The sequence below is a fragment of the Streptomyces sp. GbtcB7 genome, from assembly GCF_019091445.1.
GTDB lineage: Bacteria > Actinomycetota > Actinomycetes > Streptomycetales > Streptomycetaceae > Streptomyces > Streptomyces mirabilis.
On sequence record NZ_JAGXJM010000013.1, the window covers coordinates 226,348 to 277,051 of the forward strand.

At 67.8% G+C, this 50,704-nt stretch carries 58 protein-coding genes and 2 pseudogenes (1 of these 60 cut by a window edge); 47 read left to right on the forward strand and 13 right to left on the reverse strand.

What is annotated here, in order from left to right:
- Nucleotides 1-35 carry the end of a DNA-directed RNA polymerase subunit beta gene (gene rpoB / locus KVT44_RS22775; protein WP_099921153.1) on the forward strand. The gene continues 3,451 nt to the left of window position 1, outside the view, so the window shows 35 of its 3,486 coding nt (coding positions 3,452-3,486); its start codon lies off the left edge, out of view; its stop codon occupies nt 33-35.
- Between the two features lie 114 nt (nt 36-149).
- The gene (locus KVT44_RS22780) at nt 150-4,049 is read left to right on the forward strand and encodes a DNA-directed RNA polymerase subunit beta' (RefSeq protein ID WP_060901496.1); all 3,900 of its coding nucleotides are present in this window, start codon (nt 150-152) and stop codon (nt 4,047-4,049) included.
- A gap of 88 nt (nt 4,050-4,137) precedes the next feature.
- On the opposite strand, the gene KVT44_RS22785 is transcribed toward KVT44_RS22780, so the two are convergent.
- The 6 genes from KVT44_RS22785 to KVT44_RS22810 all read right to left on the reverse strand — a co-directional run bounded on the left by KVT44_RS22785 (nt 4,138) and on the right by KVT44_RS22810 (nt 11,478).
- Nucleotides 4,138-5,544 (reverse strand): M48 family metalloprotease, encoded by a 1,407-nt coding sequence (locus KVT44_RS22785; RefSeq protein ID WP_254649716.1) that lies wholly within the window; start codon nt 5,542-5,544, stop codon nt 4,138-4,140.
- 26 nt (nt 5,545-5,570) lie between these two features.
- Entirely contained in the window at nt 5,571-6,074 is a 504-nt protein-coding gene (locus KVT44_RS22790) for a Pycsar system effector family protein (RefSeq protein WP_217568310.1), read from the reverse strand.
- On the reverse strand, nt 6,071-7,399 hold the full coding sequence (locus KVT44_RS22795; protein ID WP_217568311.1) for a PE-PGRS family protein: 1,329 nt from the start codon (nt 7,397-7,399) through the stop codon (nt 6,071-6,073). Before KVT44_RS22795 ends, KVT44_RS22790 begins: the two co-directional genes overlap by 4 nt.
- Before the next feature lie 24 nt (nt 7,400-7,423).
- The gene (locus tag KVT44_RS22800; RefSeq protein ID WP_217568312.1) at nt 7,424-9,580 is read right to left on the reverse strand and encodes a hypothetical protein; all 2,157 of its coding nucleotides are present in this window, start codon (nt 9,578-9,580) and stop codon (nt 7,424-7,426) included.
- Nucleotides 9,577-10,437, reverse strand: a complete 861-nt coding sequence (locus KVT44_RS22805) for a hypothetical protein (protein WP_217568313.1) — start codon at nt 10,435-10,437, stop codon at nt 9,577-9,579. Before KVT44_RS22805 ends, KVT44_RS22800 begins: the two co-directional genes overlap by 4 nt.
- Nucleotides 10,438-10,821: 384 nt before the next feature.
- A complete protein-coding gene (locus KVT44_RS22810; RefSeq protein WP_229888957.1) occupies nt 10,822-11,478 on the reverse strand; it encodes a Crp/Fnr family transcriptional regulator in 657 nt (218 codons plus the stop codon).
- Nucleotides 11,479-12,108: 630 nt separating this feature from the next.
- On the opposite strand from KVT44_RS22810, the gene rpsL reads away from it, so the two are divergent.
- The 7 genes from rpsL (at nt 12,109) to KVT44_RS22840 (ending at nt 20,325) form a co-directional block, all read left to right on the forward strand.
- Complete coding sequence (gene rpsL, locus KVT44_RS22815) at nt 12,109-12,480, forward strand: 30S ribosomal protein S12 (RefSeq protein ID WP_003948652.1); 372 nt, start codon at nt 12,109-12,111, stop codon at nt 12,478-12,480.
- 2 nt (nt 12,481-12,482) lie between these two features.
- A complete protein-coding gene (rpsG, locus tag KVT44_RS22820; protein ID WP_003992340.1) occupies nt 12,483-12,953 on the forward strand; it encodes a 30S ribosomal protein S7 in 471 nt (156 codons plus the stop codon).
- Nucleotides 12,954-12,992: 39 nt separating this feature from the next.
- Entirely contained in the window at nt 12,993-15,119 is a 2,127-nt protein-coding gene (fusA, locus tag KVT44_RS22825; protein ID WP_060900338.1) for an elongation factor G, read from the forward strand.
- Nucleotides 15,120-15,287: 168 nt separating this feature from the next.
- Nucleotides 15,288-16,481, forward strand: coding sequence for an elongation factor Tu (gene tuf / locus KVT44_RS22830; protein ID WP_060900339.1), 1,194 nt, complete (start codon nt 15,288-15,290; stop codon nt 16,479-16,481).
- 109 nt (nt 16,482-16,590) lie between these two features.
- Nucleotides 16,591-16,713: a hypothetical protein gene (locus tag KVT44_RS60070; RefSeq protein ID WP_302832085.1), complete on the forward strand. Its 123-nt coding sequence runs from the start codon at nt 16,591-16,593 to the stop codon at nt 16,711-16,713.
- A 53-nt stretch (nt 16,714-16,766) separates the two neighbouring features.
- Nucleotides 16,767-17,072, forward strand: a complete 306-nt coding sequence (locus KVT44_RS22835) for a DUF6193 family natural product biosynthesis protein (RefSeq protein WP_217568315.1) — start codon at nt 16,767-16,769, stop codon at nt 17,070-17,072.
- 193 nt (nt 17,073-17,265) lie between these two features.
- Nucleotides 17,266-20,325 (forward strand): glycosyl hydrolase 115 family protein, encoded by a 3,060-nt coding sequence (locus KVT44_RS22840; protein WP_217568316.1) that lies wholly within the window; start codon nt 17,266-17,268, stop codon nt 20,323-20,325.
- Here the strand turns inward: KVT44_RS22840 and KVT44_RS22845 are convergent.
- The 4 genes from KVT44_RS22845 to KVT44_RS22860 form a co-directional block, all read right to left on the reverse strand.
- Nucleotides 20,315-21,559, reverse strand: a complete 1,245-nt coding sequence (locus KVT44_RS22845) for a cytochrome P450 (RefSeq protein ID WP_190169942.1) — start codon at nt 21,557-21,559, stop codon at nt 20,315-20,317. The two genes, KVT44_RS22840 and KVT44_RS22845, sit on opposite strands and share 11 nt — an antisense overlap.
- Nucleotides 21,560-21,646: 87 nt before the next feature.
- Nucleotides 21,647-22,042, reverse strand: coding sequence for a hypothetical protein (locus KVT44_RS22850; protein WP_308314077.1), 396 nt, complete (start codon nt 22,040-22,042; stop codon nt 21,647-21,649).
- Nucleotides 22,043-22,145: 103 nt separating this feature from the next.
- Nucleotides 22,146-22,310 carry a hypothetical protein gene (locus KVT44_RS22855; protein ID WP_254649717.1) on the reverse strand — a complete coding sequence of 55 codons (165 nt, stop codon included), beginning with the start codon at nt 22,308-22,310 and terminating at the stop codon, nt 22,146-22,148.
- A 182-nt stretch (nt 22,311-22,492) separates the two neighbouring features.
- Nucleotides 22,493-23,380 carry a helix-turn-helix domain-containing protein gene (locus KVT44_RS22860; protein ID WP_217568317.1) on the reverse strand — a complete coding sequence of 296 codons (888 nt, stop codon included), beginning with the start codon at nt 23,378-23,380 and terminating at the stop codon, nt 22,493-22,495.
- 618 nt (nt 23,381-23,998) lie between these two features.
- Here KVT44_RS22860 and KVT44_RS22865 point away from each other — a divergent pair.
- From KVT44_RS22865 to KVT44_RS22900, 8 genes are all read left to right on the forward strand, one after another.
- Entirely contained in the window at nt 23,999-24,472 is a 474-nt protein-coding gene (locus KVT44_RS22865) for a hypothetical protein (RefSeq protein WP_217568318.1), read from the forward strand.
- Nucleotides 24,472-26,112, forward strand: coding sequence for a WXG100 family type VII secretion target (locus tag KVT44_RS22870; RefSeq protein ID WP_217568319.1), 1,641 nt, complete (start codon nt 24,472-24,474; stop codon nt 26,110-26,112). The genes KVT44_RS22865 and KVT44_RS22870 overlap by 1 nt, the downstream gene beginning before the upstream one ends.
- Before the next feature lie 46 nt (nt 26,113-26,158).
- The gene (gene mycP, locus KVT44_RS22875; protein ID WP_217568320.1) at nt 26,159-27,400 is read left to right on the forward strand and encodes a type VII secretion-associated serine protease mycosin; all 1,242 of its coding nucleotides are present in this window, start codon (nt 26,159-26,161) and stop codon (nt 27,398-27,400) included.
- Nucleotides 27,401-27,547: 147 nt separating this feature from the next.
- Nucleotides 27,548-27,991: a hypothetical protein gene (locus KVT44_RS22880; protein ID WP_217568321.1), complete on the forward strand. Its 444-nt coding sequence runs from the start codon at nt 27,548-27,550 to the stop codon at nt 27,989-27,991.
- An 8-nt stretch (nt 27,992-27,999) separates the two neighbouring features.
- Nucleotides 28,000-29,796, forward strand: a complete 1,797-nt coding sequence (locus KVT44_RS22885; RefSeq protein WP_190169948.1) for an alpha/beta hydrolase — start codon at nt 28,000-28,002, stop codon at nt 29,794-29,796.
- Nucleotides 29,797-29,860: 64 nt separating this feature from the next.
- On the forward strand, nt 29,861-30,394 hold the full coding sequence (locus KVT44_RS22890) for a hypothetical protein (RefSeq protein ID WP_254649718.1): 534 nt from the start codon (nt 29,861-29,863) through the stop codon (nt 30,392-30,394).
- Between the two features lie 137 nt (nt 30,395-30,531).
- Nucleotides 30,532-30,993: a hypothetical protein gene (locus tag KVT44_RS22895; protein WP_217568322.1), complete on the forward strand. Its 462-nt coding sequence runs from the start codon at nt 30,532-30,534 to the stop codon at nt 30,991-30,993.
- 111 nt (nt 30,994-31,104) lie between these two features.
- On the forward strand, nt 31,105-31,764 hold the full coding sequence (locus KVT44_RS22900) for a hypothetical protein (protein WP_217568323.1): 660 nt from the start codon (nt 31,105-31,107) through the stop codon (nt 31,762-31,764).
- A gap of 142 nt (nt 31,765-31,906) precedes the next feature.
- Here KVT44_RS22900 and KVT44_RS58190 read toward each other — a convergent pair.
- From KVT44_RS58190 to KVT44_RS22910, 3 genes and pseudogenes are all read right to left on the reverse strand, one after another.
- A pseudogene (locus KVT44_RS58190) lies at nt 31,907-32,134 on the reverse strand (transposase family protein); the annotation flags it as partial.
- A 64-nt stretch (nt 32,135-32,198) separates the two neighbouring features.
- On the reverse strand, nt 32,199-32,429 hold the full coding sequence (locus KVT44_RS22905; protein WP_217568324.1) for a hypothetical protein: 231 nt from the start codon (nt 32,427-32,429) through the stop codon (nt 32,199-32,201).
- 561 nt (nt 32,430-32,990) lie between these two features.
- The gene (locus KVT44_RS22910; protein ID WP_217568325.1) at nt 32,991-33,242 is read right to left on the reverse strand and encodes a hypothetical protein; all 252 of its coding nucleotides are present in this window, start codon (nt 33,240-33,242) and stop codon (nt 32,991-32,993) included.
- Between the two features lie 1,198 nt (nt 33,243-34,440).
- Here KVT44_RS22910 and KVT44_RS22915 point away from each other — a divergent pair.
- From KVT44_RS22915 to KVT44_RS23060, 30 genes and pseudogenes are all read left to right on the forward strand, one after another.
- Nucleotides 34,441-34,953 carry a hypothetical protein gene (locus KVT44_RS22915; RefSeq protein ID WP_217568326.1) on the forward strand — a complete coding sequence of 171 codons (513 nt, stop codon included), beginning with the start codon at nt 34,441-34,443 and terminating at the stop codon, nt 34,951-34,953.
- A gap of 622 nt (nt 34,954-35,575) precedes the next feature.
- Entirely contained in the window at nt 35,576-35,884 is a 309-nt protein-coding gene (gene rpsJ, locus KVT44_RS22920; protein ID WP_003948644.1) for a 30S ribosomal protein S10, read from the forward strand.
- Nucleotides 35,885-35,901: 17 nt separating this feature from the next.
- The gene (gene rplC, locus KVT44_RS22925; protein WP_030619125.1) at nt 35,902-36,546 is read left to right on the forward strand and encodes a 50S ribosomal protein L3; all 645 of its coding nucleotides are present in this window, start codon (nt 35,902-35,904) and stop codon (nt 36,544-36,546) included.
- 5 nt (nt 36,547-36,551) lie between these two features.
- Nucleotides 36,552-37,208, forward strand: a complete 657-nt coding sequence (gene rplD / locus KVT44_RS22930) for a 50S ribosomal protein L4 (protein WP_060900353.1) — start codon at nt 36,552-36,554, stop codon at nt 37,206-37,208.
- Complete coding sequence (gene rplW / locus KVT44_RS22935; protein WP_099921128.1) at nt 37,208-37,624, forward strand: 50S ribosomal protein L23; 417 nt, start codon at nt 37,208-37,210, stop codon at nt 37,622-37,624. Before rplD ends, rplW begins: the two co-directional genes overlap by 1 nt.
- Before the next feature lie 39 nt (nt 37,625-37,663).
- Nucleotides 37,664-38,500: a 50S ribosomal protein L2 gene (rplB, locus tag KVT44_RS22940; RefSeq protein ID WP_030039757.1), complete on the forward strand. Its 837-nt coding sequence runs from the start codon at nt 37,664-37,666 to the stop codon at nt 38,498-38,500.
- A gap of 12 nt (nt 38,501-38,512) precedes the next feature.
- A complete protein-coding gene (gene rpsS / locus KVT44_RS22945; RefSeq protein WP_015035577.1) occupies nt 38,513-38,794 on the forward strand; it encodes a 30S ribosomal protein S19 in 282 nt (93 codons plus the stop codon).
- A 41-nt stretch (nt 38,795-38,835) separates the two neighbouring features.
- A complete protein-coding gene (gene rplV / locus KVT44_RS22950; RefSeq protein ID WP_003974262.1) occupies nt 38,836-39,183 on the forward strand; it encodes a 50S ribosomal protein L22 in 348 nt (115 codons plus the stop codon).
- The gene (gene rpsC, locus KVT44_RS22955) at nt 39,183-40,019 is read left to right on the forward strand and encodes a 30S ribosomal protein S3 (RefSeq protein ID WP_067367107.1); all 837 of its coding nucleotides are present in this window, start codon (nt 39,183-39,185) and stop codon (nt 40,017-40,019) included. Before rplV ends, rpsC begins: the two co-directional genes overlap by 1 nt.
- 5 nt (nt 40,020-40,024) lie before the next feature.
- Entirely contained in the window at nt 40,025-40,444 is a 420-nt protein-coding gene (rplP, locus tag KVT44_RS22960; protein ID WP_010986348.1) for a 50S ribosomal protein L16, read from the forward strand.
- Entirely contained in the window at nt 40,444-40,668 is a 225-nt protein-coding gene (gene rpmC, locus KVT44_RS22965) for a 50S ribosomal protein L29 (RefSeq protein WP_217568327.1), read from the forward strand. Before rplP ends, rpmC begins: the two co-directional genes overlap by 1 nt.
- Nucleotides 40,668-40,955: a 30S ribosomal protein S17 gene (gene rpsQ / locus KVT44_RS22970; protein ID WP_099921127.1), complete on the forward strand. Its 288-nt coding sequence runs from the start codon at nt 40,668-40,670 to the stop codon at nt 40,953-40,955. Before rpmC ends, rpsQ begins: the two co-directional genes overlap by 1 nt.
- 200 nt (nt 40,956-41,155) lie before the next feature.
- A complete protein-coding gene (gene rplN, locus KVT44_RS22975; RefSeq protein WP_003998823.1) occupies nt 41,156-41,524 on the forward strand; it encodes a 50S ribosomal protein L14 in 369 nt (122 codons plus the stop codon).
- Nucleotides 41,525-41,526: 2 nt separating this feature from the next.
- Complete coding sequence (rplX, locus tag KVT44_RS22980; RefSeq protein WP_067367101.1) at nt 41,527-41,850, forward strand: 50S ribosomal protein L24; 324 nt, start codon at nt 41,527-41,529, stop codon at nt 41,848-41,850.
- Nucleotides 41,850-42,407 (forward strand): 50S ribosomal protein L5, encoded by a 558-nt coding sequence (rplE, locus tag KVT44_RS22985; protein WP_099921126.1) that lies wholly within the window; start codon nt 41,850-41,852, stop codon nt 42,405-42,407. Before rplX ends, rplE begins: the two co-directional genes overlap by 1 nt.
- Before the next feature lie 5 nt (nt 42,408-42,412).
- Nucleotides 42,413-42,598, forward strand: coding sequence for a type Z 30S ribosomal protein S14 (locus tag KVT44_RS22990; RefSeq protein WP_003948630.1), 186 nt, complete (start codon nt 42,413-42,415; stop codon nt 42,596-42,598).
- 210 nt (nt 42,599-42,808) lie between these two features.
- The gene (gene rpsH, locus KVT44_RS22995; protein ID WP_055614920.1) at nt 42,809-43,207 is read left to right on the forward strand and encodes a 30S ribosomal protein S8; all 399 of its coding nucleotides are present in this window, start codon (nt 42,809-42,811) and stop codon (nt 43,205-43,207) included.
- A gap of 24 nt (nt 43,208-43,231) precedes the next feature.
- A complete protein-coding gene (rplF, locus tag KVT44_RS23000; RefSeq protein ID WP_067367096.1) occupies nt 43,232-43,771 on the forward strand; it encodes a 50S ribosomal protein L6 in 540 nt (179 codons plus the stop codon).
- A gap of 3 nt (nt 43,772-43,774) precedes the next feature.
- Nucleotides 43,775-44,158 (forward strand): 50S ribosomal protein L18, encoded by a 384-nt coding sequence (gene rplR / locus KVT44_RS23005; protein WP_067367094.1) that lies wholly within the window; start codon nt 43,775-43,777, stop codon nt 44,156-44,158.
- A 41-nt stretch (nt 44,159-44,199) separates the two neighbouring features.
- Nucleotides 44,200-44,802: a 30S ribosomal protein S5 gene (rpsE, locus tag KVT44_RS23010; protein WP_055513610.1), complete on the forward strand. Its 603-nt coding sequence runs from the start codon at nt 44,200-44,202 to the stop codon at nt 44,800-44,802.
- Nucleotides 44,803-44,804: 2 nt separating this feature from the next.
- On the forward strand, nt 44,805-44,987 hold the full coding sequence (rpmD, locus tag KVT44_RS23015; protein WP_060901490.1) for a 50S ribosomal protein L30: 183 nt from the start codon (nt 44,805-44,807) through the stop codon (nt 44,985-44,987).
- 2 nt (nt 44,988-44,989) lie between these two features.
- Nucleotides 44,990-45,445: a 50S ribosomal protein L15 gene (gene rplO / locus KVT44_RS23020; RefSeq protein WP_060901489.1), complete on the forward strand. Its 456-nt coding sequence runs from the start codon at nt 44,990-44,992 to the stop codon at nt 45,443-45,445.
- Between the two features lie 228 nt (nt 45,446-45,673).
- The gene (gene secY, locus KVT44_RS23025; protein ID WP_060901488.1) at nt 45,674-46,987 is read left to right on the forward strand and encodes a preprotein translocase subunit SecY; all 1,314 of its coding nucleotides are present in this window, start codon (nt 45,674-45,676) and stop codon (nt 46,985-46,987) included.
- Complete coding sequence (locus KVT44_RS23030) at nt 46,987-47,649, forward strand: adenylate kinase (protein ID WP_143602627.1); 663 nt, start codon at nt 46,987-46,989, stop codon at nt 47,647-47,649. The genes secY and KVT44_RS23030 overlap by 1 nt, the downstream gene beginning before the upstream one ends.
- 140 nt (nt 47,650-47,789) lie before the next feature.
- Nucleotides 47,790-48,626 (forward strand): type I methionyl aminopeptidase, encoded by an 837-nt coding sequence (map, locus tag KVT44_RS23035; protein WP_099921124.1) that lies wholly within the window; start codon nt 47,790-47,792, stop codon nt 48,624-48,626.
- Nucleotides 48,627-48,997: 371 nt separating this feature from the next.
- Entirely contained in the window at nt 48,998-49,219 is a 222-nt protein-coding gene (gene infA / locus KVT44_RS23040; RefSeq protein WP_003948620.1) for a translation initiation factor IF-1, read from the forward strand.
- 70 nt (nt 49,220-49,289) lie between these two features.
- Nucleotides 49,290-49,403, forward strand: a complete 114-nt coding sequence (gene rpmJ, locus KVT44_RS23045) for a 50S ribosomal protein L36 (protein ID WP_003998809.1) — start codon at nt 49,290-49,292, stop codon at nt 49,401-49,403.
- A gap of 211 nt (nt 49,404-49,614) precedes the next feature.
- Nucleotides 49,615-49,995: a 30S ribosomal protein S13 gene (gene rpsM, locus KVT44_RS23050; RefSeq protein ID WP_060901485.1), complete on the forward strand. Its 381-nt coding sequence runs from the start codon at nt 49,615-49,617 to the stop codon at nt 49,993-49,995.
- 64 nt (nt 49,996-50,059) lie between these two features.
- A complete protein-coding gene (rpsK, locus tag KVT44_RS23055) occupies nt 50,060-50,464 on the forward strand; it encodes a 30S ribosomal protein S11 (RefSeq protein WP_003956432.1) in 405 nt (134 codons plus the stop codon).
- Between the two features lie 115 nt (nt 50,465-50,579).
- Nucleotides 50,580-50,704 (forward strand): annotated as a pseudogene (locus tag KVT44_RS23060) (DNA-directed RNA polymerase subunit alpha); the annotation flags it as partial.

A 50,704-nucleotide genomic window follows, 5' to 3' on the forward strand; every position in this document is an offset into this window, starting at 1 on the left:
CCCGGCGCGAGCCGAGCAGCGTCGAAGAGGTCTGACGGGAGTCCGGCCGGGCCTTGACCGCCTGTGGAAAAGGTGACCAAGGCCCGCCGGCCCCAGGACCCCCGTATCAGACCCCTAAGACTTACAACCCTGAGAGGGATTGACGCATAGTGCTCGACGTCAACTTCTTCGATGAGCTCCGGATCGGTCTGGCCACCGCTGACGACATCCGTCAGTGGAGCCACGGCGAGGTCAAGAAGCCCGAGACCATCAACTACCGCACCCTCAAGCCCGAAAAGGACGGACTCTTCTGCGAGAAGATCTTCGGTCCGACCCGGGACTGGGAGTGCTACTGCGGTAAGTACAAGCGTGTCCGCTTCAAGGGCATCATCTGTGAGCGCTGCGGCGTCGAGGTCACTCGCGCCAAGGTGCGTCGTGAGCGGATGGGCCACATCGAGCTGGCCGCTCCCGTCACCCACATCTGGTACTTCAAGGGCGTTCCGTCGCGTCTGGGCTACCTGCTCGACCTCGCCCCGAAGGACCTCGAGAAGGTCATCTACTTCGCGGCGTACATGATCACGTTCGTCGACGAGGAGCGCCGCACCCGCGACCTGCCCTCGCTGGAGGCGCACGTCTCCGTCGAGCGTCAGCAGATCGAGAACCGTCGCGACGCCGACCTCGAGGCCCGCGCCAAGAAGCTCGAGACCGACCTGGCCGAGCTCGAGGCCGAGGGTGCCAAGGCCGACGTGCGCCGCAAGGTGCGCGAGGGTGCCGAGCGTGAGATGAAGCAGCTGCGTGACCGTTCGCAGCGCGAGATCGACCGTCTCGACGAGGTGTGGACCCGCTTCAAGAACCTGAAGGTCCAGGACCTTGAGGGTGACGAGCTCCTCTACCGCGAGCTGCGTGACCGCTTCGGCACGTACTTCGACGGTTCGATGGGTGCCGCGGCGCTGCAGAAGCGCCTGGAGTCCTTCGACCTCGATGAGGAGGCCGAGCGCCTCCGCGAGATCATCCGCACCGGCAAGGGCCAGAAGAAGACCCGTGCGCTCAAGCGCCTCAAGGTCGTCTCCGCGTTCCTGCAGACCAGCAACAGCCCCAAGGGCATGGTGCTCGACTGCGTGCCGGTCATCCCGCCGGACCTGCGTCCGATGGTGCAGCTGGACGGTGGCCGCTTCGCGACCTCCGACCTGAACGACCTGTACCGCCGCGTGATCAACCGCAACAACCGTCTGAAGCGACTCCTTGACCTCGGTGCCCCCGAGATCATCGTGAACAACGAGAAGCGCATGCTTCAGGAGGCCGTCGACGCGCTCTTCGACAACGGCCGTCGTGGTCGCCCCGTCACGGGCCCCGGCAACCGTCCGCTGAAGTCCCTCAGCGACATGCTGAAGGGTAAGCAGGGTCGATTCCGTCAGAACCTGCTCGGCAAGCGTGTGGACTACTCCGCGCGTTCCGTGATCGTCGTCGGTCCGCAGCTGAAGCTGCACCAGTGTGGTCTGCCCAAGGCCATGGCGCTGGAGCTCTTCAAGCCGTTCGTGATGAAGCGCCTGGTCGACCTGAACCACGCGCAGAACATCAAGAGCGCCAAGCGGATGGTCGAGCGCGGCCGCACGGTCGTGTACGACGTCCTGGAAGAGGTCATCGCGGAGCACCCGGTTCTGCTGAACCGTGCGCCCACGCTGCACCGCCTCGGCATCCAGGCCTTCGAGCCGCAGCTGGTCGAGGGCAAGGCCATCCAGATCCACCCGCTCGTCTGCACCGCGTTCAACGCGGACTTCGACGGTGACCAGATGGCCGTCCACCTGCCGCTCTCCGCGGAGGCGCAGGCCGAGGCCCGCATCCTGATGCTGTCCTCGAACAACATCCTCAAGCCCGCCGACGGCCGTCCGGTGACGATGCCGACCCAGGACATGGTCCTCGGTCTGTTCTTCCTCACCACCGACGGCGAGCTGCGCGACGTCAAGGGCGAGGGCCGCGCGTTCGGCTCCACGGCCGAGGCGACGATGGCGTTCGACGCCGGGGAGCTCGCGCTCCAGTCGGCCGTCGACATCCGCTTCCCGGTGGGCACCATCCCGCCGCGCGGCTGGACCCCGCCGGCGCAGGAGGAGGGCGAGCCCGAGTGGCAGCAGGGTGACACCTTCCGCCTCCGTACGACCCTGGGCCGTGCGCTCTTCAACGAGCTGCTGCCCGAGGACTACCCGTTCGTCGACTACTCGGTGGGCAAGAAGCAGCTCTCCGAGATCGTCAACGACCTGGCCGAGCGCTACCCCAAGGTCATCGTGGCGGCGACGCTCGACAACCTGAAGGCGGCGGGCTTCTACTGGGCGACCCGTTCCGGCGTCACCGTGGCCATCTCCGACGTCGTCGTTCCCGAGGCGAAGAAGGAGATCGTCAAGGGCTACGAGGCGCAGGACGAGAAGGTCCAGAAGCAGTACGAGCGCGGTCTGATCACCAAGGAAGAGCGCACTCAGGAGCTCATCGCGATCTGGACCAAGGCGACCAACGAGGTCGCCGAGGCGATGAACGCGAACTTCCCGAAGACGAACCCCATCTTCATGATGGTCGACTCGGGTGCCCGAGGAAACATGATGCAGATGCGTCAGATCGCCGGTATGCGCGGTCTGGTGTCGAACGCCAAGAACGAGACGATCCCGCGTCCGATCAAGGCCTCCTTCCGTGAGGGCCTGTCGGTGCTGGAGTACTTCATCTCGACGCACGGTGCTCGTAAGGGTCTGGCGGACACGGCTCTGCGTACCGCCGACTCGGGTTACCTCACCCGTCGTCTGGTCGACGTCTCCCAGGACGTCATCATCCGCGAGGAGGACTGCGGCACCGACCGTGGCCTCAAGCTGCACATCGCGGAGCGCGGCGCGGACGGTGTCCTGCGCAAGGCGGAGAACGTCGAGACCAGCGTGTACGCACGTGCGCTGGCCGAGGACATCACCGTCGACGGCAGGGTGCTGGCCCCGGCCAACACCGACCTCGGCGACGTCCTCATCGACGAGCTGGTCAAGCACGGCATCGAGGAGGTCAAGACCCGTTCGGTCCTGACCTGCGAGTCCGCCGTGGGCACCTGCGCCATGTGCTACGGCCGTTCGCTGGCCACCGGCAAGCTGGTCGACATCGGTGAGGCGGTCGGCATCATCGCCGCCCAGTCCATCGGTGAGCCCGGTACCCAGCTGACGATGCGTACCTTCCACACCGGTGGTGTGGCCGGTGACGACATCACCCAGGGTCTGCCCCGTGTCGTCGAGCTCTTCGAGGCTCGTACGCCCAAGGGTGTCGCCCCGATCTCCGAGGCCTCCGGCCGCGTGCGGATCGAGGAGACCGAGAAGACCAAGAAGCTCGTGGTCACCCCGGACGACGGCAGCGACGAGACGGCGTTCCCGATCTCGAAGCGTGCCCGGCTCCTGGTGTCCGAGGGCGAGCACGTCGAGGTGGGCCAGAAGCTCACCGTGGGTGCCACCAACCCGCACGACGTGCTGCGCATCCTGGGGCAGCGTGCCGTCCAGGTCCACCTGGTCGGCGAGGTCCAGAAGGTCTACAACTCGCAGGGTGTGTCGATCCACGACAAGCACATCGAGATCATCATCCGGCAGATGCTGCGCCGTGTGACGATCATCGAGTCGGGCGACGCGGAGCTGCTGCCCGGCGAGCTGGTCGAGCGTTCGAAGTTCGAGACCGAGAACCGTCGTGTGGTCCAGGAAGGCGGCCACCCGGCCTCCGGCCGTCCGCAGCTGATGGGTATCACCAAGGCCTCGCTGGCGACCGAGTCGTGGCTGTCGGCGGCGTCCTTCCAGGAGACGACCAGGGTTCTGACGGACGCGGCGATCAACGCCAAGTCCGACTCCCTGATCGGCCTCAAGGAGAACGTCATCATCGGTAAGCTCATCCCGGCCGGTACGGGTCTGTCCCGTTACCGCAACATCCGGGTCGAGCCGACCGAGGAGGCCAAGGCCGCGATGTACTCGGCCGTCGGCTACGACGACATCGACTACTCGCCGTTCGGCACCGGCTCCGGCCAGGCCGTCCCGCTGGAGGACTACGACTACGGTCCGTACAACCAGTAAGGCGTACGTCTGAAGTACTGAAGGGCGGCCACCCCGTTTCGTACGGGGTGGCCGCCCTTCGGCGTTGTCCGGTGCCGGGCGTCCGTGGTCAGCGGCCGAGCTGGAGGTAGGGCTCCAGGGCCTGGAGCCGGGTGTAGTTGTCCGGGTGCGTGGTCAGCAGCTTGGCCAGGCCGCCCGGTTCCTTGAGCTGCCTGCCCTGCGCCGCGGCCTGCGCCTTCACGGCGTCCTCCTGGGCCTGGAAGTGGTACAGGACCTGCGCCAGCTGGGGCGCGAAGCCGAGGTCCGCCGCCTGCCGGTCGGCACGCAGCTCGCCCTGGCGACCCACGTGGGCGAGCAGATAGGGGGCGACGACGAGCGGCACGGTGATGTACCAGGCGGCGACGAACCCGCCGATCACGAACATCCCGATGAAGAGGTAGACCATCCCGGTCGCGGCGAGCGAGAACACGCTCGCGACCCGGATCGCGATCCGGGCGATGCCCCGCATGAAGGCCCAGGCGATCCGGCCGGGCAGCGAGTACCAGTAGCCGAGCAGGCCCGTCCAGGCGTGACCGCCGGTGTGGTGGCCGAGTTCATGGGCGAGTACGGCGGCGAGGTTGCTGCTGGGGATCTCGTTCAGCGCGTACGTCGTGACGCCGACGACATGGCCGGCCGCCGCCACGGCGTTCAGGTCCGTGCTGTTCTCCACCATCAGCTCGTACGTGTGTGCCTCGATGCCCGCTCGGGCGGTGACCTCGCGCCAGATCGGCTCCAGACGGGCCCGCTCCTCGGCGAGCGGCGCCCTGAGCTTCATCACGTGCCGGGCGAAGGCCAGCTCGGTGGGCCGGTGGAAGACGAGCGCCCCGGAGGCCAGCCAGGCGAGGATGACCAGCCAGCCGATGGCCGTGCCGAGGATTCCCACGGCGAACGAGGCGACCACGGCGAGGCTCACCAGGAAGCCCGGCACCTGGACCGCCAGCTGCCCGATCGCGGTGGCGTCGGCACCGCGCTGGTGCGCGGCCACGTGGATGCGGGAGCCCGCGTGACGGTAGTCGAGGTCGTCGGGTGCGGGGGCCTCCGGCGGTGCCGCGGGTGTGGGGGCGGCGGGGGGCGTCTGCGCCGGGATGTACGGCGGTGCGGTGGCGGTGGGCTGCGGGCCGCTCGGGTACGTGGGCGTGGCCCCCGGGTAGGCGGGCGGCGCCGCGGGGTACGAAGGCGCGGCCCCGGCCCCGGGGTACTGGGGTGCGTCGCCCGGATAGGACGGGGGCGCGGGGGTCTCCGGGTACGGGGGCGGAGTGGCGGACCCGGGGTACGGGGGTGGGGGAGTGGCGGACCCGGGATACGGCGGTGGGGAAGCGGCGGGCCCGGGATACGGGGGCGAGGGAGCGGCGGATCCGGGATACGGGGGCGGAGTCGAGGCGGCCCCGGGGTACGGGGGCGCGGGCGGGCCTGGGTACGGGGGGTCCGGGTAGACGGGGCCGGGCTCCGGGGCGGCCGGGTCTGGTGGGTAGGACAAGGTGGGGCTCCTTCAGGATGGGGACGTCAGCCGATGAGCAGCCCGGCGGGAAGCAGCACCGTGCCCGCGCAGAAGGCGATCAGGCCGGTGCGGATCCACTGGTGCTTGCGGGCGGCGATGCGGCTGGTCTCGGTGAGCGCCGCGGTGAGTCCGGCGGCGGGGTCGCGGTCGGTGTCGGCGAGAGCGGTCGCCAACTGACCTTCACGTACGGCTTGTTGGATGTCGCCGAAGAAACAGAGGGGCCGGCCCAGGGCCCATGAACTGGCGCGGTACCGGGGGAGCACCGCGAGCAGCAGCGCGAACAGGGCGAAGGCGAGGGCCAGGGCGCCGGTCCACCAGACGGCCGTACCGGGTGCGGAGAGCGAGCTCGGTGACCAGTTCCGCCCGGCCAGCAGCCCGCTGAACACCCCCGCCGTCATCCCGAGCGCCGCCACGAGCACGGACGCCTTGCTGTCGGCCCGGGCGATCTCGCCCCGCAGCTCCTCCAGCAGCCGTTCGGCGGTTCCGGTGCCTGGAGCGGTGGTGGTCACTCCGGGCCCGTCTCGGAGGACTCCGGCGCTGGGGGCGGGGGCGGCGGACAGGCGGACGGCGCGGGCGGAATGACGGGCGTGGGAGCGACGGCCGGGGGCGGCGGGGCCTGGTCGTACGGGTTGCCGGCGGCGGGCGTGGCCGGGGGCTCAGCCTGGTAGGGCCCCTGCGGCACGGTTCCGGGCGCGGGCGGGACGTACGGCTGGTGGGACACGGGCGGCCCCGGCGGGGTGTAGGGGGCGCCCGGTACGCCTCCGGGGGCCGGAGCGCCGCCATAGGGCTGGGCGGCGGCCCCGTACGGCTGCGAGAGGTCGTACGGCTGCTGCGGTACGCCCCCGGGCGGCGGCGCCGGTCGGCCGGGCACCGGGGGCTGTGACGGGGGCTCCTGGCGGCTGTTGAGTTCCTTGACGACGCGCAGGGTGGAGCGGGCCGACTCGGCCTTCTGGTAGTCCTCCAGGGTGTCTCCGGCGATCAGCTCCAGCTGGCTCTCGATGGCGGAGAGCTGGTCCTTCTGGAGGGCGTTGATGACCATCCGGGTGTCCTCGGGGTGCGCGGCGAGGTGGAACGCCCACTGGGCGACACCCCCGTGCTGCAGGTGGTGCTGGTAGAAGGCGATCTTCTGGGCCATCAGCTCCTGCGACTGGTGCTGGCGCAGCACCTCCAGCTCGTGCAGCTGCTGGGCCTGGCGCAGCCGGTACTCGTGCTCGGGGTCGAGCATGTCGGCCTCGTAGCGCAGCGCCCGTTTGCGCCGTCTGTGCGCGATCGCGTCGTCGTCCAGGCGCAGCCGCACCGCGCAGGTGACCGCGAGCCCGATGCCGTCGGCGAAGACGCCGCTCTCGACGGCGTACTGGACCTCGGCCTCGGCGTCCCGGCTGTCCTCGATGGAGAACCGGCGGCTGACCGGTCGCGCCAGCTGGTGCAGTTCACGGGCGAGCCGCGTGGGCACGTCGCGTTCGCCGCCGGCCACGTACGCGATCGGGTCCGAGACGCGCCAGGTCAGATCGGCGGTGGCGCCGAACGAGAACGCGTCGTCGTCGCTGGGCAGTTCGAGTTCCAGCTGGACCGGGTGGCTGCCCATGTCGACCTCGTAGACCGAGGTGTAGCGGCGGGTCGCGGCGTCCGTGCGGCTCGGCCGGTGCGGGGGCATGTACGCGTCGTAGCCGCCGCCCGCGGTGGCGAACACCAGTGCGTGGTCGATCGCGGAGACCGGCCGCCGGGCCGTGTAGTCGAAACGGGAGATCGGCCGCACGGTGAGCACCGGGTCGATCAGCATGGTGTGCCGGTCGGCCTGTTGCTGCCACTCCGGCGGGCGGCGGAATTCCGCCATGGGTCAACTCCTCGTAACTCTGTGTCAGGCTGTCGGGACGGGGGGACGCAGTGCGGCGAGCAGGCGGTCGGCGAGGGGCGGGCGCGGGCCGCCGTCCCGGCCGCGCAGGGTGCGCAGTTCGTGGCTGAGGCGTTTGTGGTCGTCCGCCGTGACGACCAGTGCGGGCAGCAGCAGCTCCAGGGCCTGGGCCGCGTCCGGGCGGCGCTCGGCCACGTACACCCAGGTGTGCAGGGCGTTCAGGGCGCCCCGGGTGTGGGTGCGGTCGCCGAGGGCGGTGCGCCAGAGGGTGGCGAGGTCGCGGGCCGAGTCCGCCTGGTACATGCCGTCGCCGGCGTACCACTCGACGAGCGCGCCCTCCTCGGCGTTGTCGCACGCCAGCACGAAGGCGCCCAGCGCCAGCGCGCGGACCGCGGGGGTGTCGTGGTGGAGCAGCCGCACCAGCTCGGAGAGCATCTCGCCGCGCCTGAGGCCCACCGAGAGCAGCAGGGCCGTGGACTCGACCAGGTTGGCCGCCTCGGCCGGGCTGCTGTTGTCGGCCCGGGCCCGGGCAGCGAGGGCGCTCAGGGCCGTGCTCGCGAGGTGCGGGCGCAGCGGCGCGAGCAGTCCGAACGCGCGGATCGCGGTCCAGCGGCGGGCCCAGTGGGCGTCCGTGCACCACTGGGTGAGCAGGCGCAGGACAACGGGCGCGTCGAGGAGCTGGGCGAGTGTGAGGGTGTTCGCGGCGGTGACTCGGGGGCCGAACGTCTTCGACACCGCCCAGCCGTCGATCAGCAGCGCGACCGCGGAGGGCAGGTCGGCGAGCGCGAGCATGGCGGTGGCCGCGGCGGCCCGGGTCCGTACGACGGGACGCCCGTCGCGGGCCAGCTCCCTCAGCCAGGCGATCAGCGCGGGCCGGGCCGAGGGATGTCCCGTCCACACCTCGGTGAGCAGGGCGCGGGGGGTGTTCTCCTTCCGGAAGAACGCGGTGAACTGCGGCACCGGGCCCCATTCGGTCGCCTCGTCCCGCACTTCCCCCTCGGCGCGGGCCCGCGCGAGCCGGGTCTCGGCGGCGAGCCCGAACACCGGGATCTCCGGCGGCTCCTCGGGGTGCTGCAAGCGCTGGAAGTGCACGAACAGCTTGTCCGCGAGTTCGGCGGCGAGGACGTACGGCGCCCGGTCGAAGACGGCGAGCGAGATGAGGAAGGCCTTGTCGCGGAGCGTGGACTCGGGGTCGCTCAGCCACTCCCGGCACTGCTGCTCCACGGCCGCCTGCCCGAACTCCGCGAGCCGGGCCGCAGCCGCCTCGCCGCCGTCGTAACCCGCCACCTCCTTCGCGAACTCGGCCGCCTCGGCGGGCTGATGGTGTCCCCGGGTGAGGAAGTCCCGCACCGGGGCGAGGGCGAGAAGGCCCTCGGTGTCCTGCGCGCGGTGCCTGCTCACATACGCGCGGACGACGGCCGACGCCTCCGGCGGCTGCCAGACGGAGGCGGTGGCGCCCAGCAGGAAGGGCGAGTTCTCGACCGTCACCACCAGGTACCCGTCGACCTTCTTGAGCTGGTCGCGGGCCGCGTGGAGATGGGTGTCGCGCAGCGGCCGGTTGCGGCTCAGCGGCAGATCGCGCAGGACGTGCCCGCCGGGTGCGGTGAGCGGGGCGCTCAGGGTCGCCGGGCTCGTCTCCGGCGAGAGGGCGTGCACGGCGGGCACGCCCAGCCGGTGCAGGAGCATCAGCGCGGCGGCGTGGCGGCCGGTGGCGTGGGCGCCGGCGAGGACGAGAACGCGTTCTTCGCGGAGCCGGTCCAGGGCGGCGGCGAAGGCGGGGCTCTCGACGAAGACGGCGTCCAGGTCTTCGAGGTGTCGCCGTGGGATCTCTCCGGAGGCGTACGTCGCCGAAGCCGCCGAGCCGTGGTGGTGGATCTCCGTCTTGCCGCCCATGAACACGTCACCGGCGACCTCGCCGCCGGACACGCCGTGCTGGGCGCCGCCGACCAGACTCCCGCCGAAGGACGCGGCCGAGCCGAGGATGAACCCCGGGGTGTGCGCGAAGAGCTCGCGCTGTGCCGCGCGCGCCTCCTGCGTCCGTTCCTGTTCTCCCTCTCCTTCCCCCTCTGCGTCCTGGCGCCGGGTGTCAGGTTCGGGGGCCGGGTGGACGTCCTTCGGGGGTACGTCGCCGGGGCCCGGCGCCGTGGGTGGAGGCACCGTCACGCCGACTCACCCCCGGACCCGCCGAGGTGGACGTCTCCGGTGACCTGGCCGCCCGACACGCCGTGCTGGTCGCCGCCGACGAGGCTGCCGCCGAAGGTGGGGGCGCCTCCGTCGAAGTGGAAGACGGCGCCCGCGGGAGGGGCGGTTGGCCGGGCCGCGCGGGCCTCGGGGGCCTGGGACCCGGGCGCCTGGGTCCCTGGCTGATCCCGCCTCGGTGCCGGACGCTCCCCCGAGCTGGCGCCCGGCACCGAGGTTCCCCCCTTCTCACTGTGGTCGTCGCCGGCCCCCGGCACCGGGCCGTGCAGCCAGGCGCGCAGCGGGCCGTTCTTGCTGTCCACGGTCACCGGGTGGAAGTCCTCGGCGGGGATGCCCGCGTGACCGTGCCGCACGATCCCCGTGTGCACGCTCTCCGAGACGCACAGGGCGAAGTCGTCTCTCCGCTCCCGCAGGGCCGCGCGCAGCAGCTGGGCGTCGAGCAGGCGGCAGGCGTGGTTGAGGTCGGAGCCGACCCAGCCGTCGTGCTCGTCCACGGCGACGTAGCCCGTGGCGACGACGCCGCGCAGCCGGATCTGCGCCGAGCTGGACGCCATCCGGTTGACCGCGTGCAGCTGGGTGGGGACCTCGGTGAGCAGGGCGCGCAGCAGTGCGGTGACGGAGGCGTTGGCGTCGATCAGCTCCATCACGGAGTCGCCCCGGTCGGCGCGCAGGCGCAGGCGTTCGTCGATGCCGGCGCGCTCCAGGGCGCGGTCGGCGACGTCGTACAGCATGCGCCGCAGGTACGCCTGCTCGATGTCGTCCCGGTCGCTGTACTTCTCGATGTCGAGCAACAGGATCGTCCGGCTCACGGGGTCGGTCATGGTCGCCTCTCGCAGGTGGTGCGGCAGTGGCAGAAGAGTGGCGGGCGGGGTTGTGGTGGCGTGAGGGCGGATGACGCAGTCGGAGTGTGACGGCGTACACAGAACGCCCGGTCCCTCGCCCCCGCCGCCCCTACCCGTCCCATCCCCAGGGGCTCCGCCCCCTCGCCCCCGCCAGGGGCGCTGCGCCCCCTGGACCCCCGCATCGGCCCGAACGGCCTCGTCCTCAAACGCCGGACGGGCTGAAAGATGCGCGCCAGCGCACTCAAGGGGCGCGGGGAACTGCGCGCCCAGCCACCACCGGGCCCGCAGTGATCCACCGGACCCGGCCCCCACCCGCCCGCAGTGACCCACCCATCCAGCCCCACCACCCCCACCAAACCCACGTCACCCCCGCGCAATCCGCCGCAGCACATCCGGCCGCACGATCACCAGCGCCCGGCGCCCCGTCATCACGACCCCCCGTTCCCGCAGGTCCTTCAGCAGGCGTTGGACCATCTCCCGGGAGGCCCCCACCGACCCGGCGAGTTCCTGTTTGCTCAGGGGGACGGAGAGTTCGATGCCCTGGTCGGTGCGCCGCCCGTGGGTGCGGGCCAGGTCCAGCAGCAGGATCGCGAAGCGCTCCCGCACGCTGAGGGAGGCGAATTCCAGGCGGCGCCGATCGGCCGCCCGGGTGCGATCGGAGGTGAGGCCGAGGAGGGCGAAGGAGACGGCGGGGGAGCGGGCGAGGAATTCCGTGAACCGGCCGCGTTCGACCGCGACCGTACGGACCGGCTCCAGGGCCGTCACGGTGGCCGACCGAGGGCGCCCGGTGAGCGCCGCGGACTCCCCGATGATGTCGCCGGGGCCGCGCAGCGCGAGCAGCGCCTCGTAGCCGTTGGAGGCGGCCGCGGTCACCTTCGTCCAGCCGTGCGTGACGAACAGGACGTGCGAGGACGGCTCACTCTGGTGCAGGAGCACCATCCGGGGCGCGTACGAGAGCTCGTGCCCGAGAGCGAGCAGCGCCGAGCGGTCCTCGCTCTCCAGCCGGGCCAGGAACGGCACCCGGTCGTCGAGCCCCCCGTCGCCGGGTAAGCCCGACGAATCCCACGAACCAGGTAAGTCCGATGAGCCCGATGACCCGGATGACCCGGATGACCCGGATGAGTCCGGTGCGTGTGCTGCCGTCATGGTCCCCCCGATCGCCGCAGCCGACCGATCAAGGTACTGAAGGGCACACGGCGGTGGACAGAGATTGCGCGGTACCGTCGGGGATCGGAAACTTTTGGGGACGAGCGCCCCGGGAATGCGCTAAGGCCGGCCCAACAACCACCCTGCGGCCGCCCCGCAACGGCTCCGCGACCGCCCCACCACCGGCACACGACCGCCCGTCCCCGACTCGCGTCCCACCTGCGGCAGCACCGCGCTGACGTGGCAAGAAGTCCGGCGTGTCGCCCTGGACAGCATTTGTTTTGACCGAAGTCCTTGCGGTAGGTACGCTCAGACCTTGTGCCTGGGGTGTGCCCTGGCTCGCGTGCGTGCCTTCAAACCGCAAGGCGAGCCGTAACCGGCCACCGTAATCTGCGCCCTTTTCGCCTCGCGGCGGGAGTCTGCAGCATTCGACACACCCGACCGCGTGGGTCGGAGATGTTCCAGGTTAGCTTCACCATTCGGCACACAGAAACCGGAGAAGTAGTGCCTACGATCCAGCAGCTGGTCCGGAAGGGCCGGCAGGACAAGGTCGAGAAGAACAAGACGCCCGCACTCGAGGGTTCGCCCCAGCGTCGCGGCGTCTGCACGCGTGTGTTCACGACCACCCCGAAGAAGCCGAACTCGGCCCTGCGTAAGGTCGCGCGTGTGCGTCTGACCAGCGGGATCGAGGTCACCGCTTACATTCCGGGTGAGGGACACAACCTGCAGGAGCACTCCATCGTGCTCGTGCGCGGCGGCCGTGTGAAGGACCTGCCGGGTGTTCGCTACAAGATCATCCGTGGTTCGCTCGACACCCAGGGTGTCAAGAACCGCAAGCAGGCCCGCAGCCGCTACGGCGCCAAGAAGGAGAAGTAGAAATGCCTCGTAAGGGCCCCGCCCCGAAGCGCCCGGTCATCATCGACCCGGTCTACGGTTCCCCTCTGGTGACCTCCCTCATCAACAAGGTGCTGCTGAACGGCAAGCGCTCCACCGCCGAGCGCATCGTCTACGGCGCCATGGAGGGTCTGCGTGAGAAGACGGGCAACGACCCGATCATCACGCTGAAGCGCGCGCTGGAGAACATCAAGCCGACCCTCGAGGTCAAGTCCCGCCGTGTCGGTGGTGCGACGTACCAGGTTCCGATCGAGGTCAAGCCCGGTCGTGCCAACACGCTCGCGCTGCGCTGGCTCGTCGGTTACTCCCGCGCCCGTCGCGAGAAGACCATGACCGAGCGTCTGCTCAACGAGCTTCTCGACGCCTCCAACGGCCTTGGTGCCGCTGTGAAGAAGCGCGAGGACACCCACAAGATGGCCGAGTCCAACAAGGCCTTCGCGCACTACCGCTGGTAGTCGCTACCCCCATCGAGACCGAGAGAAGACCGAAGCCTTATGGCTACCACTTCACTTGACCTGGCCAGGGTCCGCAACATCGGGATCATGGCCCACATCGACGCGGGCAAGACGACCACCACCGAGCGGATCCTCTTCTACACCGGCGTCAGCTACAAGATCGGTGAGGTCCACGACGGCGCCGCCACCATGGACTGGATGGAGCAGGAGCAGGAGCGTGGCATCACGATCACCTCTGCTGCCACCACCTGTCACTGGCCGCTCGAGGACAACGACTACACGATCAACATCATCGACACCCCGGGGCACGTCGACTTCACGGTCGAGGTGGAGCGCTCGCTGCGCGTCCTCGACGGTGCCGTCACGGTGTTCGACGGTGTCGCCGGTGTGGAGCCGCAGTCCGAGACGGTGTGGCGTCAGGCCGACCGTTACGGCGTGCCGCGCATCTGCTTCGTCAACAAGCTCGACCGGACCGGCGCGGAGTTCCACCGCTGCGTCGACATGATCAAGGACCGCCTCGGTGCGGTGCCGCTGATCATGCAGCTTCCGATCGGTGCCGAGATGGACTTCAAGGGCGTTGTGGACCTGGTCCGCATGAAGGCGCTCGTGTGGTCCGCCGAGGCCGCCAAGGGCGAGATGTACGACGTCGTCGACATCCCGGCCACGCACACCGAGGCTGCCGAGGAGTACCGCGGCAAGCTCGTCGAGGCCGTCGCGGAGAACGACGACGAGATCATGGAGCTGTTCCTGGAGGGCCAGGAGCCCACCGAGGAGCAGCTGTACGCCGCGATCCGTCGTGTCACCATCGCGTCCGGCAAGTCCAAGGGCGTCACGGTCACCCCGGTGTTCTGTGGCACCGCGTTCAAGAACAAGGGCGTTCAGCCCCTGCTCGACGCGGTCGTGCGCTACCTGCCGACTCCGCTTGACGTCGAGGCCATCGAGGGCCACGACGTGAAGGACCCGGAGCTGGTCGTCAAGCGCAAGCCGTCCGACGACGAGCCGCTCTCCGCCCTCGCGTTCAAGATCATGAGCGACCCGCACCTGGGCAAGCTCACCTTCGTCCGGGTCTACTCGGGCCGCTTGGAGTCCGGCAGCGCCGTGCTGAACTCCGTCAAGGGCAAGAAGGAGCGCATCGGCAAGATCTACCGCATGCACGCGAACAAGCGTGAGGAGATCGAGTCGGTGGGCGCCGGTGACATCGTCGCCGTCATGGGCCTGAAGCAGACCACCACCGGTGAGACGCTGGCCGACGACAAGAACCCGGTCATCCTGGAGTCCATGGACTTCCCGGCGCCGGTCATTCAGGTCGCCATCGAGCCCAAGTCCAAGGGTGACCAGGAGAAGCTGGGTGTCGCCATCCAGCGCCTCGCGGAGGAGGACCCCTCCTTCCAGGTTCACTCGGACGAGGAGACCGGCCAGACCATCATCGGTGGTATGGGCGAGCTGCACCTCGAGGTGCTGGTCGACCGTATGCGCCGTGAGTTCAAGGTCGAGGCCAACGTCGGTAAGCCGCAGGTCGCGTACCGTGAGACGATCCGCAAGGCCGTCGAGCGTCACGACTACACGCACAAGAAGCAGACCGGTGGTACCGGTCAGTTCGCCAAGGTGCAGATCGCGATCGAGCCGATCGAGGGCGGCGACGCCTCGTACGAGTTCGTGAACAAGGTCACCGGTGGCCGCATCCCGAAGGAGTACATCCCTTCGGTCGACGCGGGTGCGCAGGAGGCCATGCAGTTCGGCATCCTGGCCGGCTACGAGATGACGGGCGTCCGCGTCATTCTTCTCGACGGTGGCTACCACGAGGTCGACTCCTCCGAACTCGCGTTCAAGATCGCCGGTTCGCAGGCCTTCAAGGAGGCCGCGCGCAAGGCCAGCCCCGTGCTGCTCGAGCCGATGATGGCCGTCGAGGTCACCACGCCCGAGGACTACATGGGTGAGGTCATCGGCGACATCAACTCCCGCCGTGGTCAGATCCAGGCCATGGAGGAGCGGGCCGGTGCCCGCGTCGTGAAGGGCCTCGTGCCCCTCTCGGAGATGTTCGGCTACGTCGGCGACCTCCGCAGCAAGACCTCGGGTCGCGCAAGCTACTCGATGCAGTTCGACTCCTACGCCGAGGTTCCCCGGAACGTCGCCGAGGAGATCATCGCGAAGGCCAAGGGCGAGTAACACACCCCGTTTACACGCTTTAGGCTTGACACCGACCGCCGGGGCTTCGAACCGGCAAGGGGACGAGAGATCGTCCCCCGGGGGAGAACCCCGGCGGGCGGCATCCCAGCAAAGATCACCTGGCGCCGATGAGTAAGGCGTACCAGAACCACTCCACAGGAGGACCCAGTGGCGAAGGCGAAGTTCGAGCGGACTAAGCCGCACGTCAACATCGGCACCATCGGTCACATCGACCACGGTAAGACGACCCTCACGGCCGCCATTACCAAGGTGCTGCACGACGCGTACCCGGACCTGAACGAGGCCTCGGCCTTCGACCAGATCGACAAGGCTCCTGAGGAGCGCCAGCGCGGTATCACCATCTCCATCGCGCACGTCGAGTACCAGACCGAGACGCGTCACTACGCCCACGTCGACTGCCCCGGTCACGCGGACTACATCAAGAACATGATCACGGGTGCGGCGCAGATGGACGGCGCCATCCTCGTGGTCGCCGCCACCGACGGCCCGATGCCGCAGACCAAGGAGCACGTGCTCCTGGCCCGCCAGGTCGGCGTTCCCTACATCGTCGTCGCCCTGAACAAGGCCGACATGGTGGACGACGAGGAGATCCTGGAGCTCGTCGAGCTCGAGGTTCGCGAGCTGCTCTCCGAGTACGAGTTCCCGGGCGACGACCTGCCGGTCGTCAAGGTCTCGGCGCTCAAGGCCCTTGAGGGCGACAAGGAGTGGGGCCAGACCGTCCTCGACCTGATGCAGGCCGTCGACGAGAACATCCCGCAGCCCGAGCGTGACGTCGACAAGCCGTTCCTGATGCCGATCGAGGACGTCTTCACGATCACCGGTCGTGGCACCGTCGTCACCGGTCGTATCGAGCGTGGTGTCCTCAAGGTCAACGAGACCGTCGACATCGTGGGCATCAAGCAGGAGAAGACCACCACCACGGTCACCGGCATCGAGATGTTCCGCAAGCTGCTCGACGAGGGCCAGGCCGGTGAGAACGTCGGTCTGCTCCTCCGTGGCATCAAGCGCGAGGACGTCGAGCGCGGCCAGGTCATCATCAAGCCCGGTTCGGTCACGCCGCACACCGAGTTCGAGGCCCAGGCCTACATCCTGTCCAAGGACGAGGGTGGCCGCCACACGCCGTTCTTCAACAACTACCGTCCGCAGTTCTACTTCCGTACGACGGACGTGACCGGCGTTGTGACCCTCCCCGAGGGCACCGAGATGGTCATGCCGGGCGACAACACTGAGATGACCGTTTCGCTCATCCAGCCCGTCGCCATGGAGGAGGGCCTGAAGTTCGCCATCCGTGAGGGTGGCCGGACCGTGGGCGCCGGCCAGGTCATCAAGATCAACAAGTAAGTCCTTGTTGGCTTGACAGCCTGGTAGCTCCTCGCGAGCTCCTTGAAGGGGCCCGTACGACTTCGGTCGTACGGGCCCCTTTGCCATGCCCATCGCGCACACTGCGTGCGTGGATTCCAATGACCTGGGCGCGGTGGGACGTCGGCCGCTGCCGACGAAGCCGGTTCTTCCGGACGTGGCGGCGGCGCATCGGCGTGGCCCGGCCGATGCCGTGGAGGCGCGGTGGCGGTAGCCGGCGCCGGCGTGGCAGTGGCGTCGCGAGCGGCAGGAGGCCTCCGCCCAGGGGTGGGCTACCCGGGCATCGTGCACCTCATCGAGGCGGCCCGCGCGGAACGGACACTGTGGCAGCTGTATCCGTACACCGGCCACTTCGCCCTGCATCTGAGCAGCTGCACCCGGTACCCGTACGCGCTGCGGGTGCCGAGCGTCCTGCCTCGGCACGACGGGCGCTTCCAGGTCTTCGTGCCCCGCGCCGGGACCCTCCTCGGCGAGACCGACACGGCGGAAGCGGCCGTCGCCCTGGTCGTGGCCCACCTTCCGGCGGGACTCGGCCCGGCCGTGGCCGGCACCGCCGACGATCTTTGCCGATGACGGTCTCCGTAACCCGTTGGCGGCCTTCGTATGCCGATGACGGCCTTCGTAAGCCGATGACGGCCTCCGTGAGCGTGATGACGGCCTCCGAAAGTATTCGACGCCGACGACCCATTCCCCCCGCGTGACCCTCCCTCCACTATTTGTCATGCCGCTGAGCAAATTCGTACGCCGTCGGAACGAGGGGTGAGGCATGTCTGGAGACGTCAGTCGCAGAACCGTTCTCGGTGCCGGGCTCGGTGCGGGGCTCGCGGCGTGGCCGGGCCTGTCGGGAGTGGCGTGGGCGGACGCTGGGCAGCCGCGGCCCACCGACCCCGGCGCGTACATCTCCTTCACCGGTGGAGCGTTCTCGCTGGTGGGCGCGCCGGTCGTGGTCTCCCCGGAGGACCACCCCGGAGTCGTACGGGTGGCGGGCGACCTCCGTGACGACCTCGAACGGGTGACGGACGTACGGCCCGGTGACGGGATGGCCCGGGAGGTCGTGCTCGTCGGGACGATCGGGCGCAGCCCGCTGATCGACGGACTGATCGCCACCGGGAAGCTGGATGTCACGGGGGTGCGGGGACGGTGGGAGACCTCCCTGCAGACCGTGGTGGAGCGGCCGATGCCCGGCGTCGACCGGGCCTTCGTCATCACGGGCAGCGACCCCCGCGGCACGATCTTCGGCGCGTACGACGTCTCGTACGGCATCGGCGTCTCGCCCTGGTACTGGTGGGACGACGTACGCCCGGTCCACCGCGACGCGCTCCACGTGCTGCCGGGGCGGCACACACAGGGCACCCCCGCGGTGAAGTACCGCGGGATCTTCATCAACGACGAGAACCCGGCCCTCGGCACCTGGGCCCCCGCCTACTTCGGGCCCGGCAGGGCGCCCGGCCACGAGGGCGGCTTCAACGCCGACTTCTACGCGAAGGTCTTCGAGGTGCTGCTCCGCCTGAAGGCGAACTACCTGTGGCCTGCGGTGTGGGGCCGCGCCTTCGCCGAGGACGATCCGCGCAACCACGCCCGCGCCAAGGAGTACGGGATTGTCATGGGCACGTCTCATGAGGCGCCCATGATGCGGGGCATCGAGGAGTGGAACCGGCACGCGGTACCCGCCGTGCGCGACAGCGCCGGAACCGTCGTCACGCCCGGCCATGACCCGTACGGCGGTACGGGGGAGTGGTCGTTCCGCCGCAACGCCGACGCGCTCAAGGAGTACTGGCGCGACGGCATCCGCCGGATGGCCGACCAGGACTTCGAGGGCGTCGTCACCCTCGGGATGCGCGGGAACGGCGACACCAGCCTGCCTGACGGCGACGGCGTCGAGCTGATGCGGGAGATCATCCACGCGCAGCGGACGATCATCGCCGAGGTGACGGGCCGCGACCCGGCCACGGTCCCCCAGGTGTGGACGCTCTACAAGGAGGTCCAGCGGTACTGGGACCGCGGGCTGCGGGCTCCGGACGACGTCACCGTCGTACTGACGGACGACAACTGGGGCAACATCCGCAAGCACCCCGACCCGGCCGAACCCGCGCGGCCCGGCGGCTACGGCCTCTACTACCACTTCGACTACGTGGGCGCGGGCCGCAACTACAAGTGGGTCGACACGGCCAACCTGCCCAACCTCTGGGACCAGCTCCACCAGGCGCACGCGTACGGCAACCACGGGCTGTGGGTGACGAACGTCGGCGACCTCAAGGGCAACGAGCTGCCGACCGAGTTCTTCCTCGACTACGCCTGGAATCCCGGCCGTTGGGACGAGCCTGCCGCGCTCGGCGAGTGGGAGAGGCGGTACGCGCGGCAGAACTTCGGCGCGCAGGACGCGGCGGCGATCGCGGACGTACTGGCGACGTACGGACAACTCCAGTCGCGCCGCAAGCCGGAACTCCTCAACCGCCGGATCACCCTCGACCCGGCATCGGGCGCGGTGGTGTACGACGACCAGGCAACCCCCTTCTACGGCCGCGAACTCGAGCAGGTCACGCAGGAGTGGCGGACGCTCGCGGCGCGGGCCGGGCACATCGCGCTACGGCTCCCGGACTCGGCGCGGGACGCGTGGTTCGAGCTCGTCGGCTACGAGGTCGAGGCGACGGCCAACCTGTACGAGCTGCGGGAGGCCGAGTTCACGAACCTGCTCTACGCCGCCCAGGGCCGGGCGGCGACGAACGACCTGGCCGCGGCGGCGGAGGCGGCCCTGGAACGGGACTTCGCGCTCGCCGCACGCTTCAACCACGGCGTCGCGGGCGGCAAATGGGCGGGCTTCCAGACGCAGCCGCACATCGACTACGGCGATGTGGCGCGCTACGGCCCGAACGCGAGTTGGCAGCAGCCGGAGCTGAACAACGTGGCACTGCCGGACGTTCTGTTCCCCGCGGTGCGCCGCATCGAACTGCCGCCGGGCGCCGAGCTGGGGGTGGCGGTCGACGGTTCCCCGGGCGCGGAGGCGGTGCTGAGCCCGTACCGGACGGGTCCGGCGCCGTACATCGAGGTGTTCAACCGGGGCCGGGACGCCTTCGACTACCGGATCGAGGCCTCGGAGCCGTGGATCACCGTGGACCGTCCGCGCGGGAGAGTCCGGGACCAGGCGCGGGCGGTGGTGAAGGCGGACTGGTCGCGGGCGCCGCACGGCCGTACACAGGCCCGGATCACGGTGAGCGGTGCGGGAGCCTCGGTGGTCGTGCCGGTGATCGCCGAGCACCCGGCCGGCCGCGGGCTGCGGGGATTCGTCGAGGCGGGCGGGTATGTGGCGATGGACGCGGAGCACTGCGTACGGGCGGTGGGCGCCTGGCGGCGGGTCGACCGGGTCGGCCGCACCGGGGCGGGCATGACGCCGTACCCCGTGACGGCCCCGCGCCGGACGCCGGGCGGCCCGGCCTCCCCCCGCCTGGAGTACGAGGTGAGCCTGTTGAGCGCCGGCACGGTGACCGTGTGGGCGTACCTGTCCCCGCGCAACCCGGCCCTCCCGACGGGCGGCCTGCGCTACGCGCTCTCCTTCGACGACGCGCCGCCGCGGACGGTCGACATCCACGCGGCCACGGGAGCCGACGACGGCCTGATGAACAGCCAGTGGGCCCGCAACACCTCGGACAACGTGAACGTGACGTCGACGAGGCATGAGGTTGCCGCTCCCGGGGTGCACCGCCTGAAGTTCTGGATGGTCGACCCGACGGTGGTGCTGCAACGGCTGGTGATCGACACGGGTGGACTCGGGCGGACGTACCTGGGCCCGCCGGAGAGTCACCGTGTGGACCGGGGTGTCACCAGGTGACCGGCAAGGCCACCGGACCGCGGATCATCGTGCGCTGCCGGAAGGGGACCTGATCGGCGGGCACGGCGAGGCGCAGCCCGGGCAGACGTTCGAGCAGGGTGTCGATCAGCAGCTCGATCTGCATACGGGAGAAGACGGCGCCCGTGCAGAAGTGCGGTCCGTTGCCGAACGACACATGGGCGCCCGCGTCCCGGTCGAAGTCGATCCGGTCGGGGTCGGGGAAGACGTCCGGGTCGCGGTTGGCGGCCAGGTAGGAGACATAGACGGCGTCGCCCGCGCTGACGAGGGTGCCGTGGATGTCGACGTCCCGCGTGGCGATGCGGGGCAGACCGACGGCGGCGCGGTGCGGGATGTGACGCAGGAGTTCCTCGATGCCCGCCGGGCGGGAGGCGGGGTCGTCGCGGAAGCGTTGCAGCAGGTCGGGCCGGGTGAGGAGGAGGTAGAACATCTGGCCACTGTTGTTGGTGACAGCCTCGCCGCCGATCTGGAGCGGCCCGGCGACACTGATCGCCTCCTCCAGGCCGAGCTCGCCCCGCCGCACGGCACCACCGAGCAGCGACAGCACGTCCTCGCTGTCACCGTCGCTCTCGCTGTCGCGGCGCTCGCGGACGGCCTCCCCGATCCACCCGAAGAGCCCCTTCTTGGCCTGCTCGGAGGCCTCGGCGCCGCCCGCCGTGCTGATGATCTCCCGTGTCCAGTCGTGCAACTTCTGCCGCTCGTCGACGGGTACGCCCATGACCTCGCAGACGACGTTGATCGGGAAGGGTTCGAGGACCCGCTCGACCAGGTCCGCCGGGGGGCCGTCCGCCACCAGACCGTCCACCAGGGCGTCGAGCATCTCCTGGGCACGGGGGCGCAGGCGCTTCACGGCGCTCACGGTGTAGGCGGCCGAGACGGCGTTCCGGAGCCGGTTGTGGTCGGGCTGATCGGCCCAGGCCAGGGCCCCGGGGCGCGGCGCGAAGTGCGGCGCCAGTCGCGTGACCTGCCGGACGGAGGCCTCCCGCCGGCTGAACCGGGGATCGTTCGTGATCATCTTCACGTCGTCGTAGCGCGTCGCCAGCCACGCCCAGCCCTCCCCGTACGGCAGCCGGATCCGCGTCAGCGGCCCCTCCCGCATCAGCTCCGCGAGCACCGGCTCGAACTCGGTGGCGTTCAGCTCACCGGCGGGCCAGTCCCGAACAGGGGGAAGAGGCTGCTCGGGCCGCTCGGCGAGTGTGCCGGTCTCTTCTGCCATGCGTTCAGCATCGTCGGGCGGGGGTGGGGTGTCGCGCGGGAGTGCTCCAGGCGGAGCAGCGGAATGCCGTCGTTGTCGCGGTCCGGCTTACTCGTTCGGGTACCGGGGCAGGTCCGCGGTAGAGATCGTCCCTTCGGCGATGGTGACGTCTTCGCCGTGCAACGGATGGTCCCGCACCTTGCTCACCCAGTCGTTGTCCGGGTTCGAGCGGGAAACGATCTCGGTGGCGGCGATGATCGTACGAGGGCCGAAGGACCCGTCTCCCTCCATGTCCGCCTCGGCGATCAGCATGACGTCGGGGTGGCGCAGGATGCCCTCGGGCAGGTCCTCCACGTCCGGGGTGCCCGTGTGAGCCACGCACTCGGTCGGCATGACTTTCTCGAGGCGTCTTCGGATGTGTGCTGCGGTCGTCAGAAGCCCAGGCTTTCTCTTCCACCCTGGTGAGGAAGTTGGCGGGAGCGGTGCGGGCGGCTTCTTCCGCACCGAAGGCGTACTCCCACTTCCAGCTCAACCGCGCACTGCCTTCATGGCGTCGTCCAGGACGGTGCTCAGCTCCCGCAGGGCTTCCTGGGCGGTGACGGGGTCCTCATGCTCCAGTTTGCTCTGCGCGTGTGGCGAAGGCTTCGTCCTTCGTGGCCTGCGTCTCCTCCAGGCGGCCCGGTGCAACGGTGGCGAGAGCGGCGCGGAGTGCGTCCGGGTTCTGCTCGGGACGGGGGATCAGCTCGTGTCCGTGGTCGGCCAGTGTGCTCATGGTGTCCTCCAGGAGTGCCCCGGCCAGGGTATCCGGCTGGGGCACTGGTGAGGGCGAGTCCTGCGTCGCCGCAGCGGCGGACTCCAATGCAGGAACCTCACGTCCAAGGAGCCGGCGGTGCTGCCGCAGGACCTCCTTCGGGCCGCAGTCGACGGGGGCGGGGGCGGCAAGGATCGGCATATTCATGCTGGGCGGCCTCCGTCGTGTGAGCATCGACATTCGCGGCAGCGGCCGGGGCCGGGCGAGCGGAAGGCGCGGTCGCAGCCCTCGCAGTTCTGGAGCGGATGCCGTACGTCCGGGGGCGGCGCGGGCACGCGGAACGGTGGCGGAGGCGGCAGTTGCGCGGCGAGTCGATGGGCAAGAAGGGCGGCTGGGCGGCGTAGATCCTCCCGTGGCAGGTCCGCGGTCAGCGCACGTTGTACGGCGCTGGGGGTGAGATCGCGTTCCAGCCAGGCGGCGACTCCGGGGGCCAGGTGCTCCGTGTCGGTGACGGAGAAGAGCAGGCGGGGGTCGTGGCGGCGGAGGTCGGCGAGGAGGTCGGTGGCGGCCCGGAGGAGGGTGGGGGAGGAGTGCGCGGGTTGGGGCACGGTGGGGAGGCGCTTGCGGGGCGGGCGTTCGGCTGGGTCCGGGCGTCGGGCGGTCCTGCTGCGGGTGTCGGCCGGCGTTCCGTGGTGTCCGGGCTGGTTGCAGGAGATCGTGCGGGTGACGATGCGGCCGCCGGGGGTGCGTTCGCGGGTGCGGCGGAGGTAGCCGTGGGTTTCGAGTTCGCGCAGGGCGGCGGCGATCCGGGTGGGGCCTTCGGGGAAGCGGGCGGCGAGGGTCTTGATGCCGACGCGGGCGCCGGTGGGGAGCGACTGGATGTAGACGGCGAGCCCGATCGCGAGTCCTGAGAGCTCCGGGTGCTGGGCGAGGTGGTTGCCGATCACCGTGAAGCGGGTGGTGTGGCGGGTGTTGTCGTGGATGACGCCGACGGGGCGGGCGTGTGGCTGCCGCGCGTGTTGGTGGGGGTGGTTTTTGCCCGCGATACGGGACTGGGCGCGCGGGGGCGCGCTAGGGTTTTCGGTATCCATCGGGAAGCTCCTACTTCCTCGGTGGTCAGGCCCTCGCACTGGGATTGCCGTCCCGGCGGGGGCCGTCGCATGTCTGCCGCATGTCTGCGGTTGCGTTCTGTCGCGCTGAGCGTAAGGCAGGCAACCACTCCCGAATCGACCCGAGTTGGGCATATTCACTCGCGGGAGTGAGTTTGCGCGGTGGTCGCCGTTTCGGCGGGCGGGAGGGGTGGGGCTTGGTGGGGATTCTTTCCCTCTCGTGTTTCTTGGGGAAGATCGCAGGCAGCACCGGAACCCGCTCCGCCGTGCTCCGGTGCTCCGGTGCTGCGAGATCGAGTTCGGCCCGGACGGGCACTTGGAAACTCCCGCTCCCGCATATGAGTACGGACACTCATGTGCCGTCTCCTGTAGCGGGGTTGAGTGGGGTCATGCTCTTCCTCACCGGCCTCGGCGACTGGCCGAGCCGCCCCTCGGAATGGCCCGATTCCGTTCACTCTCCGCCAGAGGCTGTCTGTGGACTGTCACAGCCGATAGCTAGAGTTGCTGGTGAAGCTTCGGCTGTTTTGGCTGTACGGGGGAGAGATTGTGTTGCCGAGCGATAGTGGGGCGGCGCCTGGACCGTCGTCGTGGGCGTCGAGCGTGTTCGACGCCGCGCAGAACGCGATCGGTGATGTGGTCACCGAACTGTCGTCGTTCACGAAGTTCCAGAAGCGGGTCGACGACCTGATCCGTGACCTCAAGGGTTCGGCGGCGGGACCGGGCGAGGTGGGGCAGGAGCAACTCGCACGTCACCAGTTCGGCGGCGGGAGCGCGGCGTGGGCAGAGGCGTCCGGCCTTTTCACCTCGTACGAGACGGTGATCACCGAGCTGGAGAGCCTGTCGAAACTGCTGTCCGACTCGATGGAGGGCATGGGCATCGCCGTACTGGCCTCGCACAAGGGCTACCAGAACATCGACCTGGACATCCGCGACCGTATGACGGCGATCAGCACGGAGACGACGAAGCACTACGGGGGGAGCTACGACCCCGCGCTGCCGAAGAAGACCCATGGCGGCAGCGAGCCGAACTCGGGCCAGACACCCGCGGGCGGCGACTCGGGAGGCACGATCTGATGTCCGACAAGGGGACCGGCGGCGGTACGTCTTTCGAGGACATGAGCCACGAGCAGATGCTCGCGTGGCTGGACCAGGCGAACGCAGGCACGGTGCAGGGCGCCGCCGACCGGCTGATCGCCGCAGCCGAGGAGATCCGCAAGATCGCGGAGGAACTCAAGGTCCGTCCGCAGTACGTGGAGTGGAAGGGCGAGGGGGCGGACGCGTTCCGCACGTGGAGCGGCGACCTGGCCAACTCGACTTTGCGCCTGGGCGATTTCAGCGAGGGCGCCGCGAAGTGGCTGGGCGAGGCCTCGGGAGCGATCGCCACGGCGCAGGCGTCCATCCCGCGCGACACCAAGAGCGCCCAGGCGAACCTGGACGCGGCGCAAGCGGCGCACAACGACCCGGACGCGGCGACGGTGAGCAGCAAGTCCACGAGCGAACTCGCGGCGCTGGCGGCGGACAAGGAGAAGGTGCGCCAGGAGGCGGCCGCGCAGATGCGGAAGCTGGGCCAGACGTACTCGCTGTCGGCCACGCAGCTGGACGGACTGGAGAGGCCCAAGTTTCCGCCGCCGCCGAAGGCGATTCAGCCTGATCCGGACAGTGTCTGGTCAAACGAAGTCGTGTCGACCGGAGGGGGTGCCACCGACACGCCATCCAGCAGACACACGGTTCCCGCCTCGTTCTCCTCCGGGGCGCCGAGAACTGCGGTCGAGGCCACTGGGCGCGGAGGAGGTATAAGCGATGAATCCGGCTCGCTTGGGACAGTTGAACGATCGCGCCCCGAAGCCTCGGAACATGTGGGCGTGAAGATCGACGGGACGCAGGCACTGCCGCAAGCGCCCTCAGCACCTCCCGTGAATCCGGCCGGCCCGCCGAGCGGTGGCAGGGCTGACGTCGGTGGTTCGCCGCCCGCGGGGACGATTCCGCCGATGCCGAGTGGCGTGCCGGGTTCGCCCGCACGCCTGACGGGTCCGGAGCGCACCACGGCCGGTGGCCGTCCTTCGGTTCAGCCCAGGCTTGGACCGGCGGGACCAGTCTCCCGAGGCGTACGAGGTATCGGAGGTGTTGCCGAGCCGGGGAGCCCGACAGGCACGGCACGTCCGATGGTCGGAGGTCGTCCTGCGGTCCCCCTGGGACGCGGGGTGGCAGTCGCAACTCCCGGACGGGCGCCGGGCAGTAACGGCATCGTCGGTGGCCGTGCCACGTCACCGGCCCCGGGACCGGCTGCTGCTCGGCCCGCCCGTGGGCTGCCGCGCGGCACCGTCGTGGGGGGTGAAACACCCAGCACGCCTGGTCGCGGTGCTAATGGTCCAAAGCCCACTGCCAGTACCGGTGCAGCGCGTAATGGACAGCGCGTGACACCTGAGCTGCGGGGCACGGGAACCGGTCCAAAGAGCGGCGTAGTGGGTGGCCGCCCACAGCCGCAGAAACGCTCGGGAACCGGGCCGTTCACTCGCGGTGGGTCGGGATTGGTGCGAAACCAGGACTCCGATGGCGCTACGCCCACGTCGAGCGCTGTCGGGCGTACGGGCGCGCCGCCGAACGGTTCCCGGACATCGAACTCGCCGAGACGGAATAGCGAGCAGGGCAAGACGGCCGGCAACCGAACCGAGGAGCAGGAGACCGGGCAGCAGAATGGCCGCTTGGAGACCTAGCCACCAGAAGTCGACCGAGCCTGCACATGAGACCCAGAGGATGCAGATGCCTGCCAGCACGATAGGGAACGCCCGCCTTGGGAGTGCCGTCTCCGGAGCCGTGGGCCTGCTGTTGGTGGGCATTGCGGCCACGCCCGCCTACGCGGAGTCCATCCGGGAGCGAGAGTGGCACCTCACGGCGATGAAGGCCGAGCAGATGTGGCAGACCAGCACGGGCAAGGGCATTACCGTGGCCGTCATCGACTCGGGTGTGAACGCTGACCTGCCCGACCTGAAGGGGCAGATACTCCCCGGCATGGACGAGGCACCAGACTCACCCGGCGACGAGCACACGGATTACGAGGGGCATGGAACCGGGATGGCCCTTCTGATTGCCGGCACAGGCAAGGCCAACGGGGGCGCTGGCACTTTCGGCCTCGCACCAGGAGCCAAGATCCTCCCGGTACGGACACCTGACAGGGGATTGGACGGCGTCCGATACACCAAGGAGTTCAGCGAGACCGTGAGCCGCGGGATTCGCTACGCCGTTGACTCCGGTGCACAGGTGATCAACATCTCGATGGCGGTGCCCGAAGGATCGGAGCAACTCACTGCCGCTGTGAAGTACGCGCTGGACAAGGGCTCGCTGATCTTTGCTGGCGTCGGAAACAGCGGCAGCGAAGACAAGGGAAACCCAGTGGAGTACCCCGCCGCGACTCCGGGCGTGGTCGGCGTGGGCGCGGTGGGCAAAGACCTCCGCAAGACCACTGAGTCCGAGTACGGCCCGCAGGTGGACATTGCCGCGCCTGGCGAAGAGATGTACTCCGGATGCCCGAACGGCACGGGCCTGTGCCGCTCCCACGGCACCAGCGACGCCACCGCCCTCGCCTCCGCCAGCGCCGCCCTCATCTGGTCCAAGCACCCGACCTGGACCAACAACCAGGTCCTGCGCGTCATGCTCAACACCATCGGCGGCCCCACGGACGGCGCGAAGCGCAACGACTCCATCGGCTACGGCATCGTGCGCCCCCGCGTCGCCCTGCAGGATCCCGGTGATCCGGGCTCCGCCCACGCGTATCCCCTCCCTGACCTCGCGGCCGCGGCCTCAGCATCTCCGTCGGTAGAGGCCACGGCCCCCAACGGCACAAGTGCCAAGTCGAAGGAGAACAGCACCGCGGTCGCGGCTTCCGCCGAGGACGGAGGCAGTGGCCTCTTCTGGATCGGGCTGGGCGTCGGTGCTGCCGTACTGCTCGGCGGAGCCGTCACGGCCGTGGTCGTCGGCAGGCGCCGACACGCCAGGGGCACCTGAGTACGGGTACTCACGCCTGATGGTTGCCGGTACGGATGAGACGCCTGACGAGGTGACGCTACGGTGTTGCGTGATCACCGCAGCATTGCTGCCGCACGTTTACATGGGTTCGTCGGTGTGCGACGAGACACGGGGGAGGGACCACGCATGGCGTGGGAGGAGTGGGAGCAGCTCAAAACCGTAGCGGCTGAGCGGAACTCGGCCCGGATGCAGCTGAACCACGTGCCGATGGATCCGGGTGGTGCCGGCGGCACGCTGGTGTCGAACAGGCCGGCCTGGGCCAAGGCCGGGGAAGGTGTCGGATCACTCCGTGAGGACATCGGCAAGGCACTGGGGAAGCTGGCGGACGGTCAGAAAGGCTTCGGCAAGGACTCAGGCTGCCTGACCGCAGGGGCCCAGAAGGACGTTTACGGCTCGTGGGAGCGCTACGTCCGGGACGTGAGCGGGCGCTGCGGGAAGTTGGCGGGCTTGCTGGAGAAGACGGGCAATGCCCAACTGGCGACCGACGAGGCGGTTGAGGTCGAGATCGGCAATCTGAAGGTCGAGTACGCGGACACGCCGGTTGTCGGCGGCCAGGCCAAGGGGCAGTGAGCACAAGCATGGACCTTGCAACGCTCAAAGCCCTCAAACCGACCGAGTTCTCGGACGCGGCTGACGGCTACCGCAGCACGTCTGACATGGCGAGCGCGGCCAAGGACCGCATCGACAACCAGATCGCCGTGGCCATGAGGAACTCCCTGAAAGGCGAGGCAGCGACCGCGGCGATCAATCAGCTGACGGAACTGGGCAAGAACTTCCACTACGTCCAGGTCGAATGCGGTCTCGTCAGTACGGCTCTCGAAGCCTTCTCGTACGAGGTGGGAGCGGCCAAGAGCAAGCTCGACGCGGCGCTCGAAGGCGCGCAGGCGGCGAAGCTCACCGTGAATGCCGACGGCTCGATCACCTATCCGCCGAGTGGAGAGAAGGGCGAGGACGGCAAGATCCCCGAAGGCGGCACGGTGAGCGGCCTGACGGATGGCACGGCCTCCGCGGTGGGCCGTCAGGCGGCCAACTTCGACCCCAACCCCAACCACCGCCTCGCACAGGACTACGCGGACCAGATCGCCGCTGCCCTCAAGGAGGCGACGGAGGCCGACGAGAAGTGGGCGCCGAAGCTGCGGACGCTGAAGGCGGACGACGATCTGACCGTCTCCGACAAGGACTGGGCCGACGCTTCCTCGGACACGAAGGGTGTGAGCGAGGCGGGCAAGAAGTATCTCGACTCGCTGCCGCAGCCACCCACGAACGGCAGCCCGAAGGACAACGCGGAGTGGTGGAAGGGACTCAGCGCGGAGGAGCAGGCCGCGTGGGTCTCCATGCATCCCGACTCCGTGGGCGCGCTCGACGGGCTACCTGCCACGGTTCGGGACGAGGCCAACCGCATCGTGTTCGACGAGGCACGGGGCAAGATGCAGACAGAGCTGAATTCGATACCGGCGGCGCCGCTCAATGAGTGGACCTGGATCAGCGCCGGGGGCTACGCGTCCAAGGTGCATACCGATGAATGGATGGAGTGGTACAACAAGTACGGGGACCGGTACGACCACCTCACCACATCTCTCAAGGGCATGGAGTCGATCCAGACCCGCTTCGACGCGACGGGTAATGGTGGGCTGCCCGAGGCGTACCTGCTGGGGTTCAACGCGGACGGCAATGGGCGCGCGATTGTCGCCAACGGGAATCCTGACACCGCTGATCATCAGGCAGTGTATGTGCCGGGCACAACATCGAATCTGGGAAAAATCAACGGCGATATCGGCCGAATGACGGACCTGTGGCGTGTGGCCAATACCGAGGCGCATGGCGAGTCTGTTTCTACGATCACCTGGCTCGGCTACGACGCGCCTCAGAATCTCGTCAAAGACTCGCCGTTCGAACACTACGCATATGACGGCGCTCCGGCATTCCGCGACTTCATGGACGGCCTTGACGCGTCGCATTCCGGTGATTCGGATCCGCACCGAACTGTGATCGCTCACTCGTACGGAACGACCCTTGTCGGCGCCGCGGCCCAGACGGGGCAGCTCAACGCCGATGACGTTGTCCTCGCTGGCAGCCCCGGCGTCAAGGTTTCCCACGCAACGGACCTGGACGTCCCCGCGGGGCACGTGTGGAACGAGGAGGCCGACGGAGATCCTGTTCCGGACATCGGTCGTTTCGGCCATGGTGGGGATGGCTGGGTCGTTCCCAGTGATCCGAGCTTCGGTGCCAACCAGATGACCACGGATACCGAGGGCCACAGCGGTTACTGGGATGCGGGCTCGGACAGCCTGCGGAACCAGGCCCGGGTCGCGGTCGGCAAGGGTGACGACGTAGAGCTGAAGCCGCCGCCGGACCCCTGGGCGCATGTGAAGTAGGAAGCATGGCTGCCCGACCGACAGACCGGCCCGTTTTCCGGTTCGATCAAACGAGGTCCCCGACTTGAAGACGAAACTGGGCGCAATCGCGCTCACCCTGCCCATCGCCCTTGCGACCCTCACCGGATGCAGCATGACTGACACCAACAATTCCGACGACATCCCTTCTTCCGGCGTCAGCACGTCGAGTGACGCCGCCGAGGGTGCGAAGAAGACTTCCAGCGAGCTGTACAACCTTATCGGCCTCAAAGGGAAGGCATCCGACACCGGGCCGGGAGTCAAGGAGTGCGGAAAGAAGGACCCGGACAAGTACTTCCAGATCTTCCATTCCTGGTCCTTCACTCCGACCTCGTCCGAGCAGCTCGATGGCGCGATGGAACAGCTGAAGTCAAAACTGCCCAAGCATGGCTGGGAGGTTGTCGAATACGGACCGGACAGTAGCCGAAACAAGAACCTCAGCCTTACGGCCGACAACGACACGAAGAAATTCAGCGTCAAAATCACCTACCAGGCCAAGGATAATCCGTCGAACCTCAGCTTCTTCGTCGTATCCGGCTGCTATCAGGTTCCGGATGGCCAGAAGATCGAGCAGTTCTGATACGGCCTGGACAGGTGGCACGGTCGTGGGGTAGCGCCCAGGCGAGGAGCGGCAGAACCCCATCAGCGATGGACGCCCGAGGCATTGGGAGGCGTACTCGTTTCATCCGCGCGCGCATACTCAGGCAGGTTGATCCGATGGGCTTCTTCGACAAGTTGACCGGCACCAGGTACCCCGACAGCGGTGTCGTACTGCTGCCGGCCGTGGAACTCCGGGCCGCGCTGCTCGCGCTCAACGGGTCGGATGTGCCGTTCCGCGTGCGCAACGCCCTCCCCAAGGAGAAGGCCAATCTGGTCGCGGAGTGCCGGATCCGGGAAGTGGGCGTGGCCCTCAAGACCCGGGTGCGCCTGCTTCCGGAGAAACGCGAGGTGCGTTTCCTCCACGAGCGGTGGGAGAACCGTTCGTCCGACCACGCCGATGCGCAGTACGGACGTGGGCATGCGCCCGCGGTGTACCGGCAGTGGGAGACCAAGCAGGGCCCCGACGGCCGCCGGCGCAAGGTCGAGACGTTCCGCTTCGACACCCGGGAGATGACGGACCCTCTGCGGAACGTGGTGCTCGGCGCCGGATGGACCTGGCGGGGAGTGCTCAAGCTCTGAGCGTTCGGTGAGACACCGTGACGAGCTTGAAGTGCGCATAACCGGGGTGAGCGGGGAGTCGGCGGAGGTTGAGCACACGTACTCATGCTCGCGGTGCGGACGATGCTGGACATGACACAGAGAAACACCGGCTTCGGACGGCGCCGCAAGGCGATCAACGTCTTGGCCGCGGCGCTGGCCGCGGCAGTGGCGTGCGGCGGTGTGGTGTGGGTCGCCCAGGGGCTGGACCGGTTCCTGGAGGGCGATCCGTACCCGGTGGCGGACCCGGCGGCAACGGCGCAGCGGCTGGACGGCCACACCCAGCACGTCTATGACGCACTGAGGCTGTTCGATGCGGAACTGGCCGACAACTGGCCCGGGGGCGGCGTGGAGGCCGACGGTTCCAGCTGTTATTACCGGGGTTTCAGCAACCTGTCCAAGCAGCTGAGCGACTCCCCGCCGAGTGTGCCGGGCGTGGTCGACGTGGACAGTGAGTGGGCGCTCAAGGGGGTCTCCCCGACGCAGGCGAAGGCAGCGCTTCGGCGGGCGAGGGGCGAGTTGGGCCGGCAGGGGTGGAAGGTCACCTCGTATGACGAGAGCAAGTTCCGGAACGAGCTGAGTGTGCGGCCTCCGGGGACCGATGACACCGTCACGGTCGAGGCGTACCCCGGTGACCGTCTCATGGTGCGTGCGTATGCCGAATGTGCGCGCTATCCGTCGGGCACTCCCATGGGCGCGTACGGCGACCCGGAGCTCCCGAGCCAGCAGGCGCCCCTCCAGCTGCGCCGCTGAGACGCCTCAACGGGCGTGCGGAGCAGGTGCTCGTCGGCTGGAGCCGGGTCATCGGGATGCCTCTTGCCTCAGGCGCGGCGCATGATGCCGTTCTCGGGTGGGATGAGCCAGCGCGGCGAAGGGGCCGGCCTGGCACGCCGCCCCGCGCAGGGTCCAGGCTGACTCTGTGCAGGGCTTTGAAGGTGACCTTCAGTAGGGTGTTGGCGCGTTCGGCGACGCTGCGGATGCCGCGGATCACCTTTTTGAACGTCTGCTGTTCGAGGAGTAGTTCGCGGCCCTGGGGCTTATTGACGGGGTGGCGGTAGCCGTCGCCGGCTATCTCGTGGCCGAGGTCGGTCAGGGTCGGGATGTCCAGAGTTGCGGCGCGCCGATGCGGCCGGTACGCAGCTCGGCCCGACCGCGGTGATCGAAGTACGCGAGGATCTCCTCGTCCTTCATCGGGCGTTCTCGTAGCGGGGCAGTTCCTCGGGAAAGTCGCGGGGATCCTTGCACTCGGCCAGTTTGTAGGCGTGTTTGGCTAGTTGGTAGGCGAAGTCCGTCAGAGCCTGCCGCAGCGGCACGCCCGTGGCCTTGGCAAGTCCGTGGATGCGGGCCTCTCCGACGACGGCATAGGGCTGGGAGGCGTTGTAGGAGGGGACACCTGGCGGAGCACAGGGCACGTACACCGATGAAGTGTCCGCACCGGGATCAACCTGAGCCAGAGCTTCTATCTCGCCGACGGAGACGCGGATGATCCGATTCTGGCTCCCGGATCCTCGATAGTAGGCGAGCCATTTCTCACGCGAGGTGGGCTGGACCCGGGCTTCCCCGGAGATGGACGAGTCATTGCTGGTGGTGACATGACACCAGAAAGTAAGCCCATTCCCCGGGCCCTGGCTGTCGGAGCCACTGTCGGCCGATCGCGCCGACGGCAGCACGCTTTTGACCATGTCCCGTTCGAGAGTGCCTTCGCACATTTTACCGGGGAGTAGATAGATGCCTTTATTCAGGAAAGTCCATCCGGCGCCGCAGAAGAGCCCGAGAACCACTAGGAAAAGAAGGACGACTCTTGTGTTCCGCCAAGAAGTAAACGGCGTCGGGCTGTTCTGTGACTTCCCCACTAGGGACGCTCCTTCGTGTTGCTCAGGTACTCACTACTGGCGTCCCAGCCTGCGTTGACGGCGTTGCGGACGAGATCGTCGGTGCCGTCCTTGGGCAAGTTCACATGGTGCCGGGCAAGCGCGTCGTCAATCGAGTCCGTCGGCGGCAGCCATGGAGGAGAGACGGGCGTGATCGCTGTACCGCCCGAAGTCGTCGAACAGGTCGTGCGCCGCTGAGCCGACCGAGGCAAGGTCCTTCTGGCTGACCGTGAGGTCACCCCAGGCACTCTTGCCGCCACCCCCGCCGCCTCCCGAGGGCGCGAGCTGGTTGAGCTGCATATGTGACGACTGCTTTTTCGCCGCCTCGGACTTCAGCTGCTCCCACTCGTCCCACGCCACCCGTGGACCCCTCCCCGTATGCCTGCTCGGCCTCACCTCAACGGGGGCCTGCGTGTTACCTCTTGTGCTCCGGCATGGCGGAACTGTCCCTCAACCTATCAATCGATCAGATCCGCCAGCCCGAATCAAAGTGGCGATCACGGATCTCTGCACTCCCTCCACAGGTCAGTTCGCCAACCTGTGAGGCCCCCTACGTGGCGGTCGATCAGACTGGCATTCTTGGGCTCTGCGTCATCCATGACGGGGAACCGCTCATTTGCCTGCGGGCGCGCAGTGCCGGACAGAGCGGCACCGGGTGGAACCACGGCCTTCGACAGCTCGCCGCCAACCACGCGCGAGGTCGTCAGGAAATCCGCCCCGCAGCAACCGCCTCGGTAAGCCGCGCCCACGCCTCGGACCGAGGAAGGCAGTGTGCCGGTCGGCAGCGATCAGTTTGGTGTGCAGCACGCCTACGGACGCCACCCGGTGTCAGACGGCGACCTTGGGTGGCAGCGCCGGGAAGGCCGCCGATGCCTGAGTGGACTCCTCAAGCAGGAGGTCCACCTGGACGCGTCGGCCGACCGCCTCCACTCTCTCCGTCACGACATCTTCCACTCCAGGGGCCGCGAAGCTGGAGATCAGCAGCGAAGTGCTTGCCGAGCGAACGACCTCGAGGGCGGCCCCGCCCGTCAGCCGGGCGGGGGCAGGGCTTTTGACGGCGGCGAGGGTCGGCGCGAGGCCGCTACCGGGCAGGTCGGGGCTTCTCAGGGCGCCACCTGAGTGATCGTCCTCAGCTGACCGGACAGACCTGCGGCCGACTCGACGGCGATGAAACGGTCTAGAAGCGGGTCGTCCGGACCGGTCGCTGTTCCCAGAACGTGCTCCCACGCGACGCCCGATTCTCGGGAAGCCTGTCGTAGGGGGCCTGACTCGGCGCCCGCCATGGTCTCCGGACCGCTGTCCCGACGCCGGGGCCGGAGGCCTCGCTCTCTCCTTCGGAGACCCACCCGTCGGCGCCGGCCTCGCTCTGGCCGAGGGTGGCGCCGGATCCGACACCGGCCCCAACCAGCTGGACCCCGCCGCCCCGCGCAAGCCGTCAGTGATCCGCCTGGTCCTGACCGCCACCGCGTCCCAACACCCCGCTGTCCTGGACGACTTCCGGGACTTCGTGGACACGGTCCGCCCGGACGCCGGCGCGGCTTCGTCATAGGTTGATCTCATGGGACTCTTCGACAAGCTGACCGGAACCAAGCGTCCGGCCGGCGGTGTCGCCCCGCGACCCGCCGCCGAGGTCCGCGCGGCGCTGCTCGGCCTCAACCGCTCTGACGTCCCGTACGTCATCCGGGACGGCCGCGCGGAGGGCGCCGACCTGGTGGGGGAGTGGCGGATGCTGGAGCCGGCCTGGCAGAGCTTCTTCGCCCGTACCCGGGTGAGTCGGGTGTTCCAGGTCCGGATGCGCCTGGTCCCGGAGAAGAACGAGGTCCGCTCCCTGGACCAGCAGTACGAGGTCACCTGGCTCGGCGACACCCCCAGGCTGTCCATCTCGGCCGAGGTCCAACGGGGTCAGGTGCAGACGGTTTCGAAGCAGTGGACGCTCGGCGGGGGCAAGGACGGCGGCCTCGAAGCGACCGAGACGTTCAGCTTCGACAGCTCTGCACTCAAGAACCCCCTGCAGGACGCCGTCCTCGGCGCGGGGTGGACCTGGCGCGGAGTCGTCACCGGCAAACTGTGAGGTCGGCGGGTCCCCGAGCAAGGGGTACTTCCTTGAGCTGTGTCGTACGCGTGTTCGTCGTCCTGTGGCTCTAGAGAAGGTCACGTACTGTGAGTGGACTTCCACTCGTCGTCACGGTGCGCCCCGGACGGCACCCCAAGGCCGACCAGAGCGACCTCGGCCGGGGTACGCGCGCGCCCAGGGTTTGACCTGCGTCACTCAAGGGGTACGATCCTCGGCTCGATTGGCCAGCCCCCCGCCCCGTATGGCAGACTGTCGGAGTTGCTCGGTCGAGTGCCGATGCTGCGCGCCTCCCGCCGGGAGGACTGGAAGCGAGTCCCACAGTACTCGTCGCCCGATCTGTCGTCAGGCAGCGCTCGGGCGGACGTACGGGAATCTTCCGGGAAGTGTCAGCGGGGTGCAGACCAGGCGCCCGGTGGTCACGCATTTGGAATATCGAATGCAGCCTGCCCCCGGTCCTGCGGTTGTCTTTTGGGCTGAGCCGCGTCCCTTGGTAGGGAAATCCCTTGTGGATATCCCTGTCAGCAGGAGCGCGACACACCCGACCGCGTGGGTCGGAGAGCGGGACATCTGCCCCCGGGCACCAGAGCGTTTTCACGAGACAAAGGACTACTGAGTAGCCATGGCGGGACAGAAGATCCGCATCCGGCTCAAGGCCTACGACCACGAGGTCATCGACAGCTCGGCGAAGAAGATCGTCGAGACGGTGACCCGCACTGGTGCGTCGGTCGCAGGCCCGGTGCCGCTGCCCACTGAGAAGAACGTGTACTGCGTCATCAAGTCGCCGCACAAGTACAAGGACTCGCGCGAGCACTTCGAGATGCGCACGCACAAGCGCCTGATCGACATCCTCGACCCGACGCCCAAGACCGTTGACTCTCTGATGCGACTCGACCTCCCGGCCGGTGTCGACATCGAGATCAAGCTCTAGGGATCGGTGATCTGAGAATGGCTAAGCAGATCAAGGGCATCCTGGGCGAGAAGCTCGGCATGACGCAGGTGTGGGACGAGAACAACCGTGTTGTTCCGGTCACCGTCGTCAAGGCCGGCCCCAACGTCGTCACCCAGGTGCGTACCAACGACAGCGACGGCTACGAGTCGGTCCAGATCGCCTTCGGCGAGATCGACCCGCGCAAGGTGAACAAGCCCCTCAAGGGTCACTTCGCCAAGGCCGACGTCACCCCCCGTCGTCACCTCGTCGAGATCCGCACCGCGGATGCCTCCGAGTACACCCTCGGCCAGGAGATCTCCGCCGAGGTCTTCGAGGCGGGCGTGAAGGTCGACGTCACCGGCAAGAGCAAGGGCAAGGGCTTCGCCGGTGTCATGAAGCGTCACAACTTCAAGGGCCTCGGCGCCGGTCACGGCACCCAGCGCAAGCACCGCTCTCCCGGCTCCATCGGCGGCTGCGCCACCCCGGGTCGTGTGTTCAAGGGCCTCCGCATGGCGGGTCGCATGGGCAACGAGCGGGTCACCACCCAGAACCTGACCGTTCACGCCGTTGACGCGGAGAAGGGCCTGCTCCTTATCAAGGGCGCGGTTCCTGGTCCGAACGGCGGCCTCGTCCTGGTCCGCACCGCGGCCAAGGGGGCCTGAGGACTATGAGCACCATTGACATTCTGTCGCCCTCCGGCGACACCGCCGGGACCGTTGAGCTCCCGGCCGAGATCTTCGACGTAGAGAAGATCAGCATTCCGCTGCTTCACCAGGTCGTCGTCGCACAGCTGGCCGCCGCCCGTCAGGGCACGCACAAGGTCAAGCGTCGTGGCGAGGTCCGCGGTGGCGGTAAGAAGCCTTACCGTCAGAAGGGCACCGGCCGCGCGCGCCAGGGTTCGACCCGTGCGCCGCAGTTCGCCGGCGGTGGCGTCGTCCACGGCCCCACGCCGCGTGACTACTCGCAGCGGACCCCGAAGAAGATGAAGGCCGCGGCCCTGCGCCACGCCCTCACCGACCGGGCCCGCAACGCTCGCATCCACGTCATCACCGGCGTGATCGAGGGCGAGACCCCCTCCACCAAGGCCGCCAAGAGCTTCCTCGGCAAGGTCAGCGAGCGCAAGAACGTGCTCCTGGTCATCGAGCGCTCCGACGAGGCCGCGCTGCTCTCCGCGCGCAACCTGCCCCAGGTCCACATCCTGGAGCCGGGCCAGCTGAACACGTACGACGTTCTCGTCTCGGACGACGTGGTCTTCACCCAGGCCGCTTTCGAGTCCTTCGTGTCTGGCCCCAAGGCCGCTGACACCGAAGGGAGCGAAGCCTGATGGCTACGCGTCACCCGAGCATTGCCTCCAAGGCGGCCAAGGCCGCCAAGGCCGCGCGCGTCGCCAAGGCGAAGCGCCACGAGGCCGAGGGCAAGAACACCGTCGAGACCCCGCTGAGCAAGTCCTTCACGGATCCCCGTGACGTGCTCCTCAAGCCGGTCGTCTCGGAGAAGAGCTACGCGCTGCTCGACGAGGGCAAGTACACCTTCGTCGTCGCGCCGGGCGCCAACAAGACCCAGATCAAGCAGGCCGTCCAGGCGGTCTTCTCGGTCAAGGTCACCGGCGTCAACACGATCAACCGTCAGGGTAAGCGCAAGCGCACCAAGAGCGGTTTCGGTAAGCGTGCTGACACCAAGCGCGCCATCGTGACCCTCGCTGAGGGCGACCGTATCGACATCTTCGGCCAGGCCTCCTAACGGAGCGCCCTGGTCCGAATATCGGACGAGGACTGAGAAATGGGAATCCGCAAGTACAAGCCGACGACGCCGGGCCGCCGTGGCTCCTCCGTCGCCGACTTCGTCGAGGTCACGCGGTCCACGCCGGAGAAGTCGCTGGTCCGCCCGCTGCACAGCAAGGGCGGCCGTAACAACGCCGGTCGTGTGACCGTTCGCCACCAGGGTGGCGGACACAAGCGCGCCTACCGAGTGATCGACTTCCGTCGTCACGACAAGGACGGCGTGCCGGCGAAGGTCGCGCACATCGAGTACGACCCCAACCGCACCGCGCGCATCGCGCTGCTGCACTACGCCGACGGCGAGAAGCGCTACATCCTCGCCCCGCGCAACCTGCAGCAGGGTGACCGCGTCGAGAACGGTCCCGGGGCCGACATCAAGCCGGGCAACAACCTGGCCCTCCGCAACATCCCGGTCGGTACCACGATCCACGCGATCGAGATCCGTCCCGGTGGCGGTGCCAAGTTCGCCCGCTCCGCCGGTGCCTCGGTGCAGCTGCTCGCGAAGGAGGGCACGATGGCCCACCTTCGTATGCCTTCCGGTGAGATCCGCCTGGTCGACCAGCGCTGCCGCGCCACGGTCGGCGAGGTCGGCAACGCCGAGCAGAGCAACATCAACTGGGGTAAGGCCGGCCGTAAGCGCTGGCTGGGCGTTCGCCCGACCGTCCGCGGTGTGGCGATGAACCCGGTTGACCACCCGCACGGTGGTGGTGAGGGCAAGACCTCCGGTGGTCGCCACCCGGTCTCCCCGTGGGGTCAGAAGGAGGGTCGTACTCGTTCGCCGAAGAAGGCTTCGAACAAGTACATCGTCCGCCGCCGCAAGACGAACAAGAAGCGCTAGGAGCGGGTTTAGATGCCGCGCAGTCTCAAGAAGGGACCCTTCGTTGACGGCCACCTCGTAAAGAAGGTGGACGCTCAGAACGAAGCCGGTACCAAGAACGTCATCAAGACCTGGTCCCGTCGCTCGATGATCATCCCGGCCATGCTCGGCCACACGATCGCGGTGCACAACGGCAAGACCCACATTCCGGTGTTTGTCACCGAGTCGATGGTCGGCCACAAGCTCGGCGAGTTCTCGCCGACGCGCACCTTCCGGGGTCACGTCAAGGACGACCGGAAGTCGAAGCGCCGCTAACGCGGGGTGGAATGACCATGACAGACACTGGAAGGACAACCATGGAAGCCAGGGCCCAGGCGCGGTACATCCGCGTTACGCCCATGAAGGCCCGCCGCGTGGTGGACCTTATCCGTGGCATGGATGCCACGGAGGCTCAGGCGGTCCTGCGTTTCGCCCCGCAGGCCGCGAGCGTGCCGGTCGGCAAGGTGCTTGACAGCGCCATTGCCAACGCCGCGCACAACTACGACCACACCGACGCCGACAGCCTCTTCATCTCCGAGGCGTACGTCGACGAGGGTCCGACCCTGAAGCGGTTCCGTCCGCGTGCCCAGGGCCGTGCCTACCGGATCCGCAAGCGGACCAGCCACATCACCGTGGTCGTCAGCAGCAAGGAAGGAACCCGGTAATGGGCCAGAAGGTTAACCCGCATGGGTTCCGGCTCGGCATCACCACGGACTTCAAGTCCCGTTGGTACGCCGACAAGCTGTACAAGGACTACGTCAAGGAAGACGTCGCCATCCGTCGGATGATGACGTCCGGCATGGAGCGCGCCGGCATCTCGAAGGTTGAGATCGAGCGCACCCGTGACCGCGTGCGGGTGGACATCCACACCGCGCGTCCCGGCATCGTCATCGGCCGCCGTGGCGCCGAGGCCGACCGCATCCGCGGTGACCTCGAGAAGCTCACGGGCAAGCAGGTCCAGCTGAACATCCTCGAGGTCAAGAACCCCGAGACCGACGCTCAGCTGGTTGCTCAGGCCGTTGCCGAGCAGCTGTCCTCCCGCGTCTCCTTCCGTCGTGCCATGCGTAAGAGCATGCAGGGCACGATGAAGGCCGGCGCCAAGGGCATCAAGATCCAGTGTGGTGGCCGTCTCGGCGGCGCCGAGATGTCCCGCTCGGAGTTCTACCGCGAGGGCCGTGTGCCCCTGCACACGCTCCGTGCGAACGTCGACTACGGCTTCTTCGAGGCCAAGACGACCTTCGGCCGTATCGGTGTGAAGGTCTGGATCTACAAGGGCGACGTCAAGAACATCGCCGAGGTCCGCGCCGAGAACGCCGCTGCCCGCGCCGGCAACCGCCCGGCCCGTGGTGGCGGCAACGACCGCCCGGCCGGCCGTGGTGGCCGTGGTGGCGAGCGTGGCGGCCGCGGCCGCAAGCCGCAGCAGGCTCCCGCTGCCGAGGCCCCCAAGGCCGAGGCTCCGGCGGCTGCCGCTCCGGCTGAGAGCACCGGAACGGAGGCCTGACCGACATGCTGATCCCCCGTAGGGTCAAGCACCGCAAGCAGCACCACCCCAAGCGCCGTGGTCAGGCCAAGGGCGGTACGCAGGTTTCGTTCGGCGAGTACGGCATTCAGGCCCTCACGCCGGCGTACGTGACGAACCGCCAGATCGAGGCCGCCCGTATCGCGATGACCCGCCACATCAAGCGTGGCGGCAAGGTCTGGATCAACATCTACCCGGACCGCCCGCTCACGAAGAAGCCTGCCGAGACCCGCATGGGTTCCGGTAAGGGTTCTCCCGAGTGGTGGATCGCGAACGTGCACCCGGGCCGGGTCATGTTCGAACTGTCCTACCCCAACGAGAAGATCGCCCGTGAGGCCCTCACTCGCGCAGCCCACAAGCTGCCGATGAAGTGCCGGATCGTCAAGCGCGAGGCAGGTGAAGCGTGATGTCGGCCGGTACCAAGGCGTCCGAGCTGCGCGAACTGGGTGACGAGGAGCTTCTCGCGAAGCTTCGCGAAGCCAAGGAAGAGCTGTTCAACCTCCGCTTCCAGGCGGCGACCGGTCAGCTCGAGAACCACGGTCGGCTCAAGGCCGTCCGCAAGGACATCGCGCGGATCTACACCCTGATGCGTGAGCGCGAGCTGGGCATCGAAACGGTGGAGGGCGCCTGATGAGCGAGAGCAACGTGACCGAGAACACCACTGAGGCGCGCGGATTCCGCAAGACCCGTGAGGGTCTCGTCGTCAGCGACAAGATGGACAAGACCGTCGTCGTCGCCGTCGAGGACCGCGTCAAGCACGCCCTGTACGGCAAGGTCATCCGCCGTACGAGCAAGCTGAAGGCCCACGACGAGCAGAACGCCGCGGGTATCGGCGACCGCGTCCTCCTCATGGAGACGCGTCCGCTGTCCACGACGAAGCGCTGGCGCATCGTGGAGATCCTCGAGAAGGCGAAGTAATCAAACGGGGGGCTCAGTCCCCCCGTTGCCCCCCGCCGGGGGCCTGCCGCACCGTCAGGTGCCCGGCCCCCGGCGGAGGTTTTCTCCCTCAACAGGCCAAGTAATTCCTGCGGGGCTTACCCGCAGGACGGTTCCGCCAGGCTCGCGGGGCGACCCGAAAGGGATCCCCGCGGGAACCGGCAGACAATCAGGAGATAGACGTGATCCAGCAGGAGTCGCGACTGCGTGTCGCCGACAACACGGGGGCGAAGGAAATCCTTTGCATCCGTGTGCTCGGTGGCTCCGGTCGCCGCTACGCGGGCATCGGTGACGTCATCGTCGCCACCGTCAAGGACGCGATCCCCGGCGGCAACGTGAAGAAGGGTGACGTCGTCAAGGCGGTCATCGTTCGCACCGTCAAGGAGCGCCGCCGTCCGGACGGCTCGTACATCCGCTTCGACGAGAACGCCGCCGTCATTCTGAAGAACGACGGCGACCCTCGCGGCACCCGTATCTTCGGCCCCGTCGGCCGTGAGCTGCGCGAGAAGAAGTTCATGAAGATCATCTCGCTCGCGCCGGAGGTGCTGTAAGCATGAAGATCAAGAAGGGTGACACGGTTCAGGTCATCACCGGCAAGGACAAGGGCAAGCAGGGCAAGGTCATTGCCGCTTACCCGCGCGACGAGCGCGTCCTGGTCGAGGGTGTCAACCGGGTCAAGAAGCACACCAAGGCCGGCCCGACCGCCAGCGGTTCCCAGGCCGGCGGCATCGTCACGACCGAGGCCCCGATTCACGTGAGCAACGTTCAGCTCGTCGTGGAGAAGGACGGCAACAAGGTCGTCACGCGTGTCGGTTACCGCTTCGACGATGAGGGCAACAAGGTTCGCGTTGCCAAGCGGACGGGTGAGGACATCTGATGGCTACCACCACGACTCCGCGTCTCAAGACGAAGTACCGCGAGGAGATCGCGGGCAAGCTGCGTGAGGAGTTCTCCTACGAGAACGTCATGCAGGTTCCCGGCCTCGTCAAGATTGTGGTCAACATGGGTGTCGGCGACGCCGCCCGTGACTCGAAGCTCATGGACGGTGCCGTCCGTGACCTGACCACGATCACCGGTCAGAAGCCGGCCATCACCAAGGCCCGCAAGTCCATCGCGCAGTTCAAGCTGCGTGAGGGTCAGCCGATCGGTGCCCACGTCACGCTCCGTGGCGACCGCATGTGGGAGTTCCTGGACCGCACCCTGTCGCTCGCGCTGCCGCGCATCCGCGACTTCCGCGGCCTGTCCCCCAAGCAGTTCGACGGCCGTGGCAACTACACCTTCGGTCTCACGGAGCAGGTCATGTTCCACGAGATCGACCAGGACAAGATCGACCGTACCCGGGGCATGGACATCACCGTGGTGACCACGGCGACCAACGACGCTGAGGGCCGTGCCCTTCTCCGTCACCTCGGCTTCCCCTTCAAGGAGGCGTAAGCGAGATGGCGAAGAAGGCTCTGATTGCCAAGGCTGCTCGTAAGCCCAAGTTCGGCGTACGTGGCTACACGCGCTGCCAGCGCTGCGGCCGTCCGCACTCCGTGTACCGCAAGTTCGGCCTGTGCCGCGTCTGCCTTCGTGAGATGGCTCACCGTGGCGAGCTGCCGGGCGTGACCAAGAGCTCCTGGTAGTCCCCCCAACAAGGGATTCCAGGGCTCTCGGTAAGTAAAGGGTTCGGTCAGGTGCCCTGCCCTCCATGGCTTAGGCTAGGAGGGTTGGGCGCCTGACGCCCGTACGACTTACTACGCCGTAGGTCCCCGCACCGCACCCGTCCCGCCACTGAGTGGGGAGAGGGATGGCGCATACAGGAAACCCCGGCGAGAGAGGCCGAAGGCCAATTCATGACCATGACTGATCCCATCGCAGACATGCTTACTCGTCTGCGTAACGCGAACTCGGCGTACCACGACGATGTCGCGATGCCGCACAGCAAGATCAAGTCGCACATCGCAGAGATCCTCCAGCAGGAGGGCTTCATCACCGGCTGGAAGGTCGAGGACGCCGAGGTCGGCAAGAAGCTCGTCCTCGAGCTGAAGTTCGGCCCGAACCGTGAGCGCTCCATCGCGGGCATCAAGCGGATTTCGAAGCCGGGTCTGCGTGTGTACGCGAAGTCCACCTCCCTGCCCAAGGTGCTCGGTGGCCTCGGCGTGGCGATCATCTCCACGTCGCACGGTCTCCTCACCGACAAGCAGGCCGGCAAGAAGGGCGTAGGCGGAGAAGTTCTCGCCTACGTCTGGTAACGGAAGGGAACGGAGGAAACAGCTATGTCGCGTATTGGCAAGCTCCCCATCACGGTTCCCGCCGGCGTGGACGTCACCATCGACGGCCGTACGGTCCAGGTGAAGGGCCCCAAGGGCACCCTCTCCCACACCGTCGCGGCGCCGATCGAGGTCGCCAAGGGTGAGGACGGCATTCTCAATGTCACCCGCCCGAACGACGAGCGTCAGAACAAGGCCCTGCACGGCCTGTCCCGCACGCTGGTGGCGAACATGATCACCGGCGTGACCACGGGTTACGTGAAGAAGCTCGAAATCAGCGGTGTCGGTTACCGCGTCCTGGCGAAGGGCTCCAACCTGGAGTTCTCGCTCGGCTACAGCCACTCGATCACCGTCGAGGCCCCCGAAGGCATCACCTTCAAGGTCGAGAACCCGACGCGGTTCTCGGTCGAGGGCATCGACAAGCAGAAGGTCGGAGAGGTTGCGGCCAACATCCGCAAGCTGCGCAAGCCCGACCCGTACAAGGCCAAGGGCGTCAAGTACGAAGGCGAAGTCATCCGCCGCAAGGTCGGAAAGGCGGGTAAGTAAGCCATGGCATACGGTGTCAAGATTGCTAAGGGCGACGCTTACAAGCGTGCTGCCATCAAGCGTCGTCACATCCGCATCCGGAAGCACATCTCCGGTACGGCTGAGCGTCCGCGCCTGGTCGTGACGCGCTCCAACCGCCACATCGTGGCCCAGGTCATCGACGACGTTAAGGGTCACACCCTCGCGTCGGCGTCGACCCTGGACACCACGGTCCGTGGTGGCGAGGGCGACAAGTCCGCGCAGGCCAAGTCGGTCGGCGCCCTGGTCGCCGAGCGCGCCAAGGCCGCCGGTGTCGAGGCTGTCGTATTCGACCGTGGTGGTAACCAGTACGCCGGGCGCATTGCCGCTCTGGCGGACGCCGCCCGCGAAGCCGGACTCAAGTTCTGAGTCGGTTCCGTAGCTAGCGGAAACAGAGAGAGGTAATTCCAATGGCTGGACCCCAGCGCCGCGGAAGCGGTGCCGGTGGCGGCGAGCGGCGGGACCGGAAGGGCCGTGACGGCGGCGCTGCTGCCGAGAAGACCGCGTACGTTGAGCGCGTTGTCGCGATCAACCGCGTCGCCAAGGTTGTGAAGGGTGGTCGTCGCTTCAGCTTCACCGCGCTGGTCGTGGTGGGCGATGGTGACGGCACCGTCGGTGTTGGTTACGGCAAGGCCAAGGAGGTGCCGGCCGCCATCGCCAAGGGTGTTGAGGAGGCCAAGAAGCACTTCTTCAAGGTCCCCCGTATCCAGGGCACCATCCCGCACCCGATCACGGGCGAGAAGGCCGCGGGCGTCGTCCTGCTCAAGCCTGCTTCCCCCGGTACCGGCGTTATCGCCGGTGGCCCGGTGCGTGCGGTGCTCGAGTGCGCCGGCGTTCACGACATCCTGTCGAAGTCGCTCGGCTCGTCCAACGCGATCAACATCGTGCACGCGACCGTGGCGGCCCTCAAGGGCCTGCAGCGTCCCGAGGAGATCGCGGCCCGCCGTGGTCTGCCCCTCGAGGACGTCGCCCCCGCGGCTCTGCTTCGTGCGCGTGCGGGAGCGGGTGCGTAATCATGGCTCAGCTCAGGATCACGCAGACGAAGTCGTACATCGGCAGCAAGCAGAACCACCGCGACACCCTGCGTTCGCTCGGGCTCAAGCGCCTGAACGACGTGGTCGTCAAGGAGGACCGCCCCGAGTTCCGCGGAATGGTGCACACCGTCCGCCACCTCGTGACGGTTGAGGAGGTCGACTGATCATGGCGGAGAACAACCCGCTCAAGATCCACAACCTCCGTCCCGCCCCGGGCGCCAAGACCGCCAAGACCCGTGTGGGTCGTGGTGAGGCGTCGAAGGGTAAGACGGCCGGTCGTGGTACCAAGGGCACGAAGGCCCGCTACCAGGTTCCGGAGCGCTTCGAGGGCGGGCAGATGCCCCTCCACATGCGCCTCCCGAAGCTGAAGGGCTTCAAGAACCCGTTCAAGACCGAGTTCCAGGTCGTGAACCTCGACAAGCTGGCCGCGCTGTACCCGGAGGGTGGCGAGGTCACCGTCGAGGGTCTCGTCGCCAAGGGTGCCGTTCGCAAGAACAGCCTCGTCAAGGTCCTCGGCCAGGGCGAGATCTCCGTCGCGCTGCAGGTTTCGGTTGACGCCGTTTCCGGCTCCGCCAAGGAGAAGATCACCGCCGCCGGCGGTACCGTCACCGAGCTCGTCTGATCTTTTCAGGCGTCTCGATGACATGAGCGATCCCGACCGGGGGTGCCCCTACAAATGGGGTATCCCCGGTTGGTCGTTCCTAGGGGGGCAGTCTCGCCGGTAAGGTGGCCTGCACTGCCGACTTTCGTCCGGCGTTCCATCGGGCGGCAGTCGACCGATACCTACCTATTCGTCGAACCTCAAGACCGTCACCTCTGACGCAGTTGCGCGGGGGTCGCAGGAGGCACCGTGCTCACCGCGTTCGCCCGGGCGTTCAAGACGCCCGACCTGCGCAAGAAGCTGCTCTTCACGCTCGGCATCATCGTGGTCTACCGGGTCGGTACCCACGTACCGATCCCAGGTGTCGACTACAAGAACGTCCAGACCTGTATCGACGTGGCCAAGGGCAACCAGGGTCTGTTCGGGCTGGTCAACATGTTCAGTGGTGGTGCGCTGCTGCAGATCACGATCTTCGCGCTCGGCATCATGCCGTACATCACGGCGAGCATCATCCTGCAGCTGCTGACGGTGGTGATCCCGCGCCTCGAAGCCCTCAAGAAGGAGGGTTCGGCCGGCACCGCGAAGATCACGCAGTACACCCGTTATCTGACGGTGGCGCTGGCGATCCTGCAGGGCACCGGCCTTGTCGCGACCGCCCGCAGCGGCGCCCTGTTCAGTGGCTGCCAGGTGGCCAACCAGATCGTTCCTGACCAGTCGATCTTCCAGACCGTCGTGATGGTCGTCACCATGACCGCCGGTACGGGCGTCGTCATGTGGCTGGGCGAGCTCATCACCGACCGCGGCATCGGCAACGGCATGTCGATCCTCATGTTCATCTCGATCGCCGCGACCTTCCCGTCCGCGCTGTGGGCGATCAAGACGCAGGGCACGCTGGCCGGCGGCTGGATCGAGTTCGGCACCGTGATCGCGGTCGGACTGGTCATGGTCGCGCTGGTCGTCTTCGTGGAGCAGGCCCAGCGGCGGATCCCGGTCCAGTACGCGAAGCGCATGATCGGGCGCCGGTCGTACGGCGGTACGTCCACTTACATCCCGCTGAAGGTCAATCAGGCGGGTGTGATTCCTGTCATCTTCGCGTCGTCCCTGCTCTACATCCCGGCTCTGGTCGCCCAGTTCTCCAACGGCAACTCCGGCTGGAAGACCTGGGTCACGCAGAACCTGACCAAGGGCGATCACCCCATCTACCTGGTCTCTTACTTCCTCCTGATCGTTTTCTTCGCGTTCTTCTACGTGGCGATCTCGTTCAACCCCGAGGAAGTCGCGGACAACATGAAGAAGTATGGTGGCTTCATCCCGGGCATCCGGGCTGGCCGGCCGACCGCTGAGTACCTGAGCTACGTACTCAACCGGATCACCTGGCCGGGGTCGCTGTATCTGGGTCTGATCGCTCTCGTACCGACAATGGCGTTGGTGGGTTTCGGGGCAACCGGCAACTTCCCGTTCGGTGGTACCAGCATCCTGATCATCGTGGGTGTCGGTCTTGAGACGGTGAAGCAGATCGAGAGCCAGCTTCAGCAGCGCAATTACGAAGGGTTCCTCCGCTGATGCGAATCGTCCTCGTCGGGCCGCCCGGTGCCGGGAAGGGAACGCAGGCTGCGTTCCTTGCCAAGAACCTGGGGATTCCGCACATCTCCACGGGCGACCTCTTCCGCGCCAACATCAGTCAGGGCACGGAGCTGGGCAAGCAGGCCAAGGCGTACATGGACGCGGGCAAGCTGGTGCCGGACGAGGTCACCATCGGGATGGCCAAGGACCGCATGGAGCAGCCCGACGCCGCCAACGGCTTCCTGCTGGACGGCTTCCCTCGCAACGTCTCGCAGGCCGAGGCGCTGGACGAGATGCTCAAGGCCGAGGCCATGAAGCTGGACGCGGTGCTGGACCTGGAGGTCCCCGAGGACGAGGTGGTCAAGCGCATCGCGGGCCGCCGCATCTGCCGCAACGACTCTTCGCACGTCTTCCACGTGACGTACAAGCAGCCCAAGCAGGAAGGCGTCTGTGACGTCTGCGCCGGCGAGCTGTACCAGCGGGACGACGACTCCGAGGAGACGGTCCGTACGCGTCTCGAGGTCTACCACACGCAGACCGAGCCGATCATCGACTACTACGCCCGTCAGGGCCTGGTCGTGACGATCTCGGCGCTCGGCAAGGTGGAAGAGGTCACGGGGCGCGCCATGGAGGCGCTCAAGAGCAAGGTCGGCGACAAGTAGTCGTCACGCTGCCATCGGCCGCGGTGCCCTCCGGGGGTGCCGCGGCCGTAGTGTTGTGCAGGCGGTCGTGTACGTAGTGGTGCACGACCTGATTGGGTACGTCGTCGGAATGACGGAGAAGACGGAGAGCGCGGGCCGCCATGGTGCAGATCAAGACCCCTGAGCAGATCGCCAAGATGCGTGCGGCGGGGTTGGTCGTCGCGGCCATTCACGCGGCCACACGTGAGGCGGCCGTGCCGGGTGCCACGACGAAGGACCTGGACGAGGTCGCGCGCAAGGTGCTGGCCGAGCACGGGGCGAAGTCGAACTTCCTCGGGTACGGCGGTTTCCCCGCGACCATCTGCACCTCGGCCAACGAGGTCGTCGTCCACGGCATCCCGTCCGACGAGGTGGTCCTGAAGGACGGCGACATCATCTCGATCGACTGCGGCGCGATCGTGGACGGCTGGCACGGGGACGCGGCGTACACCGCGTTCGTGGGCTCCGGTCACGCCCCGGAGCTGCTCGAGCTCTCCCGGGTGACCGAGGAGTCGATGTGGGCGGGCATCGCGGCGATGAAGCAGGGCAACCGGCTCGTCGACGTCTCGCGTGCGATCGAGACGTACATCCGCCGCCAGCCGAAGCCCGGCGGCGGCAAGTACGGAATCATCGAGGACTACGGCGGCCACGGCATCGGCACCGAGATGCACATGGACCCGCACCTGTTGAACTACGTCGAGAAGCGGCGCGGCAAGGGTCCGAAGCTGGTCCCCGGCTTCTGCCTGGCCATCGAGCCGATGGTGTCCTTGGGCACGCCGCGGACCGAGGTGCTGGAGGACGACTGGACCGTCATCACGACGGACGGCACGTGGTCCTCGCACTGGGAGCACTCGGTGGCGCTGACGGAGGAGGGCCCGCTGGTCCTCACGGCCCCGGACGGCGGCAAGGCCAAGCTGGCGGAGCACGGGATCACGGCAGCGCCGGACCCACTGGCCTGACGGCGCCGGACCTGTTGGTCTGATGGCGCCGGTCCCGCTGGCCTGACGGCGCCGGACCCCGTTGGCCTGACGTTGGCGGACGGGGTCTGGTTGGTGGCGGTGTGGGGGATCGCGGCACCCGAGTGGGGGGTACCGGGCGGACACGGCGGGTGGCTGTGTGATCGCCGTACGTCTCCGTGGCGCCGGTCCGGAAGGTCCGCGGCGACGCGTCGACGACCCCCGTTGCTTAACGATCTCCGTAGTGGGGCATTCTTTCTCGATTCGTCTTTCCGAGAGGCCTGACGTAGACTGACTCGTCGGCTCTCGTGCACCCGCATGTCTGCATGCGCTCGTGCGAAGTCGATCAAGGTAGTCGATTCGAAGGGCGAAGCGTGGCCAAGAAGCAAGGTGCCATCGAGATCGAGGGCACTGTCGTCGAGTCTCTTCCGAACGCCATGTTCAAGGTCGAGCTCCAGAACGGCCACCAGGTCCTGGCACACATCAGCGGCAAGATGCGTATGCACTACATCCGCATCCTCCCTGACGACCGGGTCGTGGTGGAGTTGTCTCCGTACGACCTGACGCGTGGCCGCATCGTCTACCGGTACAAGTAGATCTTGCCCTTACTCCGTGTTCCCGGTTCTCGGGACGCGGGGGGTGGCACTGACCCGGAGAACCTCACCAATGAAGGTCAAGCCGAGCGTCAAGAAGATCTGCGACAAGTGCAGGGTGATCCGCCGTCACGGTCGGGTCATGGTCATCTGCGAAAACCCGCGCCACAAGCAGCGCCAGGGCTGACGCACGACCGCACCTTCTGCATCCGCAGATACTTCGCGCGACGCAAGCAGTACATGTTCATACGCAGAATCCAGGACTGAGTCTCATCAGACCTGACACCCCCGGTCGGAGGCCGGGGACCCGGTTCGTACCGAATCTTCTACAAGAGGAGAGGACGGCGGGCGGGATCCGGTTCTGCGGAAGACCTCCGAACGACAACTGGAGCCATTGAATGGCACGCGTTTCCGGTGTTGACATCCCGCGCGAAAAGCGTGTGGAGGTCGCCCTGACCTACGTGTTCGGCATCGGCCGGACCCTTTCCCAGCAGACGCTGGCCGAGACCGGCGTGAACCCGAACACCCGCGTTCGTGACCTCTCCGAAGAAGAGCTGGTCAAGATCCGCGAGTACGTGGACGCGAACATCAAGACCGAGGGTGACCTCCGTCGCGAGATTCAGGCCGACATCCGCCGCAAGGTCGAGATCGGCTGCTACCAGGGTCTGCGCCACCGTCGTGGCCTGCCCGTCCACGGTCAGCGCACCAGCACGAACGCTCGTACCCGTAAGGGCCCGCGTCGCGCCATCGCCGGTAAGAAGAAGCCGGGCAAGAAGTAGTCCTCAGCGGACGCTTATCAGCGGTCTTCGCTGTAGGACCGACCACCTCCCGTAGGAGTAATAGATGCCCCCCAAGGGTCGTCAGGGCGCTGCCAAGAAGGTGCGCCGCAAGGAAAAGAAGAACGTCGCTCACGGGCACGCTCACATCAAGAGCACGTTCAACAACACCATCGTCTCGATCACGGACCCCTCGGGCAACGTGATCTCCTGGGCCTCCGCCGGCCACGTCGGCTTCAAGGGCTCGCGCAAGTCCACCCCCTTCGCCGCGCAGATGGCCGCCGAGTCGGCCGCCCGTCGCGCGCAGGAGCACGGCATGCGCAAGGTTGACGTCTTCGTGAAGGGCCCGGGCTCCGGTCGCGAGACCGCGATCCGCTCCCTCCAGGCCACTGGCCTCGAGGTCGGCTCCATCCAGGACGTCACCCCCACCCCGCACAACGGCTGCCGTCCGCCCAAGCGCCGCCGCGTCTGAGGCTCGGTTGTCTTGAGGTTCCGGGCGGTACGGCTCTTCGGAGGCGTGCCGCCCGTACCCTTGCAGTAGCAGCAGGGCGTCAAATAGCGGGCGCCCATGACTGAAGGATCGCAACATGCTGATTGCTCAGCGTCCCTCGTTGACCGAAGAGGTCGTCGACGAATTCCGCTCCCGGTTCGTGATCGAGCCGCTGGAGCCGGGCTTCGGCTACACCCTCGGCAACTCCCTGCGTCGCACGCT

Excerpts from the sequence above, each read along its gene's own strand:
- KVT44_RS22870 (WP_217568319.1), top strand. The coding sequence starts at position 24,472 with ATGTCCGACAAGGGGACCGGCGGCGGTACGTCTTTCGAGGACATGAGC.
- rpmJ (WP_003998809.1), top strand. The coding sequence starts at position 49,290 with ATGAAGGTCAAGCCGAGCGTCAAGAAGATCTGCGACAAGTGCAGGGTG.
- rplF (WP_067367096.1), top strand. The coding sequence starts at position 43,232 with ATGTCGCGTATTGGCAAGCTCCCCATCACGGTTCCCGCCGGCGTGGAC.
- KVT44_RS22895 (WP_217568322.1), top strand. The coding sequence starts at position 30,532 with ATGGGCTTCTTCGACAAGTTGACCGGCACCAGGTACCCCGACAGCGGT.
- KVT44_RS22795 (WP_217568311.1), bottom strand. The coding sequence starts at position 7,399 with ATGGCGGAATTCCGCCGCCCGCCGGAGTGGCAGCAACAGGCCGACCGG.
- mycP (WP_217568320.1), top strand. The coding sequence starts at position 26,159 with ATGCCTGCCAGCACGATAGGGAACGCCCGCCTTGGGAGTGCCGTCTCC.
- rpsC (WP_067367107.1), top strand. The coding sequence starts at position 39,183 with ATGGGCCAGAAGGTTAACCCGCATGGGTTCCGGCTCGGCATCACCACG.
- map (WP_099921124.1), top strand. The coding sequence starts at position 47,790 with ATGGTGCAGATCAAGACCCCTGAGCAGATCGCCAAGATGCGTGCGGCG.
- KVT44_RS22990 (WP_003948630.1), top strand. The coding sequence starts at position 42,413 with ATGGCGAAGAAGGCTCTGATTGCCAAGGCTGCTCGTAAGCCCAAGTTC.
- rpsS (WP_015035577.1), top strand. The coding sequence starts at position 38,513 with ATGCCGCGCAGTCTCAAGAAGGGACCCTTCGTTGACGGCCACCTCGTA.
- fusA (WP_060900338.1), top strand. The coding sequence starts at position 12,993 with ATGGCTACCACTTCACTTGACCTGGCCAGGGTCCGCAACATCGGGATC.
- rpmD (WP_060901490.1), top strand. The coding sequence starts at position 44,805 with ATGGCTCAGCTCAGGATCACGCAGACGAAGTCGTACATCGGCAGCAAG.
- KVT44_RS22900 (WP_217568323.1), top strand. The coding sequence starts at position 31,105 with ATGACACAGAGAAACACCGGCTTCGGACGGCGCCGCAAGGCGATCAAC.
- rplP (WP_010986348.1), top strand. The coding sequence starts at position 40,025 with ATGCTGATCCCCCGTAGGGTCAAGCACCGCAAGCAGCACCACCCCAAG.
- rpsM (WP_060901485.1), top strand. The coding sequence starts at position 49,615 with ATGGCACGCGTTTCCGGTGTTGACATCCCGCGCGAAAAGCGTGTGGAG.
- rpsJ (WP_003948644.1), top strand. The coding sequence starts at position 35,576 with ATGGCGGGACAGAAGATCCGCATCCGGCTCAAGGCCTACGACCACGAG.
- KVT44_RS22845 (WP_190169942.1), bottom strand. The coding sequence starts at position 21,559 with ATGGCAGAAGAGACCGGCACACTCGCCGAGCGGCCCGAGCAGCCTCTT.
- rpsE (WP_055513610.1), top strand. The coding sequence starts at position 44,200 with ATGGCTGGACCCCAGCGCCGCGGAAGCGGTGCCGGTGGCGGCGAGCGG.
- KVT44_RS22805 (WP_217568313.1), bottom strand. The coding sequence starts at position 10,437 with ATGACCGACCCCGTGAGCCGGACGATCCTGTTGCTCGACATCGAGAAG.
- rplW (WP_099921128.1), top strand. The coding sequence starts at position 37,208 with ATGGCTACGCGTCACCCGAGCATTGCCTCCAAGGCGGCCAAGGCCGCC.
- rplV (WP_003974262.1), top strand. The coding sequence starts at position 38,836 with ATGGAAGCCAGGGCCCAGGCGCGGTACATCCGCGTTACGCCCATGAAG.
- rpsG (WP_003992340.1), top strand. The coding sequence starts at position 12,483 with ATGCCTCGTAAGGGCCCCGCCCCGAAGCGCCCGGTCATCATCGACCCG.
- rplO (WP_060901489.1), top strand. The coding sequence starts at position 44,990 with ATGGCGGAGAACAACCCGCTCAAGATCCACAACCTCCGTCCCGCCCCG.
- rpsK (WP_003956432.1), top strand. The coding sequence starts at position 50,060 with ATGCCCCCCAAGGGTCGTCAGGGCGCTGCCAAGAAGGTGCGCCGCAAG.
- KVT44_RS22840 (WP_217568316.1), top strand. The coding sequence starts at position 17,266 with ATGTCTGGAGACGTCAGTCGCAGAACCGTTCTCGGTGCCGGGCTCGGT.
- rplR (WP_067367094.1), top strand. The coding sequence starts at position 43,775 with ATGGCATACGGTGTCAAGATTGCTAAGGGCGACGCTTACAAGCGTGCT.
- rplC (WP_030619125.1), top strand. The coding sequence starts at position 35,902 with ATGGCTAAGCAGATCAAGGGCATCCTGGGCGAGAAGCTCGGCATGACG.
- rplD (WP_060900353.1), top strand. The coding sequence starts at position 36,552 with ATGAGCACCATTGACATTCTGTCGCCCTCCGGCGACACCGCCGGGACC.
- rpmC (WP_217568327.1), top strand. The coding sequence starts at position 40,444 with ATGTCGGCCGGTACCAAGGCGTCCGAGCTGCGCGAACTGGGTGACGAG.
- rplB (WP_030039757.1), top strand. The coding sequence starts at position 37,664 with ATGGGAATCCGCAAGTACAAGCCGACGACGCCGGGCCGCCGTGGCTCC.
- KVT44_RS22885 (WP_190169948.1), top strand. The coding sequence starts at position 28,000 with ATGGACCTTGCAACGCTCAAAGCCCTCAAACCGACCGAGTTCTCGGAC.
- KVT44_RS22915 (WP_217568326.1), top strand. The coding sequence starts at position 34,441 with ATGGGACTCTTCGACAAGCTGACCGGAACCAAGCGTCCGGCCGGCGGT.
- KVT44_RS22855 (WP_254649717.1), bottom strand. The coding sequence starts at position 22,310 with ATGAGCACACTGGCCGACCACGGACACGAGCTGATCCCCCGTCCCGAG.
- KVT44_RS22860 (WP_217568317.1), bottom strand. The coding sequence starts at position 23,380 with ATGGATACCGAAAACCCTAGCGCGCCCCCGCGCGCCCAGTCCCGTATC.
- rplX (WP_067367101.1), top strand. The coding sequence starts at position 41,527 with ATGAAGATCAAGAAGGGTGACACGGTTCAGGTCATCACCGGCAAGGAC.
- rplE (WP_099921126.1), top strand. The coding sequence starts at position 41,850 with ATGGCTACCACCACGACTCCGCGTCTCAAGACGAAGTACCGCGAGGAG.
- KVT44_RS22880 (WP_217568321.1), top strand. The coding sequence starts at position 27,548 with ATGGCGTGGGAGGAGTGGGAGCAGCTCAAAACCGTAGCGGCTGAGCGG.
- rpsH (WP_055614920.1), top strand. The coding sequence starts at position 42,809 with ATGACCATGACTGATCCCATCGCAGACATGCTTACTCGTCTGCGTAAC.
- KVT44_RS23030 (WP_143602627.1), top strand. The coding sequence starts at position 46,987 with ATGCGAATCGTCCTCGTCGGGCCGCCCGGTGCCGGGAAGGGAACGCAG.
- rpsQ (WP_099921127.1), top strand. The coding sequence starts at position 40,668 with ATGAGCGAGAGCAACGTGACCGAGAACACCACTGAGGCGCGCGGATTC.